At 56.9% G+C, this 55,132-nt stretch carries 56 protein-coding genes (2 of these 56 running past the window's edge); 43 read left to right on the plus strand and 13 right to left on the minus strand.

Annotated elements, in window-relative coordinates:
• The 22 genes from rpsA to BLU76_RS12565 all read left to right on the plus strand — a co-directional run.
• Positions 1-322 carry the end of a 30S ribosomal protein S1 gene (rpsA, locus tag BLU76_RS12465; protein ID WP_014337228.1) on the plus strand. It extends 1,373 nt beyond the left edge of the window, so only the last 322 of its 1,695 coding nucleotides appear in the window; its start codon lies off the left edge, out of view; the stop codon is at positions 320-322.
• Positions 323-548: 226 nt separating this feature from the next.
• Positions 549-827, plus strand: a complete 279-nt coding sequence (locus BLU76_RS12470) for a hypothetical protein (protein WP_092222892.1) — start codon at positions 549-551, stop codon at positions 825-827.
• Between the two features lie 136 nt (positions 828-963).
• Positions 964-1,260 carry an integration host factor subunit beta gene (gene ihfB / locus BLU76_RS12475; protein WP_003199243.1) on the plus strand — a complete coding sequence of 99 codons (297 nt, stop codon included), beginning with the start codon at positions 964-966 and terminating at the stop codon, positions 1,258-1,260.
• A gap of 26 nt (positions 1,261-1,286) precedes the next feature.
• Positions 1,287-1,511: a lipopolysaccharide assembly protein LapA domain-containing protein gene (locus tag BLU76_RS12480; protein ID WP_092222894.1), complete on the plus strand. Its 225-nt coding sequence runs from the start codon at positions 1,287-1,289 to the stop codon at positions 1,509-1,511.
• A 179-nt stretch (positions 1,512-1,690) separates the two neighbouring features.
• Positions 1,691-2,761, plus strand: a complete 1,071-nt coding sequence (locus BLU76_RS12485) for an LPS O-antigen chain length determinant protein WzzB (RefSeq protein ID WP_092222896.1) — start codon at positions 1,691-1,693, stop codon at positions 2,759-2,761.
• A 679-nt stretch (positions 2,762-3,440) separates the two neighbouring features.
• Positions 3,441-4,697, plus strand: a complete 1,257-nt coding sequence (locus tag BLU76_RS12490) for a lipopolysaccharide biosynthesis protein (protein ID WP_092222898.1) — start codon at positions 3,441-3,443, stop codon at positions 4,695-4,697.
• A gap of 32 nt (positions 4,698-4,729) precedes the next feature.
• On the plus strand, positions 4,730-5,728 hold the full coding sequence (gene pseB / locus BLU76_RS12495; protein WP_092222902.1) for a UDP-N-acetylglucosamine 4,6-dehydratase (inverting): 999 nt from the start codon (positions 4,730-4,732) through the stop codon (positions 5,726-5,728).
• Positions 5,729-5,731: 3 nt separating this feature from the next.
• Entirely contained in the window at positions 5,732-6,892 is a 1,161-nt protein-coding gene (pseC, locus tag BLU76_RS12500; protein WP_092222903.1) for a UDP-4-amino-4,6-dideoxy-N-acetyl-beta-L-altrosamine transaminase, read from the plus strand.
• Positions 6,889-7,590, plus strand: coding sequence for a pseudaminic acid cytidylyltransferase (gene pseF / locus BLU76_RS12505; RefSeq protein ID WP_092222904.1), 702 nt, complete (start codon positions 6,889-6,891; stop codon positions 7,588-7,590). Before pseC ends, pseF begins: the two co-directional genes overlap by 4 nt.
• 5 nt (positions 7,591-7,595) lie before the next feature.
• Positions 7,596-8,708: a UDP-2,4-diacetamido-2,4,6-trideoxy-beta-L-altropyranose hydrolase gene (gene pseG, locus BLU76_RS12510; protein ID WP_092222906.1), complete on the plus strand. Its 1,113-nt coding sequence runs from the start codon at positions 7,596-7,598 to the stop codon at positions 8,706-8,708.
• Between the two features lie 2 nt (positions 8,709-8,710).
• Positions 8,711-9,352 (plus strand): formyltransferase family protein, encoded by a 642-nt coding sequence (locus BLU76_RS12515; RefSeq protein WP_092222907.1) that lies wholly within the window; start codon positions 8,711-8,713, stop codon positions 9,350-9,352.
• Positions 9,349-10,398, plus strand: coding sequence for a pseudaminic acid synthase (pseI, locus tag BLU76_RS12520; RefSeq protein WP_092222909.1), 1,050 nt, complete (start codon positions 9,349-9,351; stop codon positions 10,396-10,398). Before BLU76_RS12515 ends, pseI begins: the two co-directional genes overlap by 4 nt.
• 85 nt (positions 10,399-10,483) lie before the next feature.
• Positions 10,484-11,902, plus strand: coding sequence for a capsular polysaccharide export protein, LipB/KpsS family (locus tag BLU76_RS12525; protein ID WP_092222911.1), 1,419 nt, complete (start codon positions 10,484-10,486; stop codon positions 11,900-11,902).
• A 43-nt stretch (positions 11,903-11,945) separates the two neighbouring features.
• The gene (locus tag BLU76_RS30710; protein ID WP_139211598.1) at positions 11,946-13,049 is read left to right on the plus strand and encodes a hypothetical protein; all 1,104 of its coding nucleotides are present in this window, start codon (positions 11,946-11,948) and stop codon (positions 13,047-13,049) included.
• Positions 13,030-14,109, plus strand: a complete 1,080-nt coding sequence (locus BLU76_RS12530; protein WP_170867296.1) for a glycosyltransferase family 4 protein — start codon at positions 13,030-13,032, stop codon at positions 14,107-14,109. Before BLU76_RS30710 ends, BLU76_RS12530 begins: the two co-directional genes overlap by 20 nt.
• 2 nt (positions 14,110-14,111) lie before the next feature.
• A complete protein-coding gene (locus BLU76_RS12535; protein ID WP_092222915.1) occupies positions 14,112-14,852 on the plus strand; it encodes a glycosyltransferase family 2 protein in 741 nt (246 codons plus the stop codon).
• Positions 14,853-14,856: 4 nt separating this feature from the next.
• On the plus strand, positions 14,857-15,798 hold the full coding sequence (locus BLU76_RS12540) for an NAD-dependent epimerase/dehydratase family protein (protein ID WP_092222917.1): 942 nt from the start codon (positions 14,857-14,859) through the stop codon (positions 15,796-15,798).
• Positions 15,799-15,820: 22 nt separating this feature from the next.
• Complete coding sequence (locus BLU76_RS12545; RefSeq protein WP_092222919.1) at positions 15,821-16,837, plus strand: MraY family glycosyltransferase; 1,017 nt, start codon at positions 15,821-15,823, stop codon at positions 16,835-16,837.
• Between the two features lie 112 nt (positions 16,838-16,949).
• The gene (locus BLU76_RS12550) at positions 16,950-18,944 is read left to right on the plus strand and encodes a polysaccharide biosynthesis protein (protein WP_092222920.1); all 1,995 of its coding nucleotides are present in this window, start codon (positions 16,950-16,952) and stop codon (positions 18,942-18,944) included.
• A gap of 114 nt (positions 18,945-19,058) precedes the next feature.
• Entirely contained in the window at positions 19,059-19,394 is a 336-nt protein-coding gene (locus tag BLU76_RS12555; RefSeq protein WP_092222923.1) for a ComEA family DNA-binding protein, read from the plus strand.
• Between the two features lie 154 nt (positions 19,395-19,548).
• Complete coding sequence (locus tag BLU76_RS12560) at positions 19,549-20,202, plus strand: GntR family transcriptional regulator (RefSeq protein WP_092222924.1); 654 nt, start codon at positions 19,549-19,551, stop codon at positions 20,200-20,202.
• Positions 20,203-20,217: 15 nt separating this feature from the next.
• The gene (locus BLU76_RS12565) at positions 20,218-21,069 is read left to right on the plus strand and encodes an urea carboxylase-associated family protein (RefSeq protein WP_092222925.1); all 852 of its coding nucleotides are present in this window, start codon (positions 20,218-20,220) and stop codon (positions 21,067-21,069) included.
• A gap of 198 nt (positions 21,070-21,267) precedes the next feature.
• On the opposite strand, the gene BLU76_RS12570 is transcribed toward BLU76_RS12565, so the two are convergent.
• On the minus strand, positions 21,268-21,435 hold the full coding sequence (locus BLU76_RS12570) for a DUF2897 family protein (protein ID WP_014337248.1): 168 nt from the start codon (positions 21,433-21,435) through the stop codon (positions 21,268-21,270).
• Between the two features lie 120 nt (positions 21,436-21,555).
• Positions 21,556-22,920, minus strand: a complete 1,365-nt coding sequence (gene eat, locus BLU76_RS12575) for an ethanolamine permease (protein WP_092144864.1) — start codon at positions 22,918-22,920, stop codon at positions 21,556-21,558.
• A 393-nt stretch (positions 22,921-23,313) separates the two neighbouring features.
• Here eat and kdpF point away from each other — a divergent pair, with 393 nt between their 5' ends.
• The 6 genes from kdpF to BLU76_RS12605 all read left to right on the plus strand — a co-directional run bounded on the left by kdpF (position 23,314) and on the right by BLU76_RS12605 (position 31,453).
• Positions 23,314-23,403 (plus strand): K(+)-transporting ATPase subunit F, encoded by a 90-nt coding sequence (kdpF, locus tag BLU76_RS12580; protein WP_063322338.1) that lies wholly within the window; start codon positions 23,314-23,316, stop codon positions 23,401-23,403.
• An 8-nt stretch (positions 23,404-23,411) separates the two neighbouring features.
• Positions 23,412-25,106, plus strand: a complete 1,695-nt coding sequence (kdpA, locus tag BLU76_RS12585) for a potassium-transporting ATPase subunit KdpA (RefSeq protein WP_092222926.1) — start codon at positions 23,412-23,414, stop codon at positions 25,104-25,106.
• Positions 25,107-25,116: 10 nt separating this feature from the next.
• Positions 25,117-27,171 (plus strand): potassium-transporting ATPase subunit KdpB, encoded by a 2,055-nt coding sequence (gene kdpB, locus BLU76_RS12590; protein WP_092222928.1) that lies wholly within the window; start codon positions 25,117-25,119, stop codon positions 27,169-27,171.
• A 189-nt stretch (positions 27,172-27,360) separates the two neighbouring features.
• Positions 27,361-27,906 carry a potassium-transporting ATPase subunit KdpC gene (kdpC, locus tag BLU76_RS12595; RefSeq protein ID WP_063322335.1) on the plus strand — a complete coding sequence of 182 codons (546 nt, stop codon included), beginning with the start codon at positions 27,361-27,363 and terminating at the stop codon, positions 27,904-27,906.
• Between the two features lie 132 nt (positions 27,907-28,038).
• Entirely contained in the window at positions 28,039-30,690 is a 2,652-nt protein-coding gene (locus tag BLU76_RS12600; protein ID WP_092222930.1) for a sensor histidine kinase, read from the plus strand.
• Between the two features lie 64 nt (positions 30,691-30,754).
• Positions 30,755-31,453 carry a response regulator gene (locus tag BLU76_RS12605; RefSeq protein WP_092222932.1) on the plus strand — a complete coding sequence of 233 codons (699 nt, stop codon included), beginning with the start codon at positions 30,755-30,757 and terminating at the stop codon, positions 31,451-31,453.
• A 185-nt stretch (positions 31,454-31,638) separates the two neighbouring features.
• Here BLU76_RS12605 and BLU76_RS12610 read toward each other — a convergent pair whose 3' ends face one another.
• Positions 31,639-32,676 carry a patatin-like phospholipase family protein gene (locus BLU76_RS12610; protein ID WP_072340538.1) on the minus strand — a complete coding sequence of 346 codons (1,038 nt, stop codon included), beginning with the start codon at positions 32,674-32,676 and terminating at the stop codon, positions 31,639-31,641.
• 207 nt (positions 32,677-32,883) lie between these two features.
• On the opposite strand from BLU76_RS12610, the gene BLU76_RS12615 reads away from it, so the two are divergent.
• The 3 genes from BLU76_RS12615 (at position 32,884) to BLU76_RS12625 (ending at position 35,187) form a co-directional block, all read left to right on the plus strand.
• Complete coding sequence (locus tag BLU76_RS12615; RefSeq protein ID WP_057448452.1) at positions 32,884-33,174, plus strand: hypothetical protein; 291 nt, start codon at positions 32,884-32,886, stop codon at positions 33,172-33,174.
• A 105-nt stretch (positions 33,175-33,279) separates the two neighbouring features.
• Entirely contained in the window at positions 33,280-34,041 is a 762-nt protein-coding gene (locus tag BLU76_RS12620; protein ID WP_092222933.1) for a CHAD domain-containing protein, read from the plus strand.
• Between the two features lie 348 nt (positions 34,042-34,389).
• Positions 34,390-35,187 (plus strand): acyl-CoA thioesterase, encoded by a 798-nt coding sequence (locus BLU76_RS12625; RefSeq protein ID WP_092222935.1) that lies wholly within the window; start codon positions 34,390-34,392, stop codon positions 35,185-35,187.
• 27 nt (positions 35,188-35,214) lie between these two features.
• On the opposite strand, the gene BLU76_RS12630 is transcribed toward BLU76_RS12625, so the two are convergent.
• The 3 genes from BLU76_RS12630 to BLU76_RS12640 all read right to left on the minus strand — a co-directional run bounded on the left by BLU76_RS12630 (position 35,215) and on the right by BLU76_RS12640 (position 38,336).
• Positions 35,215-35,589 carry a terminase gene (locus BLU76_RS12630; RefSeq protein WP_003199324.1) on the minus strand — a complete coding sequence of 125 codons (375 nt, stop codon included), beginning with the start codon at positions 35,587-35,589 and terminating at the stop codon, positions 35,215-35,217.
• A 226-nt stretch (positions 35,590-35,815) separates the two neighbouring features.
• Positions 35,816-37,297, minus strand: a complete 1,482-nt coding sequence (locus BLU76_RS12635; RefSeq protein ID WP_092144846.1) for a methyl-accepting chemotaxis protein — start codon at positions 37,295-37,297, stop codon at positions 35,816-35,818.
• 232 nt (positions 37,298-37,529) lie between these two features.
• Positions 37,530-38,336 (minus strand): TatD family hydrolase, encoded by an 807-nt coding sequence (locus BLU76_RS12640; protein WP_092222937.1) that lies wholly within the window; start codon positions 38,334-38,336, stop codon positions 37,530-37,532.
• A 236-nt stretch (positions 38,337-38,572) separates the two neighbouring features.
• Here BLU76_RS12640 and BLU76_RS12645 point away from each other — a divergent pair, with 236 nt between their 5' ends.
• The 3 genes from BLU76_RS12645 to BLU76_RS12655 all read left to right on the plus strand — a co-directional run bounded on the left by BLU76_RS12645 (position 38,573) and on the right by BLU76_RS12655 (position 41,086).
• On the plus strand, positions 38,573-39,994 hold the full coding sequence (locus tag BLU76_RS12645) for an MltF family protein (RefSeq protein WP_063322327.1): 1,422 nt from the start codon (positions 38,573-38,575) through the stop codon (positions 39,992-39,994).
• Positions 39,995-40,094: 100 nt separating this feature from the next.
• On the plus strand, positions 40,095-40,529 hold the full coding sequence (locus BLU76_RS12650) for a DoxX family protein (protein WP_092222939.1): 435 nt from the start codon (positions 40,095-40,097) through the stop codon (positions 40,527-40,529).
• A gap of 248 nt (positions 40,530-40,777) precedes the next feature.
• Positions 40,778-41,086, plus strand: coding sequence for a hypothetical protein (locus BLU76_RS12655; RefSeq protein ID WP_063322325.1), 309 nt, complete (start codon positions 40,778-40,780; stop codon positions 41,084-41,086).
• 8 nt (positions 41,087-41,094) lie between these two features.
• Here BLU76_RS12655 and greB read toward each other — a convergent pair whose 3' ends face one another.
• Genes greB through BLU76_RS12670 form a run of 3 tightly spaced genes read right to left on the minus strand, consistent with a single transcriptional unit; the run spans position 41,095 to position 44,814 of the window.
• The gene (greB, locus tag BLU76_RS12660) at positions 41,095-41,592 is read right to left on the minus strand and encodes a transcription elongation factor GreB (RefSeq protein ID WP_092144836.1); all 498 of its coding nucleotides are present in this window, start codon (positions 41,590-41,592) and stop codon (positions 41,095-41,097) included.
• Positions 41,593-41,626: 34 nt separating this feature from the next.
• A complete protein-coding gene (locus tag BLU76_RS12665) occupies positions 41,627-44,131 on the minus strand; it encodes an ABC transporter permease (protein ID WP_092222941.1) in 2,505 nt (834 codons plus the stop codon).
• Positions 44,131-44,814 carry an ABC transporter ATP-binding protein gene (locus BLU76_RS12670; protein WP_063322323.1) on the minus strand — a complete coding sequence of 228 codons (684 nt, stop codon included), beginning with the start codon at positions 44,812-44,814 and terminating at the stop codon, positions 44,131-44,133. The genes BLU76_RS12665 and BLU76_RS12670 overlap by 1 nt, the downstream gene beginning before the upstream one ends.
• Before the next feature lie 10 nt (positions 44,815-44,824).
• Here BLU76_RS12670 and BLU76_RS12675 point away from each other — a divergent pair, with 10 nt between their 5' ends.
• From BLU76_RS12675 to BLU76_RS12685, 3 genes are all read left to right on the plus strand, one after another.
• A complete protein-coding gene (locus BLU76_RS12675) occupies positions 44,825-45,430 on the plus strand; it encodes an arylesterase (protein WP_063322322.1) in 606 nt (201 codons plus the stop codon).
• Between the two features lie 56 nt (positions 45,431-45,486).
• Complete coding sequence (locus BLU76_RS12680; RefSeq protein WP_003199347.1) at positions 45,487-45,780, plus strand: hypothetical protein; 294 nt, start codon at positions 45,487-45,489, stop codon at positions 45,778-45,780.
• A 166-nt stretch (positions 45,781-45,946) separates the two neighbouring features.
• Positions 45,947-46,918, plus strand: a complete 972-nt coding sequence (locus tag BLU76_RS12685; RefSeq protein WP_063322321.1) for a L,D-transpeptidase family protein — start codon at positions 45,947-45,949, stop codon at positions 46,916-46,918.
• A 141-nt stretch (positions 46,919-47,059) separates the two neighbouring features.
• Here the strand turns inward: BLU76_RS12685 and oprI are convergent, their stop codons facing one another.
• Positions 47,060-47,311 (minus strand): outer membrane lipoprotei OprI, encoded by a 252-nt coding sequence (oprI, locus tag BLU76_RS12690; protein ID WP_003183784.1) that lies wholly within the window; start codon positions 47,309-47,311, stop codon positions 47,060-47,062.
• A 635-nt stretch (positions 47,312-47,946) separates the two neighbouring features.
• On the opposite strand from oprI, the gene BLU76_RS12695 reads away from it, so the two are divergent.
• Positions 47,947-48,228, plus strand: coding sequence for a GNAT family N-acetyltransferase (locus BLU76_RS12695; RefSeq protein WP_003199362.1), 282 nt, complete (start codon positions 47,947-47,949; stop codon positions 48,226-48,228).
• A 164-nt stretch (positions 48,229-48,392) separates the two neighbouring features.
• Here BLU76_RS12695 and BLU76_RS12700 read toward each other — a convergent pair whose 3' ends face one another.
• Complete coding sequence (locus BLU76_RS12700; RefSeq protein ID WP_003199364.1) at positions 48,393-49,469, minus strand: 3-deoxy-7-phosphoheptulonate synthase; 1,077 nt, start codon at positions 49,467-49,469, stop codon at positions 48,393-48,395.
• A gap of 266 nt (positions 49,470-49,735) precedes the next feature.
• Here BLU76_RS12700 and BLU76_RS12705 point away from each other — a divergent pair, with 266 nt between their 5' ends.
• From BLU76_RS12705 to cysB, 4 genes are all read left to right on the plus strand, one after another.
• Complete coding sequence (locus BLU76_RS12705; protein ID WP_092222942.1) at positions 49,736-50,689, plus strand: putative 2-dehydropantoate 2-reductase; 954 nt, start codon at positions 49,736-49,738, stop codon at positions 50,687-50,689.
• A 20-nt stretch (positions 50,690-50,709) separates the two neighbouring features.
• Positions 50,710-51,615 carry a 5'-nucleotidase gene (locus BLU76_RS12710; RefSeq protein WP_092222945.1) on the plus strand — a complete coding sequence of 302 codons (906 nt, stop codon included), beginning with the start codon at positions 50,710-50,712 and terminating at the stop codon, positions 51,613-51,615.
• A 96-nt stretch (positions 51,616-51,711) separates the two neighbouring features.
• Entirely contained in the window at positions 51,712-52,212 is a 501-nt protein-coding gene (locus BLU76_RS12715) for a universal stress protein (protein WP_014337270.1), read from the plus strand.
• Positions 52,213-52,322: 110 nt separating this feature from the next.
• The gene (cysB, locus tag BLU76_RS12720; protein WP_003199376.1) at positions 52,323-53,297 is read left to right on the plus strand and encodes an HTH-type transcriptional regulator CysB; all 975 of its coding nucleotides are present in this window, start codon (positions 52,323-52,325) and stop codon (positions 53,295-53,297) included.
• A 7-nt stretch (positions 53,298-53,304) separates the two neighbouring features.
• Here cysB and BLU76_RS12725 read toward each other — a convergent pair whose 3' ends face one another.
• Both BLU76_RS12725 and BLU76_RS12730 read right to left on the minus strand, forming a co-directional pair.
• Positions 53,305-53,787: a GreA/GreB family elongation factor gene (locus BLU76_RS12725; protein ID WP_025212614.1), complete on the minus strand. Its 483-nt coding sequence runs from the start codon at positions 53,785-53,787 to the stop codon at positions 53,305-53,307.
• A 2-nt stretch (positions 53,788-53,789) separates the two neighbouring features.
• The gene (locus tag BLU76_RS12730) at positions 53,790-54,176 is read right to left on the minus strand and encodes a hypothetical protein (RefSeq protein WP_063322318.1); all 387 of its coding nucleotides are present in this window, start codon (positions 54,174-54,176) and stop codon (positions 53,790-53,792) included.
• Between the two features lie 126 nt (positions 54,177-54,302).
• Here BLU76_RS12730 and earP point away from each other — a divergent pair, with 126 nt between their 5' ends.
• A protein-coding gene (gene earP, locus BLU76_RS12735; protein WP_092222948.1) for an elongation factor P maturation arginine rhamnosyltransferase EarP crosses the window boundary here: on the plus strand, positions 54,303-55,132 show its 5' portion. Its footprint extends 304 nt past the window's final position; 830 of the gene's 1,134 nt are visible here — the first part of the coding sequence; the start codon lies at positions 54,303-54,305; its stop codon lies off the right edge, out of view.

Consider the following 55,132-nt stretch of genomic DNA (forward strand, 5'->3'; position numbering starts at 1 on the left):
CATCGTGAAAGAAGTTGACGCCAAAGGCGCCATCATCACTCTGGCCGACGATATCGAAGCGACTCTGAAAGCCTCCGAAATCAGCCGTGACCGCGTTGAAGACGCGCGCAACGTTCTGAAAGAAGGCGAAGAAGTAGAAGCCAAGATCATCAGCGTTGACCGCAAGAGCCGCGTAATCCAGCTCTCCATCAAGTCGAAAGACGATGCTGAAGAGAAAGAAGCAATCCAGAGCCTGCGCGACAAGCCAGCTACCTCTGACATTGCTGCTGGTCCTACCACTCTGGGCGACCTGTTGCGTGCACAAATGGAAAAACAGAACTGAGTTCTGTCAGACCATAGAAAAAGGGCGACTTCGGTCGCCCTTTTTTGTGCCTGCGAAATGTCAAGATTCTCTGCAAGCTGCTGCCGATGGCAGAGTTCATTCGGGACGCTGCGAAACCAACCCATCAACCCAGCTGTCTCTTTTATGAAGCGGATCAATAATCTATTCAGGGCGTGGCTCCGACTTGTATAAATGATCGATCCGGACCTCTGTCTAAAGGAACTGAATGAACAAGCTCTTTCTGGTGTTGAGTATCTTGGTGCTGGCCGCTTGCTCTACAAGCGCCAAGACCCACGCAGTGCGTGGTGTCAGTGGTATCGAGGTCGACTGCTCGGGGTTGGGTTCCGGTTGGGAGAAGTGCCACAAGAGGGCCGCAAGAGAGTGTAAGGGGGCTGGCTACAAGGTGATTACCCGATCCGACGACGCGAAGGATGAAGATCAGTACCCCTTTGGTTTCAATCCGGCTGGCTATCTGACTCGTACGATGCTGGTCATCTGTCGATAGCATCTCCCTGCTTGCGCACAAAGAGGCGGTAGGGGAGTCAAGAAGAATGTCAATACTTGGGCTGTTCAAATCCCTCCGGTCATGCTAAAACCTTTTCAAGCGATTTTCCTAGCTGCTTGAAAAAGAAGGGAAAAATATGACGAAGTCGGAGTTGATCGAACGAATTGTCACCCATCAAGGGCTACTCTCATCCAAGGATGTGGAGCTAGCCATCAAGACCATGCTTGAACAAATGTCCCAGTGCCTGGCTACGGGGGATCGCATCGAGATCCGCGGTTTCGGCAGCTTCTCCCTGCACTACCGCGCTCCGCGGGTTGGGCGCAACCCCAAAACGGGCCAGTCCGTCAGCCTTGATGGAAAATTCGTTCCTCATTTCAAACCAGGCAAAGAGCTTAGGGATCGTGTGAATGAGGAGGAGGGGGATGAGCTCTGACGGAGCCCTAAAACAGAGGAGTTCACATGCGGAACTTTAAACGCTTGACCCTTGTCGTACTTGCGCTGCTCGTGGCCTCAGCTATCGTCCTGTTCGTGCTTGAAAACAACCAGCCAGTGGCATTGCTGTTTCTGGGTTGGTCAGCTCCGCAGCTTCCTGTCTCGGTTTTCGTGATCCTGGCGCTTCTCGCTGGTATGATAGTCGGGCCGTCGCTTGCGTGGTTTTTAGGGGTGCGTAGGCGCTTTAAATAAATGGATGTGTGGCCCGGAAGTCTTGGTAAGGATCACTATCTGCAATTTTTCTGACTTTGGGTGCGTTTTGTTCGTATTTAATCTAGCTCAGTTTGCCGCTATATCCGACACGGCCTTGCCCGTCTTGCCTTTGAATACGTTCGATGTGTCTACGGGCTTGATGCAAAGCGAGGCTTCTTATGCGAAATGATCGCATTGATGCGCGTGACGCAGAGGAGATTGATCTGGTTGAGCTTGCTCAGGGGCTTTGGGCTCAAAAATGGCTGATCTTAGTCATTACCCTTATAGTCACTGCCAGTGCTGCCGCTTACGCATTTCTCAGCAAACCTATCTATGAAGCAAAACTTTTTATCATACCGCCCACTCAGAACGGTATTGCTGAGTTGAACTACGGTCGTGGGAAAAGTACCGAACTCGAAACTTATTCCATCAAGCATGTATACGATGTGTTTGCTCGTAATCTGCAAGGTGAATCTCTTCGCCAAAACTTCTTCAATGAAATTTATCTCCCGTCACTTGATGAATCCCGGCGAAAGGGGGCTCTCGACCGTTTGTATGAACAATTCTCACGGGAGCTGGTAATCAAGGGGCCAGGTAAGGATACACCGGACCGGTTCTCCGTGACTGTCCAAAGCGGCGATCCAATAAAGGCCGCTGAGTGGGTAAAGGCCTATGTGGCGCGCGCCAGCGAGGCGGCCGAATCGGAGCTGATTAAGAACGTAACGACCGAGGCTTCCGTAAGAGCTCGCAACCTTGAGCAGCGCATTATTAGCTTACGCGAAACCGCGCAGCGGATACGTGAGGATCGTATTCAACAACTGCGTGAAGCACTGAAAATTGCCGAGGCGATTGGCTTGACTTCACCAACCGTAAACTCTTCTGCTGCGGTGGATATTACTGTAGATACTGGTAATAAGATGGATTATCAGAGGGGGAGCAAGGCGTTGGCTGCTGAAGTCAGTACTCTGGAGGCGAGGGCCTCCGATGACGCATTTATATCGGATTTGCGGACGTTGCAGATGCGTTATAACTTCTATCGTAAGTTGAACATTGACTCTGAGCGTATTGCGGTTTACAGACAGGATGGTAGTGTTGAGGTGCCCGGGAGTCCGATAAAACCAAGAAAGAGCTTAATCTTGGTGTTGGGCGTCTTGGCGGGGCTTCTATCGGGCGGATTTATCGCCTTGATCCGATATGTATTTAAGCGCAATCAAGAAGAGCAACGGAGTAGACAAGTTAGTCGTGGTTAGATGCCATTCCATCATCCGTTATTGGTAGCTATAATGCATGGTGAGCAGTGTTCTGATTGATTTTTTTTGAGCCCGTCGGCGCTGGGTGTTTCCCAGTGCCGACGGGCTTTCTAGTGCCCAAGGAAAGCGCCTCGGCGTCAGGGCTGGCAATTGATAGCTCAGCTATGGCTGACTGATTTTTCTTGGTGTCACCAAGCGATTTATCATCTTACGACAGGTCTTGACTTCGGTTTATTGGTCGCTTCAGCGGTAATGTTTTGTATAAAAAAAGGATGGATGCCTAACGAAGCGGGCCCCGTGCATGGTTGCCCCTGACCGGATTTTTTACAAGATGAGGCATAATGCGCGCAGACTGAGAGTGTCTCCTGCGTGGTTGCTGACTACTGTATCGAGCAGGGGGCAAGTTGACGGTCGCTGTCTTTGAGCCAGATGGATTGAGTGGAGCAAGCAATCGCCAGGGGTGAGAGCGGAGAGGGTAAGCTAGGCGACGCAACTCAAGACTCCAAAGGAATCGGCGCATCGTTAGCAACTCAGGAGAAGCGATAGGCATCCGAGTGGATGCGTTCTTAGGAGGGAGGCGGTAAAATTGTAAGGTAAAGTGCCAAAGGCTGAACGCAAGGATGAAAAGCGCTTTCTTATGCAAGCAGTTAGCAGGTACGAACGTGAATAGACCAATTTGATGCTCGCTCGAAATTTTTTACAGCTTTCCAATGTCGCAATTCGTGGCTTGACACTTCTCAGCAAATTTTTGCTGATTTTTTTTCTTGCCCGTTTTCTAGAGCCGGTCGAACTAGGTATCTATGGTCTTTTGGCAGCGACTGTTGGCTATTCGCTGTATTTTCTTGGCTTCGATTTCTATACCTATAGTACTCGTGAACTGCTTAAGCGTGAGCGTCACGAGTGGGGAGGACTACTCAAGGCCCAAGGAGCGCTGACGTTAGTGCTCTACCTCATTTTTCTACCGCTGCTAAGCCTGGTTTTTATAAAAGGTTTGCTCCCGATGAAGGTTATCGGCTGGTTCTTTGTTTTACTGATACTTGAGCATTTTACTCAGGAACTGGGTCGCTTACTGATCGCGGTTTCGGATCAACTATTTGCGAGCCTGATACTGTTTTTACGCTCGGGGGTCTGGGCTGTGCTGATCACGGCATTGATGTTCGTTGAGCCTGGTACGCGAAATCTGGACATGGTATTTGGCGCTTGGACGTTGGGATCGGCGACAGCTCTTCTGCTGGGTATACACCGTATCAAGCGTATGGCGCTATCTGGTTGGCGGCAAGATGTCGACTGGACCTGGGTCATCAAAGGATTAAGGGTAGCGTCCGCATTGCTGATTGCGACCTTGGCCATTCGTGGGGTTTTCACTTTGGACCGTTATTGGCTCCAAGATCTGGCGGGATTGGACGTACTTGGTGCCTATGTCTTGTTCATGGGCATCAGTATGGCGTTGATATCATTTCTGGATGCTGGTGTATTTGCATTTACTTATCCAGGGCTGATCAGCGCCTACCAGCAGCGAGATCCAGTCGGTTTTCATCAAGGTATACGCAGGTTGTTGCTGCAGACCGTTGGTCTTTGCGTCGCTTTTTCGGTAGTCGCACTGGTTACGATAGGCCCATTGCTGGCTTGGCTGGGCAAGCCGCTTTACAGTGAGCAGGAGGGGCTTTTCGTCTGGATCCTTATTGCTACGGTGCTATACGCACTGGGCATGATTCCCCACTATGGGTTATATGCCCAAGGTCGTGATCGACCAATCATTCATAGTCATATAGCCAGTTTGATCATTTTCGTTCTGGCAACCTTGAGTTTTGCGCAGTCTTGGCCTCTTCTCGCAGTACCGCTGGGGCTGTGCGTCAGCTTTTTTGTCGTTTTGTGCTGGAAATCGTGGAGCTTCTTTCGCCTCACTCCGGCACCTTACCGTTTATTTCAATCCTGACTCTGTACAGGAAGCAACCAAGGGACGCGTTAATGTTCACCAATAAAACCATTCTCATCACCGGCGGTACCGGCTCTTTTGGTAACACGTTTGTGCCGATGACCCTGGCCAAATACAACCCGAAAAAGATCATCATCTTTTCCCGAGATGAAATGAAGCAATGGGACATGGCGAAAAAATTCGAGGGTGATTCCCGCGTTCGATTCTTCATCGGCGACGTCCGCGACAAGGAGCGCTTGTACCGGGCATTGGATGGTGTTGATTATGTGGTTCACGCAGCGGCGACCAAGATCGTGCCAACCGCGGAATACAACCCCTTCGAGTGCATCAAGACCAACATCAACGGCGCGATGAACCTGATCGATGCCTGCATCGACAAAGGCATCAAGCGCGTTGTCGCATTGTCCACCGACAAGGCCAGCAGCCCGATCAACCTCTACGGTGCCACCAAGTTGGCGTCCGATAAGCTGTTTGTTGCCGGTAACTCCTACGCCGGCGGTCACGAAACCCGCATGGCAGTAGTACGTTATGGCAACGTGATGGGATCGCGCGGTTCAGTCATCCCCTTCTTCATGTCGATCAAGGACAAAGGTGAATTACCGATCACCGATGAACGCATGACCCGTTTCATGATCTCCCTGGAAGAGGGCGTCGAACTGGTCTGGCATGCTTTCGAAGACATGGAAGGCGGTGAGATCTATGTGAAGAAAATTCCGTCGATGAAAGTGACAGACCTTGCTCGCGTTGTCGCACCAGAGGCCACTCAAAAGATCGTCGGCATTCGTCCTGGCGAAAAATTGCATGAGCAGATGATCAGCGCCGAAGATTCCTACTACACGTACGAATACCCTGAGCACTTTAAAATTCTGCCGGTTATCAACGAGTGGGCCACCTGCCCTAAACGTATTAAAGACGGCAAGAAGGTCGCAGAAGGCTTCGTTTACGCCAGTGACAATAACACTGAGTGGATGAGTGACGAGGATCTGAAAAGCTGGATCACCCTCAACGAAGCCAAGATCGGGAGTATCTGATACATGATCCCCTACGGTCGCCAGGACATAACTCAAGCTGACATTGATGCGGTGATTGGGGTGTTGCAATCCGACTTCCTCACCCAGGGCCCTATGGTGCCCCGCTTCGAACAGCAAGTTGCTCAGCATGTGGGTGCCAGCCATGCGCTGGCAGTGAACAGCGCAACGTCTGCGCTGCATATCGCTTGTCTTGCACTGGGGCTCGGCCCAGGTGACCGTTTGTGGACAAGCCCCATTACCTTTGTGGCTTCTGCCAACTGCGGATTGTACTGCGGAGCGCAGGTTGATTTCGTGGATATAGATCCACGTACCTACAATCTTTGCCCCCTGGCGCTGGAGCGCAAGTTGGAGCAGGCCGAACGAGCAAATGCGTTGCCCAAAGTGGTCGTGGTGGTCCATCTCTGCGGTCAGCCCTGCGACATGCAAGCGATCCACGGGTTAGCCCAGCGCTATGGGTTCAAAGTCATAGAGGATGCCTCCCACGCCATCGGCGGCAAATACCAAGGCGAATTTATCGGGAACGGAAAGTACAGTGACATTACGGTATTCAGTTTCCACCCGGTAAAGATCATTACCACCGCTGAAGGCGGCATGGCTTTGACCAACGACGTCGAGCTAGCCAATAAAATGGCTCTGCTGCGTAGCCACGGCATTACCCGGGATGCGCAACAGATGACTCATGAGTCGGATGGTCCCTGGTATTACCAGCAGATTGATCTGGGTTTCAACTACCGAATGACTGAACTGCAAGCTGCCTTGGGCGTTAGTCAGATGGAGCGTCTGGATCAATACGTCGCTCGCCGTCATCAGTTGGCTGCGCGTTACAACGACCTATTGGCGACTTTACCTGTCACTGTCCCTTGGCAACACGCCGACAGCTACTCAGGCTTACATCTTTATGTGATTCGTTTGCAACTGGATAAAATCAGCAAGACTCATCGCCAGGTGTTTGAATCGCTACGTGAGCAAGGGATTGGCGTGAACCTGCATTACATTCCGGTTCACACCCAGCCTTACTACGCGCAGATGGGCTTCAAGCCTGAGGATTTTCCGATGTCGCAAGCTTACTACCGCGAGGCAATTAGCATCCCGATGTTCCAGACGATGAGCAATGAACAGCAGGACCAAGTAGTTACCGCCATCACCAAGGCTTTGCAACGATGAAACTGGCCGTCATTCCTGCCCGGGGAGGCAGCAAGCGAATACCGCGAAAAAACATCAAGGCGTTTTGCGGTAAGCCGATGATCGCCTGGTCAATTGAAGCCGCATTGCAAAGTGGCTGCTTTGATCAAGTCATTGTCTCGACCGATGATCAGGAAATTGCTGAAGTAGCTCGCCAATACGGAGCCAGTGTTCCGTTCATGCGTCCTGCTGAACTGTCTGATGATTACACCGGAACTATACCGGTAATTCAGCAGGCCATCGAATGGTGCCGGGCTGATGGGTTTGATGTCCGCCAAGTATGCTGTTTGTATGCAACCGCACCGTTCGTTAGCCCGGAAGATTTGTGTCGTGGCTTGGATATCCTTGAAAAAACCGGTAGCCAGTACGCCTTTTCGGTGACCAGCTACGCATTTCCGATACAACGGGCGATTCGCCTGACGGAAGCGGGGCACGTTGAAATGTTCAACCCTGAACATTTCAACGCCCGTTCTCAAGACCTTGAAGAAAGCTACCACGATGCCGGCCAATTCTACTGGGGACAGGCAAGCGCCTGGTTGGGAGGGAAAATTATCTTCAGCCCTGAATCCTGTGCGGTTTTATTGCCGCGTCACCGTGTACAGGATATCGATACTCCCGAAGACTGGGTTCGTGCCGAATGGCTGTACAAAGCATTTCAAGCTGAGTCAAGTCAGCAGTGAAAGGAATGACGGTTGTATTCCGGGCCGATGCTTCGCTGCAAATTGGCAGTGGACACATCATGCGTTGCCTGACGTTGGCTGACGCTCTTCGGGCTGAGGGGGCTGAGTGTCACTTTATTTGTCGGGAGCACACGGGGCATTTGCTAGATTTTATTAGCGATAAAGGTTTTATTGCTCATAAATTGCAAGTTCAGAAAGATGTTAGACACGACGAAGAAAAAAAAATAAGTGAAAGTCCGATGCATAGTCATTGGTTAGGCGCTACGCAAGAACAAGATGCAATTGCGAGTAGGTCGATATTGGAATGGCTAAGACCAGATTGGCTCATCGTTGACCACTACGCACTAAATGCATGCTGGGAGAAAAAGGCTCGGCAATTTTGTCGGAAACTTATGGTTATTGATGACTTGGCTGATCGTCAACACGTCTGTGATTTATTGCTTGATCAGAACTTGGGGCGACTACCCTCAGACTACGCTCGTCATGTTCCTTTGGGGTGTGAACTGTTAACTGGCCCTGCCTTTGCCTTGCTGCGCTCCGAGTTTTCTGAGCTGCGAAGTTATAGTTTGGAGCGTCGTACTTCACCAAACCTTAAAAAATTGTTGATCACAATGGGAGGCGTTGATGAAAACAACGCAACAGGCCTGGTTCTGAATGCTTTACAAGTAACTCTATTGCCTGAAGACGTCCATATAACCGTCGTAATGGGGGCGGCTGCACCTTGGTTGGCTGATGTTCAATATCTAGCAAAGCAAATTCCTTATCCAACGGAGGTCGTATTTAATGTTAGTGATATGGCTAGAAGGATGGCAGTCAGCGACTTAGCGATTGGTGCTGCCGGTAGTACATCTTGGGAGCGGTGTTGCCTAGGGTTGCCAAGTTTGATGGTTGTTCTTGCCGACAATCAATCTGGAATTGGAGAGGCTTTGCATAACAGTGGTGCTGCTATTTTATTAGGACGGCCTGACGATATTGATTTTTGTGCGAATGTAAAAAAGACAGTTGAAGTTTTGGCTGGAAATAAAGAAATGCAAGCGCGTATCAGCTCTGCGGCTGCTGATATTGCTGATGGCACTGGGTGTACGGCTGTAGTTAGTCGTATCAAAGAAAGAAGTTGACTATGAAGATTACCATTCTCTGCAATTCGGAAAAGCATCCGGTCAATTTTATGTTGGCGCGTTGGATTCAAAGCTATACTGAACAACACGACATTATTTTAGCAAGGAGTAAGTCTGAGTTAATCGGTGGCGATATCTTATTTCTTGTTTCTTGCGGTGAAATAATTGGGTCAGAAGAACGTGATAAGTTTCAAAAGGTATTAGTAATTCATGCGAGTGATTTGCCGAAAGGCCGTGGATGGAGTCCTCATATATGGGCTATCATTGAAGGCGCTGACGAAATAACCGTAACTCTGTTAGAGGCGGAAGATAAGGTAGATAGTGGCCATATATGGAAGAAGATAAACGTTGAGGTGCCAAAGCATGCTCTGTGTCATGAAATAAATGAATCGTTGTTTGCCGCTGAATATGAATTGATGAGCTTTGCTGTGGAGCAATTCCAGTGGGTAAAGCCTGCTCCGCAACCCGATATGGCTTCTACATATTATTCTCGGCGGGAGCCGAAAGATAGCGAATTGGATCCAGAGGGTAGCATCGCTAGTCAGTTTGATTTAATTCGGGTGAGTGATCCTGATCGATTTCCTGCATTTTTTAATATGCACGGCCATACCTATAAGTTGACGATAGAGAAAATTAAGAAATGAATAAAATTATTTCGATTAATGGCCGAAAAATCGGGGCTGATTTTCCTCCTTATATCATCGCGGAAATGTCGGCAAATCATAACGGTAGTAAGGATATTGCCTTCAAAATTATCGAGGCTGCAAAGAGAGCTGGTGCTGATGCTTTAAAAATTCAAACCTACCGCCCCGATACCATTACGCTAAACTCTGATGCTCCAGACTTTCAGATCAAGGGAGGCTTGTGGGATGGCAAGACCCTGTATGAGCTTTATGAGTGGGCTCACACTCCTTGGGAATGGCACGGACCGCTTTTCGATTACGCCCGAAAATTAGATCTGACAATTTTCAGTTCACCCTTCGACAATACGGCAGTTGATTTGCTTGAGGATTTGAATGCACCAGCTTATAAGATCGCTTCATTCGAAGCCGTTGATTTGGAGCTCATAAAATATGTAGCCGGTACCGGTAAGCCTATGATTATTTCCACCGGAATGGCGGACGCCGAAGAGATAGCAGAGGCTATTGAGGCTGCTCGTGAGGGGGGGTGTAGGCAACTGGCAATACTTCATTGTGTCAGTGGTTATCCTGCCCCTGCCCATGACTATAACCTGCGTACAATACCCGATATGATCCAGCGCCATGGCTTGGTAACTGGTTTATCTGACCACACACTGGACAATACTACGGCGATAACGAGTGTTGCGCTGGGGGCATCTATCATTGAAAAACATTTTACTCTCGATCGGAATGGTGGAGGCCCCGATGATGCCTTTTCGCTTGAGCCAGCAGAGTTGATTGCCTTATGTCGGGATAGCAAGACGGCTTGGACTGCCTTGGGGACGGTTGACTATGGACGTAAATCGAGTGAACAGGGAAATGTGAAATTTCGTCGCTCATTGTATTTTGTTAAAGATTTAAAGGCGGGTAGCGTTATTTCAAATGGGGACATTAGGAGCGTTAGGCCTGGATATGGTCTTGCTCCGAAAGAAATGAATAAAATTCTGGGGAAGATTATTCAGTTTGATGTGGCGAAAAACACACCGGTAGCGTGGCGTTTTTTTGAGTAAGAGTGTGGCAGTTTGAGATAGGCTTCAAGTTTTTAATGTTGTTGTAGGTTGTCTAAGGACTAAGAGTTTTGCATGCGGAGATATAATGAATTTTCTCATTTTGATAAATTCAGCACCCCAATATAAGTACTTTTATTTTCAGATTGGGGCTGCGCTCGGAAGATTAGGGCATAGTGTTTATTATGCTGTAGATTCGAAACGTTCCTGTGTTCTAGAACCGTTGGCCGAGTTAGATGACGGGGATAATACCTTCTTTTTTGATGAGTATTTAAAGGAAAATTATGAGCTTGTTTCGTCGTCAATATGCAGTGACGTAACTTGGGGGGAGTGTTTTTTTTCAGAGTTCGATCGATTTCTAACTCACGATTTCAATCTAGATAAGCCAAGAGAATATTGGGAAAAAACAAAGCAATGTTTGGATTTGTTTTTCGAAAACTTAGTAAAGGGTTTGAATATTGATGCTGTGATTTATGAGAATATTTCAAATAGTTTTGCTTTCTTTGCGTATAAAACCGCACGGAATAATAATAAAAAATACTTGGGGTTAATGGCGTCAAGACTGCCTGGTAGATTCGAGGTCCAAACTTCAATTTTAGACGATGAAGTGGGAAGAATCAAAGAGCTGGCTTTGTTAGAACCAAGTCTTGATGAGTTGGAGTGGTATGCGGCATATAAGGGGAATATAGTAAATACTTTGCCTGATTATATGTTTTATAATAATTTAGATAAAATTAGCTTGGTGAAGCTTCTATCTCCAAACAAATTGTTTCATGTGGTAAAACTGTTGAAATCCTATTGGGAAGTTGATCATTTTTACGACTATCAATTTGGTAGCCCTATGCGTGCGATAATAAAGGGGGGGCGGATTAACTTAAGAAGAAAAATTTCCGCAATTCGATCATTGAGATATTTTAACTCCGATATAACAGTTGATCAGTCCGCGCAGAAAGAAAAATATTATGTTTACCCGATACATTTTCATCCGGAGTCGTCAACATCCGTGTTGTCCCCTCTGTATACAAATGAATTTAATAATATCTTGAATATATCTAATTGTCTGCCCTTTGGTGTGAGGTTATATGTGAAGGATCATATGAGCGCCTATGGGTATCAGACTGCTGAATTTTATCGTAAGGTGTCTGCTTTGCCGGGCGTTAGGTTGATTAGGCCTTCGCAGAATATCAAAAAACTTATTCTTAAGTCTCAGGGGTTGATAACTGTAAACAGTACTGCGGGATTGGAGGCCTTGATTTTGGGTAAGCCAGTTTATTTATTAGGTCGAGTTTTTTATCAGGACTTTCCTGGAGTTGTAAAGCTAAATGGTTTTTCAGATATTCCAAGCTGTCTTGATCGAGTCGAAGTTGATGAAGATTTAGTTGCTTTGCACGTGATTGCTTACTATCGTTTTACATATGAAGGGGATTTGAGGATAAGTAGTTGGAAGAATAAAGAGCCCGAATATTATGATCGATTGGCCTGTTTGTTAGAGAAGAAGGCCTGTTAAATTTTTATGTGTATTAATGGCTTGTGCATAGTCGGGTAGTACAATGAGCTTGACAGTTTCTAAGGCGTCATTATTAAGGCTTTGTTTTGTTCTGTTCTTTTTGTTTAGTGTCATCGCGTACACTTATGAAGTTCAGATTCGCTCAGATTGGGTGCTCGGGCTGCTCTTTGTTAGATGGGGGTTTTTGCTAGCTTTTTGTTTGGTGTGTTTATGCTTTAGCAAAAATGTACTACCTTATATATTCTTCCTTAGCTTGACTTTCGTTTTTTATTTTCTGGGTGAGAGAGAGCATCTTTCGTACTTGGTTTTGGTTGTGTTTTCATTTGCGCTCTCTGAGCAAAAAGAAGAGCAAGTGCAGAAGTTATTTTTGCGAGCGGCTTTTTTATGCTCCTGTTTAATATGTTTTATATTTGTGTTGAGTTTTTTGGATGTTATCGAAGGGAAGATTTTTGTTAATACTTTAGGTTTTGCCTTTGAAGTAAGGAGCGGTCTTGGTTTTTATAATCCTAATCCTGCAAGCCTTTTGTTACTGGCTTGCGTTATGATTTTTGTAGCCTTTGATAGGCGGTTATTGTTTTTTTTCTGGTTGTTGATTTTTTGGTTCTTTCAAGGATGGCTGGGTTCTAGGACTTATATAATGGTTTCTGTAGTTGCTTTTTTGTTGTTTTTTGTTAGGCAGGAGATCCGTTTTCTAAGGTTTATTTATATTTCCCTGATAGGAGCTATTGCACTCTTTCCGGTGCTTGTTTTGTGGGTGTTGAATGGCGCAAACTATTATGTATTTGGTGTCGATGCTAATGCACTATTGAGTGATAGGCTTAATGTAATTAAGTTGGCGTTTGAAAGTCCTGGTGGACTCAATTATATCCCCAGTGCGGACTTTTTAACTATTGATCCGGGGTTTATAAATTTTTTGGGTTATTTTGGAGTGATTTTATATTATATTTTGCTCGGTTTGTCTCTGGCTGCGATTGTCAATGAGCGCCGAGGTGGTGTGTTGATTACCATGATTGTGTTTCTCTTGTCTAACTTTACAGAAAATGCTATTTCCCCGTATAATCTTATGTCGCTTCTTTTCTTTGTTGTTATATTTGAGAGTTTGCGAAATGGTCGAAGGAGTCCAAGGGTTGAAAATAACTGTATTTAATTATGCCCTTGAGATGGGGGGGACTGATCGAGTAGCTGTGGAGTTATCTAAGATATTCTCTAATGAAGGCGAGCAAGATGTTGTGTTTTTAACCATGAAAGCGCGCAGCGATGATTATTTTGACTTGTCTCCTTTGATTAAACGTGCTGACCTTGGCTTTGTTGCGGATGATAAAAAACAGCAGGGTATTAGCTATTTGGGGGGGCGGGCATTTAAAGCTTTTCTGAAAATGATTGTTTTTATTCTGAAAGAAAGGCCTGATTACTTAGTGTCTAATTGGACATCGATAAACTGTTTTGCTTTGTTTGCGGCGTGGCCTTTTAGTGTGCGTGTTGTGTGTGTGGAGCATATGCATTTTGATCAACCCTCAAAGCTCTGGAGGTTTTTAAGATGGTTAGTATATCGAACTGCATATAGGGTGGTCTGCCTAACTGAACAGGATCTGGATGAATATAAAAAGATTGGGGCAAAAGCTGTAAAAATTTTCAATCCTTTGACTGTGGAGGTTTTGAAGATGTCTAAGCGGCAGGGGACTAAATTTGTCGCGGTTGGTCGTCTTGAAGAGCAGAAAGGATTTGATATTTTAATTAAGGCTTTTAAGCGAGTGTCTACTATTTATCCCGACGCTTGTCTTGAAATATATGGAGATGGTAGTCAGCGCGATATTTTGCTTCGGCTTATTCTCGAGTTCGATCTTGAAGGGGCTGTGACCTTAAAAGGGGCGACGAAAAATATTTCTGAAGCCTACGCAAGTGCTGATTTTTTTGTTCTGTCCTCTAGATTTGAAGGGTTCGGTTTGGTAATAGTCGAGGCCCAAGCACATGGTTTGCCTGTAGTGTCTTTTGATTGTCCAAGGGGGCCTTCCGAGATAATTTTTAATGAGGTAAACGGTTTTTTGGTTGAAAATGGAAGCTGCAAAAAACTAGCCGAAAAAATGATCGAATTAATCGAGAATCCTGTGATGTGCTCCGAAATGGTTGCCGCTGGATTAAAGTCTAATGAGCGTTTCGGACACGAGACTATACGTCAAGAATGGCTAAATAAAGTTTTTGGTGGGTAACTATGTCTAGCGTGACTTTTAGCATAATTATGCCGGTTTTTAATGCCGTAAGGACATTAAATGAATCCGTACTTAGTGTGCTTGATCAGACGTTCACAGATTTCGAGTTAATAATTGTAGATGATTGCTCCGTAGATGGTAGTCGTGAATCTATTAAGCTTTTTGCGGAGATGGATAATCGGATTCGGACTGTTTTCCTTGAGCGTAACTCCGGTGTCGCAAATGCGCGAAATGCAGCAATAAAGTGTTCTGAGGGCAGTTATATTGCCTTTCTTGATGCGGATGATGTTTGGATGAGGGACAAGCTGCTCAGGCAGAACGAGTTTTTTTCAAATGGTGCTGATGTTGTTTATTCAGATTTTATCCGTTTTTATGAAGATGGGCATGAAAAAACGGTCTGTTCGCCTGACTTTGTAGACTTCAAAAAAATGTTGAGCGGTAACTGTATAGGGAACCTCACGGGAGCTTACAATACGAGGACCTTAGGTAAGGTTTATCAGGAGTCCATTGGTCATGAAGATTACCTAATGTGGTTGCAGATATTTCGGCGGGGTGTAGTCGCTAAAAGGGTTCCTGAGGTACTGGCCCGTTATCGGGTTTTAAACTCATCTCTGTCAGCCAATAAATTTAAAGCTTTACTTTGGACCTTTCGTATTTATAAAGATAAGATGGGGCTTGGGTTGTTATCTTCAATTTATTATCTTTTTAAATACGCTATTGGCGCCATGTTGGTGCGGGTATAAATCTATGAAAGTGCTTGTGACGGGAGCTTCAGGATACATCGGTCGCGAGTTATGTCGTGAGCTTGGAAAAAAAGATGAGGTCTTGGGAGTTGGGCGTTCTGCACTGGTCGCGCCTGTCGGTTTTAATTACAAGTGCTCTGATTTACAAGGCGACAGTCTCGTTGAATTATTCGCTGGGTATGATTGTGTTGTGCACTTGGCAGGTAAGGCGCATATAGTCGGTCGCGGTGAGGTTTTTGAAATTGAATCTTTCCGTGATGCCAATAAAAATATAGCGGTGCGCGTGGCTAAGGCGGCCATTGAAGCTGGTATTAAAAGATTTGTTTTTATCAGTTCTATAGGAGTAAATGGCGCCAGCACTTCTGGGTGTCCATTTAGTGAGATGTCGACTCCTCAGCCGACCGCCGCATATTCGATTACGAAATATGAAGCTGAGATTTCTTTAAGGGAACTTGTTTCGAATAGCAGTATGGACTTGGTTGTTGTTCGACCGCCGCTTGTCTATTCTTATAATGCACCGGGGAATTTCTCTCGCCTGCTAAGGCTGGTGTCGTTAGGTATACCGCTTCCTCTCGGAGCAGTAAAAAATTCTCGAAGCATGATTGCGCTTGAAAATTTAATAGACTTTATAAAGGTTTGCTTGACTCATAAGTCAGCGGCTAACGAAATTTTTTTGGTGTCTGATCGGTGTGACGTCTCAACACCGGAGGTAGTAAAGTATTTGGCGCAAGGGATGCGAAAAAAAATACTCATGTTGCCTATCCCAAATCCGGTCATGCGGCGGCTTATGTCTGTTGTCGGTAAAAAGTCTATGTATATGCAGCTTTGTGGTTCGTTGGTCGTCGATTCCAGTAAAGCGCAGCGGCTCTTGGGCTGGGAACCGCCTTATAATGCTATCCAATGCTTAATTGAAGCAGGTCGTCGATTCAAGACGCGCAAATGTTGAGTTTTTTCATGGCGGAAACATAATGATTTTTAGCTTGTTTATATTTGTAGTCTTTGTGTCGTCTTGCGTGCTGACCTACGGGCTGCGAAGTTATGCATTGTTCAAAAATATTATTGATGTTCCTAACGCGCGTAGTTCTCATACAAGTCCAACTCCCCGCGGAGGTGGTGTAGCGATAGTCATTAGTTTTTTGTTGGCGTTACCTATACTGGCTTTTTACAATTTTATAATTTGGCCTACAGTGTGGGCGCTGCTCGTTTCCGGCTCGGCTATCGCAGTTCTCGGGTTTCTAGACGATCATGGGCACATCGCGGCCCGTTGGCGTTTACTTGGGCACTTTGCTGCATCGATGTGGGCGTTGTTCTGGTTAGGTGGCTTACCGGCCCTTACGTTATTTGGTGTCGAGCTTGAATTGGCTTGGTTGGGACACATCCTTGCCGTTTTTTACTTGGTATGGATGCTCAATCTCTATAACTTCATGGACGGTATCGACGGTATTGCAAGTGTCGAGGCCATTTGCGCCTGCCTTGGCGCTTCTTTGTTGTACTGGTTGGCTGGTTTTGACAGTTTGATAGTTGTCCCCTTGGCACTGGCGATGTCAGTTGCAGGTTTCCTGTACTGGAACTTCCCTCCAGCGCGAATTTTCATGGGGGATGCAGGAAGTGGATTCCTTGGCATCATCCTAGGTCTAATGTCGTTGCAGGCCGCCTGGGCTTCACCCAAACTGTTTTGGGTCTGGCTGATTTTGTTGGGTGTCTTCATCGTGGATGCAACCGTCACCTTGCTACGACGCATGCTACGAGGTGATAAGGTGTATGAGGCTCATCGCAGTCATGCGTACCAATTCGCTTCGCGCCATTATGGTCGGCATTTGCCAGTAACATTGGCTGTGGCGGTGATCAACTTGTTCTGGCTTCTGCCTCTGGCTGCAGGTGTCGTGTTGTGGAATGTGGATGGCGCATTGGCTTTGATTGTGGCCTATATTCCGTTGGTAATGCTTGCCGTCGGGTTTCATGCTGGCGAGTTGGAGAAGGTCTGATTTCAGGTTAAGGCTCGCTTTTTTTGTTTGTTAGTTGTCTAACGCAGCGAATGTAATTGCGTGCTTAGGAATGGATTAGTTTTAGGAGCAGACCGAGGTGCGTGAAGGGGTTATGGATAAAATACGATCGGCTTTGCTGGGCTTGCCAAGGCGTCATAAACGCGCAATCCAGCTGGCAACGGACGTTGTACTTGTCTGGGTCGCCCTATGGCTGGCGTTCGTCGTTCGCCTGGGCGTCGAAGCATTGGCCAGCCCAATTGAAACGCACCTTTGGCTTTTCGCATCGGCTCCTTTGATCGCTATTCCAATCTTCATCCGCTTTGGCATGTATCGCGCGGTCATGCGCTATTTCGGTAACGACGCGCTGATCACGATTTGCAAGGCGGTCAGCCTTTCGGCCTTGCTGCTGGCTTTGGTGGTGTATTGGTACAGCAACCATAAAACCGTAGTGCCACGCTCCATCATCTTCAACTACTGGTGGCTGAGCCTGATCATGATTGGGGGCTTGCGCCTGATGATGCGGCAGTACTTCCTGGGGGACTGGTTTACCGCAGCCCAGCATGTGCCCTTTACCAACCGTGACGACGGTCTGCCCAAGGTTGCTATTTATGGTGCCGGGGCCGCAGGTAACCAGCTCGTGGCCGCGCTGCGCATGGGGCGGGTGATGCGACCGGTCGCGTTCATCGATGATGACAACAGCATCGCTGACCGCGTGATCGCTGGACTACAGGTCTACGCGCCCAAGCATATCCAGAAAATGATCGACACAACCGGCGCGCAGGAAATTCTGCTGGCGGTGCCTTCCTCGTCACGTGGGCGCCGTCGGGAGATCTTGACGCTGCTTGAAGGCTTCCCCCTGCATGTCCGTAGCGTCCCTGGGTTCATGGACCTGGCCAGCGGCCGGGTCAAGGTAGATGACATCCAGGAAGTGGACATCGCCGACCTTCTAGGACGCGATCCGGTTCCCGCACAACCTGACCTGCTGGAGCATTGCATCACTGGCCAGTCGGTCCTGGTCACTGGAGCCGGTGGCTCGATCGGCTCCGAGCTTTGTCGGCAAATACTGGCACTGAAGCCGACTACGCTGCTGCTGTATGAGCATAGCGAATTCAATCTCTATAGCATCCTGTCTGAGCTTGAGCCTCGAGTGGTTCGGGAGTCGCTGTCGGTTCGGTTGCTGCCTATCCTTGGATCGGTACGAGATCAGGACAAACTGCTGGACGTGATGAAGACCTGGAATGTCGACACGGTCTATCACGCCGCCGCTTATAAGCATGTCCCGATGGTCGAACACAACATTGCCGAAGGCGTCCTGAACAATGTGATCGGGACGTTGAATACGGCACAGGCTGCGTTGCAGGCAGGCGTATCGAACTTCGTGCTGATCTCCACGGATAAAGCGGTGCGCCCAACCAATGTAATGGGCAGCACCAAGCGGCTTGCAGAACTGACCTTGCAGGCCCTTAGCCGCGAACTGGCCCCCGTGTTATTCGGTGACAAGGCCAACGTTTCAAGGGTCAATAAAACCCGTTTCACCATGGTTCGGTTTGGCAATGTATTGGGGTCATCCGGTTCGGTTATTCCTCTGTTCCACAAACAGATCAAGTCCGGCGGGCCGTTGACCGTCACGCACCCAAAAATCACGCGTTACTTCATGACCATTCCCGAGGCCGCTCAGTTGGTCATACAGGCGGGGTCCATGGGGTTGGGTGGAGACGTGTTTGTGCTGGACATGGGCGAACCGGTAAAGATCGTCGAGCTGGCGGAAAAGATGATTCACCTGTCTGGCTTGAGCGTCCGTTCGGAAAAGAACCCCCACGGCGACATTGCAATCGAGTTCACTGGCCTGCGTCCAGGCGAGAAGCTTTACGAAGAATTGCTGATTGGCGACAATGTCGTCGCCACCCAGCACCCGATGATCATGAGTGCCAATGAGGACCATCTGTCTTGGGACACGCTCAAGATCAAGCTAGCTGAGTTGCTGGCCGCCATCGAGCGCGATGACTACACCAGGGTCCGCCAGCTGCTTCGGGACACTGTCAGTGGTTACGCTCCAGACGGCGAGATTGTCGACTGGATCTACCAGCAACGTCGTCTCGAACCCTGATTGTTACATACGCTGTAACGTACACATTTTTGACAGCGACACCTCATCGCCTAAGTTTGAGAAGCAGCTTCGGAAAAGCTGCTTCTCTCTTAACGATGTCATGGAGCGTCATTTATGCGTACAGGCTATTTCTACTCTCTGGTTTTTGCCTTTCTCACCACCGCCTCGATTGCTGCTATCGCCGCCCCGGCGGTCAAGCCTGAGGTGGTTGCTACGCCGCAAGCAGTGGAGCAGCCAGCCAAAACGCAGAGTACCAAGGTGGATTTGAACGGGGCGGATGCTGCCACGCTGCAGCGCGAGCTGTCAGGGATAGGGAAGGGCAAGGCCGAGGCGATTGTTGCGTATCGGGAGAATAATGGGCCGTTCTCTTCGGTGGAGGAGTTGCTGGAGGTCAAGGGAATCGGCAAGGCGATTCTCGACAGGAACCGTGACAAGCTGGAAGTGAATTGAGTTTGTAATTGAAGGAGGCCGGTCGTATTGACTGGCCTTTTTGCTGTCTGGCGGATGCACATTTTTGCACGCACTCTGGAGGCATCCCGCTGTTGGCATAAATAATGATTACCTACAGCCAACCGATTGTTCAACAATCTGAGGCCTTCCTTCCATGATCCATACGCTTTCCTTGGCCGACCAGATCACGCTGGAGCTACGCGCCGACATCATCGGTGGCCGCTTGCTGCCAGGCATGGCGCTGGTGGAAAACAACCTGGTCTCGGCCTACAGCGCCTCGCGCAACACCATCCGTGAAGCCTTACACCGCCTGGGCCAGGAAGGGTTGACCCGTTACGTGCGCAACAAAGGGGTGATGGTCCGCAGGTTAGGTGTCGATGACGTGGGAGATCTGTTCAAGGTCCGTCGCACTCTGGAGCTGCAAGCCATCATGGGCAGTCAGCCACTGCGCGAGTATCAATCTGACCGGATGCTCGAGGCCCTCGAAGCGGCGGATTTGGCTCGGGAACGTGAAGACTGGCGTTCGGTCGGCACCCATGGCCTGGCGTTCCATCAGCACATCGTCGGATTGATGCGCAGCCCATTACTTGATGAGTTTTTCACCAATGTGGTTGCACAACTGCGCCTGGTATTTAGCTCCGCGCCCGATGAGGCTCGTTTCCAAGCGCCGTGGCTGACCCGTGACCGCTATATCCACGATTGCCTGGCCGAGGGCGACAAGCTTGCGGCCCACGAAGCCATGAGTCTTTACCTCGACGATTCCGAGCAACTGCTTCTGCAACTGCTGACGCCCACCCATCACCCCTGATCAAGGACCCGCGCCATGTACAAAGACTACCCAGCCGCCTACCAGGTCAGCAAAGGTTCAGCCCTGCAGGTGGACAAACCCTTCTACGACCGCATCCGCACCCAGCAGGACAAGCGCGCCCTGATCGAGCAGTTCGAAGTGCCGATCCGTACCGGTAAGGCCTGGCACGTACCCGCCGGTCATGTGTTCCGAGTCACGACTCCGGTGGGCCCGCAGGTAGGAGACTTCAACGTCTGGAACGCCCACGATCCACGGGAACGCCTGTGGGCGGCGCGCACGCGTCAGCTTCAGGGCGCCCACGTCAGTACCCATGATCGGTTGTGGTCGAACCTGCCATTCCTGCGGCCATTGGTGACCATCACCGATGACAGTCTGGCCGGTTATGGCATCGATGAGCATGGTGGCCGACTGCACGATCTGCTGGGTACGCGCTGTGATCCCTATGTGAACAAGATGCTGACGGGGGAGGATTTTCATCATCACTGTCACTCGAACCTGACCCGTGCGGTGTTGCCTCACGGCCTGACTGAGTTCGATGTGCACGACGTGCTGAATATCTTCCAGTGCACCGGGCTTAATCATGACGACATGTACTTCATGAAGGCCTGTCCGGCGCAGAAGGGCGATTACCTGGAGTTTTTTGCCGAGATCGATCTGTTGTGCGCCCTGTCCACCTGCCCGGGTGGTGACTTGTCGCTGGCGATGTGGGGGCCGGATGCGCAGGATCCCCTTAGCGTCTGTCGTCCTCTGGGGGTGGAGATCTATCGGTTGGAGGATTCATTGCTGGAGGGCTGGAGCCAACCTGAGCGGGCGGCATACAAAGGGTTGCATGGCTTGCAGATTGCCAAGGCGGATTGGGAGAAGTAAGGCGGCAGGGGCTCTTGTGGCGAGGGAGCTTGCTCCCGCTGGGCTGCGCAGCAGCCCCCAAATCATGACTCAATCAGCCTGGCGCACCGCGTCGGCAGGTTTGAGGGGGCGCTTCGCGCCCCAGCGGGAGCAAGCTCCCTCGCCACGGGTACGGAGTGTGAAGCTTCCTCACCACAAGAGTGGTGTGTGAGGCAGCGGTTAACGATCCTTGGCCTCCTTCGCATCCATTTCCGCATTGCGCTCGGCAACGCGCTTGCGTTGCTCATCGGTCAACTCGACCTTGTGGGCGGTGTCGCGCAGCATCATCAGACCACCAACGATCGAGCCGATTGCAACAATCAGAATCAACCAGGCATACCAGGGCATAGGGCTCTCCTTGAGGGGGCGATGGACGGACGAACATTTCGCCGGTCCATCGCACCTACCACTTATGAGCGAAGGTTGCTCGCAGTGGTTCAATACTACGCCCGTTCGGTCGGCTTCACCTCAAAGCCCGGTCAGCATCGCATCGGCGGGAGCGTCTGCACGCAACTGTGCGGTGAGGATGAAGTAGACGAAACCCACCACCATGAAGCCAAGGAAGATCAGCCCGATCAGCGCGTTGAACCAGGCCATCGCCACCAGGCACACCACGGCCAATACCAGGGCGATGCCGGGTACCAGCGGATAGCCCGGTGCGCGGAAGGTGCGTTCCAGGTTGGGTTCGGTTTTACGCAGTTTGAACAGGCTGAGCATGCTCATGATGTACATGACGATGGCACCGAACACGGCCATGGTGATCATCGCCGCAGTCAGGGTCATGCCGCCGAGGTTGATCAGGCCGTCGCTGTAGATCGCCGCGATGCCGATCAGCCCACCGGCGATGATCGCCCGGTGCGGCGTCTGGAAGCGTGACAGCTTGGCCAGGGAGGCGGGCAGGTAACCGGCGCGGGCCAGGGCGAAGAACTGGCGCGAGTAGCCAAGGATGATGCCGTGGAAACTCGCCACCAGGCCGAACAGGCCGATCCACACCAGCATGTGCAGCCAGCCGGAGCTTTCGCCAACCACGGTTTTCATGGCTTGGGGCAGGGGATCGTTGATGTTCGACAGGGTGCGCCAGTCGCCGACGCCACCGGCAAAGAACATCACGCCCATCGCCAGGATTACCAGGGTCAGGATGCCGCTGATGTAGGCCTTGGGAATCGTGCGTTTCGGGTCCTTGGCTTCTTCGGCGGCCATGGCCGCGCCCTCGATGGCCAGGAAGAACCAGATGGCGAAGGGGATCGCGGCAAACATGCCGGCGATGGCCGGTGCGCCGAACACATCGGAACCGGCCCAGCCGTTCAGGGCAAAGCTGCTGAAACTGAACGCCGGGGCCACGACGCCCATGAACACCAGCAGTTCGGCCACCGCCAGGACGCAAACAATCAGCTCGAAGGTCGCGGCCAGTTTGACCCCGAGGATGTTCAGGCCCATGAACACGATGTAGGCGCCGACCGCTGCGTGTTTCGGGTCCAGGGCCGGGAACTGCACGTTCAGGTAGGCGCCGATGGCCAGGGCAATGGCTGGCGGGGCGAAGACGAATTCGATCAGTGTCGCCAGGCCGGCAATCAACCCGCCTTTCTCGCCGAAGGCGCGACGGCTGTAGGCAAACGGCCCGCCGGCATGGGGAATGGCGGTGGTCAGCTCGGTGAAGCTGAAAATGAAGCAGGTGTACATGGCCGCCACCATGAAGGACGTCACCAAAAAGCCCAGTGTCCCGGCCACGCCCCAGCCATAGCTCCAGCCGAAATACTCGCCGGAAATCACCAGGCCGACGGCAATACCCCATAAATGCAGGGTGCCCAGGGTGGGTTTGAGTTGTGTGTTCATCGGTGGCTCCCCTCGATCCATAGCAAAAGCGCTGGGGAGGGCAGTGCAGTGGGCGTGCCAGGGTGGCGGGGGCGGTCGTAATGGGTGAAATCGTGTCGTATCGGGGATGTTCCTTGCTTGATGTGCCCCTGTTGTGCGCCAGTTGGGGGCGTTGGCGCTGGTAATGCCGCCTTCGCGAGCAAGCCCGCTCCCACACTGGACTTGCGGTGAGCTCACACCGCGACCTCCTGTGGGAGCGGGCTTGCTCGCGAAGGGGCCCGCCCAGCCAATCATCCAGCCGATTTTTTTACAGATTCTTTATCCCCCAACCGATCTCTAGATCTCGTTCCTTTACAGCCTCCCTGCCGACAATCACTCCACACACGGCACGACGCCGTACCACGGAGAAATCCCATGAATGTTCTGGACGGGGTGTCGCTGCTGCTGGCAGGGGCGCTGTTCATTTATCTGCTGGTTGCGCTGTTGCGCGCCGATCGGAACTAGGAGCGGCTATGCACGGTTATGACTACGGGCTGATCCTCGGCTTTTTCGCCCTGGTGCTGATTCCGGCACCGTTTCTGGGGAGTTTTTACTACCAGGTGATGGAGGGCCAGCGCACTTGGCTTTCACCGATCCTCGGTCCGGTGGAGCGCGGTTGCTATCGCCTGGCCGGTGTCGATTCCACCGCTGAGCAGAGCTGGCAGAAATACACCCTGGCCCTGCTCGCGTTCAACCTGGCGGGTTTTTTCTTGCTGTTCGCCATTCTGCTGCTGCAGGGATATCTGCCGCTCAATACAGAACAATTGCCCGGCATGGAGTGGACCCAGGCTTTCAACACGGCCGTGAGTTTCATGACCAACACCAACTGGCAGTCCTACAGCGGTGAAGCGTCCCTGAGCTACCTGAGCCAGATGGTCGGCCTGACCGTGCAGAACTTTGTCAGCGCCGCAACGGGACTGGCCGTGCTGGTGGCGCTGTGTCGCGGTATCGGGCGCAAGTCCGCCGCAACGCTGGGTAACTTCTGGGTCGACATGACCCGCGCCACCCTCTATGGGCTGTTGCCGCTGTGCCTGCTGCTGGCATTGTTCCTGGTCTGGCAGGGCGTGCCGCAGACCTTTGCGCACTATGTGCACGGGGTCACGCTGCAGGGCGCCGACCAGGTCATCCCGTTGGGGCCGGCCGCCAGCCAGATCGCGATCAAGCAACTGGGCACCAACGGTGGCGGTTTCTTCGGCGTCAACTCGGCGCATCCGTTCGAAAACCCGACGGCCTGGAGCAACCTGTTCGAAGTCGCCTCGATCATCCTGATTCCCGCCGCGCTGGTGTTCACCTTCGGCCATTACGTCAAGGACTTGCGCCAGAGCCGGGCGATCATCGCCTGCATGCTTGCTTTGTTCCTGATTGGCGGCGCCACGTCGCTGTGGGCCGAATACCAGCCCAACCCTGCCTTGGACAACCCGGCCGTCGAGCAAGCCGCGCCGCTGGAAGGCAAGGAAGCACGCTTCGGCACCACGGCCACGGTGCTGTGGTCGGTGACCACCACGGCAGCGTCCAACGGCTCGGTCAACGCCATGCACGACAGCCTCAGCCCGCTCAGCGGCATGGTGTCGCTGGTGAACATGATGGTCGGCGAGGTGATCTTCGGCGGCGTCGGGGCCGGGCTCTACGGGATGCTGTTGAACGTACTGATCGCAGTATTCCTGGCCGGCTTGATGATCGGTCGCACCCCGGAATACCTGGGCAAGAAGCTGGGCGCCCGGGAGGTGCAGCTGTTGGTGGCAACCCTGCTGGTGATGCCCGTGAGTGTGCTGGTGTTGGGTGCCGTCGCCGCGAGTCTGCCGGGGCCGGCCGCAGCGGTGAGCAACCCGGGTGCCCACGGTTTCAGCCAGTTGTTGTACGCCTACACCTCGGCGGGAGCGAACAACGGTTCGGCATTCGCCGGGTTCGGCGCCAACACACCTTTCCACAACCTGATGCTGGGCCTGGGCATGTTGATCGGTCGGTTCGGCTACATCCTGCCGGTGCTGGCGTTGGCCGGCAGCCTGGCCTTGAAGAAGACCGCGCCGATTGGCCAGAACAGCTTCCCCACTCACGGCCCGCTGTTCGTGACCTTGTTGACCGTGACCATTCTGTTGGTGGGCGGCTTGACCTTCTTGCCGACCCTGGCGCTGGGGCCGATTGCCGAACACCTGAGCATGGGCTTCTGAGGACCTGATGATGAATATGCCGATGAGCAAAACCGTCGCCGCCAAGGCACCGGAACAACCGAAGACCCACCTGTCGGCCCTTTGGCGGCCGGCGCTGGTGCAAGCCTTCGTCAAGCTCGATCCACGCCAGTTGCACCGCGCGCCGGTGATGCTGGTGGTGGAACTGACCGCGATCCTCACCACTGTGTTGTGCTTCATCCCCGACAGCGCCGTGCCGACATTTGTGGCTGCGCAAATTGCGTTGTGGCTGTGGTTCACCGTGCTGTTCGCCAACTTCGCCGAAGCCTTGGCCGAAGGCCGCGGCAAAGCCCGGGCCGACAGCCTCAAGGCCGGCAGCGAAGGTCTCAACGCACGTCGCCAGACCGCCAGCGGCTTTGAAATCATCCCCGCCACCCGGCTGCGCAAAGGCGACGTGGTGCGCGTCGAGGCCGGCGACATGATTCCCGGCGACGGTGAGGTGATCGAAGGCATCGCCGCGGTCAACGAGGCGGCGATCACCGGCGAATCGGCGCCGGTCATCCGCGAGTCCGGCGGCGATCGCTCGGCCGTCACCGGCAACACGCGGCTGGTCTCCGACTGGTTGCTGATACGCATCACCAGCAATCCCGGCGAGTCCACCCTGGACCGCATGATCGCCTTGGTCGAAGGTGCCAAGCGCCAGAAAACGCCGAACGAGGTGGCGCTGGATATTCTGTTGATCGGTCTGACGCTGATCTTCCTGTTGGTGGTGGTGACGCTGCAACCGTTCGCCCATTTCGCCAACGCCAACCTGCCGCTGGTGTTTCTGGTGGCGCTGTTGGTGACGTTGATTCCCACCACCATCGGCGGGCTGCTGTCGGCCATCGGCATCGCCGGGATGGATCGGCTGGTGCGCCTGAACGTGATCGCCAAGTCCGGCCGCGCGGTGGAGGCGGCGGGGGACGTGCATGTGTTGATGCTGGACAAGACCGGCACCATCACCTTTGGCAATCGTCGCTGTACAGCGGTCTATGCCGCCGCCGGTGTGAGCGCCAAGGAACTGGCCGAAGGCGCGCTGTTCGCCTCGTTGGCTGACGATACCGCAGAGGGCAAGTCCATCGTCGAGTACCTGCGAGGTTTGCATCCACAGTCCGAGCCTGGCGTCGAAGCGCTGAGGGCCGTGCCGTTCAGTGCTGAAACCCGTTTGTCCGGCGTCGACTATCAGGGCCGCATCTACCGCAAGGGCGCCGTGGATTCGTTGCTGGACTTCATCGGCCTTGCACGCAATGAGTTGCCACAGGCATTGGCGCGGGAGGTCGACAAGATCGCCCAGAGTGGCGGCACGCCGTTGCTGGTGTGCGTGGACGGCAAGTTGCTCGGCGCGATCCATCTCAAGGACGTGGTCAAGCCGGGCATTCGCGAGCGCTTTGCCGAGTTGCGCAAGCTGGGGATCCGCACGGTGATGGTCACCGGCGACAACCCATTGACCGCTGCGGCGATTGCCGCCGAGGCCGGTGTCGATGACGTGCTGGCGGAGGCCACGCCGGAGAAAAAACTGGCGCGTATCCGTCATGAGCAAAATGACGGTCGGCTGGTGGCCATGTGCGGCGACGGTGCCAACGACGCCCCGGCCCTGGCCCAGGCCGATGTCGGCATGGCGATGAACGACGGCACCCAGGCCGCGAGGGAAGCGGCCAACATGGTCGACCTCGACAGCGACCCGACCAAGTTGCTCGATGTGGTGCAGATCGGCAAGGAACTGCTGGTGACCCGTGGCGCACTGACCACCTTTTCCATCGCCAACGACATCGCCAAGTACTTCGCGATCCTGCCGGCGCTGTTCGCTTCGATTTATCCACAGCTCGGCGTGTTGAATGTGATGCACCTGAGCAGCCCCCAGAGCGCGATTGTGTCGGCCATCGTCTTCAACGCCTTGATCATCGTCGTGCTGATCCCCCTGGCCCTGCGTGGCGTGCGCGTGCAAGCGGCAAGTGCGGCGGCGCTGTTGCGACGCAATCTGCTGATCTATGGCCTGGGCGGGATCGTGGTGCCGTTCGTGGGGATCAAGGCGATCGATATGTTGCTGACGGCGCTGCACCTGGTTTGAGGTGTGAGTGCATGTAGCTACTGAACTTTGTGGCGAGGGGATTTATCCCCGCTGGGCTGCGGAGCAGCCCCCAGGCCTGATACCCCGGGGTGTCAGGCAAAACGACGGCGATTGTTTTGGGGTTGCTGCGCAACCCAGCGGGGATAAATCCCCTCGCCACAGATGTATTTTCAACTGAGGAATTGTTGAATGCTTACCTTCATTCGCCCGGCCTTGAGCCTGTTACTACTGATGACCCTGATCACCGGTGTCGCGTACCCGCTGGTGGTCACCGGCGTGGCGCAAGTCGCGTTTCCCGCCCAGGCCAACGGCAGCCTGGTCGTCGATGCCGACGGCAAGGTCCGTGGCTCGACGCTGATCGCCCAGGATTTCACCGGCGATGCGTGGTTTCATCCACGGCCGTCGGCCGGTGCCTTCGCCACGGTTGCCAGCGGCGCCAGCAACTTCTCCCCAAGCAATCCGGCTCTGGCCTCGCGGGTGATCGATGACGCCCAAAAACTCCAGGTGCCCGGCCAGGGCCCGGTGCCGCTGGCCTTGCTGACCACCTCCGCCAGCGGGCTGGATCCGCACTTGCCTCCGGCGGCGATTGCCTATCAACTGGCGCGTGTCGCCGCAGCGCGCAACCTGCCGGCCTCGACCTTGCAGCAACTGCTCGACGACAACACCGAGCAATCCTTGGTGGGCCCGCCAGTGGTGAATGTGCTGGCGCTGAACCTGGCGTTGGAAAAACTGTAGAACCTGTGGGAGCGAGCTTGCTAGCGATGAGCGTGTATCAGTCGCTCTCAATGTTGGCTGACCTTCCGCTATCGCGAGCGAGCTCGCTCCCACAGGATGGCTGAACCTATTCGAAACAAGAGAATCCCCAGCATGAGCGACTCCGGCCGCGCCGACGCACTGTTAGCCAATCTGCCCCGTAACGATCGTGGCCGGCTCAAGGTCTTCCTGGGCGCGGCGCCCGGTGTCGGCAAGACCTACGCCATGCTGCAAGCGGCCCACACCCAACTGCGTCAAGGCGTGAAAGTCGTCGCCGGCGTGGTGGAAACCCACGGTCGTGCCGAAACCGAAGCACTGCTCGGCGGTCTGGTGCAGCAACCGTTGGTGCGTTCGGAATATCGCGGCGTCATGCTCGAAGAAATGGATCTCGACGGCCTGCTCGCGGCCCGCCCGGCCCTGGTGCTGGTGGACGAACTGGCCCACAGCAACGCCCCCGGCAGTCGTCATGCCAAACGCTGGCAAGACATCCAGGAACTGCTCGCCGCCGGCATCGATGTCTACACCACCGTCAATGTCCAGCACCTGGAAAGCCTCAACGACCAGGTGCGCGGCATCACCGGAGTGCAGGTGCGCGAGACGCTGCCGGACTGGGTCTTGCAGGAAGCCGATGAACTGCTGTTGATCGACCTGCCATCGCGCGAGCTGCTGGAGCGCCTGCGTGATGGCAAGGTCTATGTGCCGGAGCAGGCGCGAGCGGCGATCGATGCGTTTTTCACCCAGACCAACCTGACCGCGTTGCGTGAGCTGGCCATGCAGACCGCCGCCGCCCAGGTGGACAACGATTTGGCCCAGGGTTATCGGCAACTGGGCCAGGCCGCGCCGGCGGTGCGCGGACGCTTGCTGGTGGGGGTAGGCGCCGACGTGCAGGCCGAGCGTCTGGTGCGCCACGCCAGCCGCGTCGCCCAGCGCCGGCATCTGCCGTGGAGCCTGGTCCACGTAGACAGTGGCGTCGCGCACGACGAGTCATCGCGACAGTATCTGCAAAATGCCCAGCAGTTGGCTGAACGTCTCGGCGGCGAAGTGGTGCTGTTGCGGGCCGGCGAAGTCGCCAAGACCTTGATCCAGCACGCCACCGAACGTCGCGCCACGCTACTGTTGGTGGGCCAGTCCCGGCCGCGTTTGCGGCGACGGTTGTTCGGCGGTGGCTTGGCTTCACGCTTGCTGCGCGATGCCCGGGGACTGGAAATCAACGTGCTGGACAGCGATGAACAGCCCCGTCCCGCCCGCGTGCGTTCGAACGCCGTCCAGACTGGGTTCGACTATGCGCTGGCGTTGATGGCGACCGTGGCGGCCAGCGCGTTGGCCTGGGGTATTTCAGGGTGGCTGGCGCTGCCCAATATCTCCCTGGTTTTCCTCATGGCAGTGTTGCTGGTGGCGGTACGCAGCAGCCTCGGTCCGGCGCTGGCCTGCGCGGCGCTGTCGTTCCTGGCCTATGACTTCCTGTTCATCCCGCCGAATTTTTCCTTCACCATCCAGCGCGAAGAAGACGTGCTGACCCTGGTTTTTTTCCTGCTGATGGCGGCCCTGACCGGCAATCTGGCGGCCCGTCAGCGCCGACAATTGCAAGCCTTGCGCGACACCCAGCAGGAAACCGGCGAACTGCTCGACCTGTCGCGCAAACTCACTGCCGCCACCGACCGCCAGGCGGTGATCAGCGCCGCCGCGCAACACCTTAACGGCCTGCACGACTTGCAGCTTTGCCTGCTCAATCGCGACGGCCAGCGAGATTGGAAGGTCGAGACGGGCGAGCCGTTGACATTCACCGAGGCCGAACGTGCGGCGGCCGATTGGGCTTGGCAGCATGACCAGCCCGCCGGTGCCGGCACCGGGACGTTGCCCTCCGGACGCTGGTGGTGGTGGCCGCTGTCGGCGGAAGGCGGGCCGCTGGGGCTGCTGGGGGTGTGCCCGAACGAAGGCAAGCCGCTGAGCGGCCAGCGTCGGCGTTTACTGGCGGCGCTCAGTCAACCATTGGCCCAGGCGTTGGCCCGGGCGCAACTGGCCCAGGACCTGGAAGCGGCGCGCCTGCACGGTGAAACCGAGCAACTGCGCAGCGCCTTGCTGGCTTCGGTGTCCCATGACTTGCGCACGCCGCTGACGTCCATGCGCGGCAGCATCGACAGCCTGTTGGCGCTGGGGGAGGCGATCCCTCTGGCCGATCGCCGTGAACTGCTCGAAGGCACCCGCGATGAGGCCGAGCGGCTGGATCGCTACATCCAGAACCTGCTGGACATGACCCGTCTTGGCCACGGCGCTCTGAAGCTGGCGCGAGACTGGGTGTCGCCAGCCGATATCGTCGGCAGCGCGCTGAACCGCCTGCGGGCGGTGTTGGCACCGCTGGCGCTCAGTGTCGAGGTGCCCGCTGAATTGCCCTTGCTGTATGTCCATGCGGCGTTGATCGAACAGGCCCTGGTAAACGTGCTGGAGAACGCTGCGCGATTCTCACCCGTTCACGGGCGACTGCTGCTGAGCGCCGGCGTGACCGACAGCGAAGTGTTTTTTGCGGTGGCTGACGAGGGGCCCGGGATCCCTGAGCAAGAGCGAGAGAACATCTTCGACATGTTCTATACCGCCGCGCGCGGCGATCGGGGCGGGCAGGGCACGGGGTTGGGATTGGCCATCTGCCAGGGCATGGTCGGTGCCCATGGCGGGCGAATCAGCGTGGCCGATGGCCTCGACGGGCTCGGCACCTGCATCACGTTGCACCTGCCCTTACAGGCACAACCGGGCATGGACGATGAAGCTTGAGCGGCGCTGGGTTACTCTCGTCCTACCTGCTTGCCTTTTCACCTGATTGCAACGAACGAGCGCCATGAGCCAGACCGCGACCCTTTTGGTCATCGATGACGAACCGCAGATCCGCAAATTCCTGCGCATCAGCCTGAGTTCCCAAGGTTACAAGGTGCTGGAAGCCGGCACCGGCGCTGAAGGGCTTGCCCTAGCGGCGTTGAACAAGCCCGATCTGCTGATACTCGACCTGGGCCTGCCGGACATCGACGGCCAGCAAGTGTTGCGCGAGTTTCGCCAATGGTCGACGGTGCCGGTGCTGGTGCTCTCGGTGCGGGCCAGCGAAGCGCAGAAGGTCGAGGCGTTGGACAATGGTGCCAACGATTACGTGACCAAGCCGTTCGGCATCCAGGAATTTCTCGCCCGCATCCGCGCCTTGTTGCGCCAGGCCCCGGCTGGCGAGCCGCAGGAAGCCGCGCTGAAGTTCGGCCCGCTGACGGTGGACCTGGCGTATCGACGCGTGCTGCTGGACGGCAGCGAAGTGTCCCTGACTCGCAAGGAGTACGCCGTGCTGGCGCAACTGGCGCGGCACCCGGGGCGGGTCATTACCCAGCAGCAACTGCTCAAGGACATCTGGGGCCCGACCCACACCGAAGACAGTCACTACCTGCGGATCGTGGTCGGCCACCTGCGTCAGAAACTGGCCGACGACCCGACCCGACCGCGGTTCATTGTGACCGAGGCGGGGGTGGGGTATCGGTTGTTGGGGGAGGGTGCTGTTTAGCCAAAAAGTTTCAAGCCAAAGCATTACTGTTGTGGCGAGGGGATTTATCCCCGCTGGGCTGCGAAGCTGCCCCAAAAAGTTTCAGACATGATTTTTTCCTGACACACCGAGTTTTCAGGTTTTAGGGCTGCTTCGCAGTCCAGCGGGGATAAATCCCCTCGCCACAGGAGGCTGTTCGATCACATTCAGTTCTGGTCACTCTCATACCGATCCAAAGTATCGCTGGCAATCTCCCGCCCCAGTGCGATCAACTCCGGTGCCTTGTAGAACTCAAAGAACCGGCACACCCGTTTAGGCACGTTGATCAGCACGTCCGGCGGGTAACCGGCGATCTTGTACTGGGCCAGCGAGGTCTGCATCACTTCGAAGCTCTGGTTGATCAAGTCCAGCAACGAGGCCGGGCCGACGTTGTCGATGATGAACGAACCGGTGGCGGATTTCGGTGCGCCTTCGTTCTCTGGCGCGGCGGCCGGTTGTTGGCCTTCGGGCTCGGCCGAGTCGATCCACGGGTTGATGTCAGCGGCTTCGGCCTTCAAGGCTTCCTGCTCCAGCAGCAACAGCTGCTCGGCCTGCTTGCGGCGAAACGGCAGGCGCGATCCCAGGGAGCTGACCAGGGTGTCGAAGCGCCGCCGGAACGCGGCGGGGCGCGGGATCACCGGTAACCGATATTGTTTCTGGTTGGTGGCGTTGAGGTTGACCGCGATGATCAGGTCGCAGTGGCTCGATACCACCGGCACGATCGGCAATGGGTTGAGCAGGCCGCCATCCACCAACATGCGGTTGCCTTGCATCACGGGCGTGAACAGGCTGGGAATCGCCGCCGAGGCGCGCATTGCCTGATGCAGGCAACCTTCCTGGAACCAGATTTCCTGCTGGTTGGTCAGGTCGGTCGCGACGGCGGTGTAGGGGATACGCAATTGTTCAATGTTGATTTCGCCGACGATCTTGCGGATCTGCCCGAAGACCTTTTCGCCACGGATCGCCCCCAGGCGAAAACTGACGTCTACCAGGCGCAGGACGTCCAGATAATCCAGGCTTTCAATCCAGTTGCGATACTCCTCAAGCTTGCCCGCCGCATAGATCCCACCCACGACCGCGCCCATGGAACAACCGGCGATGCAGGCAATCTCGTAGCCACGTCGTTCGATTTCTTCGATCACCCCGATATGGGCATAGCCCCGGGCGCCACCCGAACCCAATACCAATGCGACACGTTTTGTCATGACCCGGCCTCTTGTCGAACAGATTTCAACAATGCACCCATCGACGACTTGGCTCAATCGTTGTGGCGCACGCGTCGTTTTTTGACACGCCGTGACGGCATTTGCGTATGCTCGGCCACACTTGAATTTACGCGGTCAAGCAAGGCACTTTTCGCCGTTGCCACCGTCTTAATAGCACGACTGTTGACCTGACTTGAGGTGTTATTGATGAAAGCTCGGATCCGCCTGCCCTTGGTGGCTTCTTTGATGGTTTTGGCCCTGGCCGGTTGCGCAGGCAAAACCGCTTACCGCGACAGTTGTGGCAGCCAGCTCGACAGCGCCTGGCGTGAACTGGACCTGGCCAAGGCCGAAGGTTTTGCCGGCACCGTCAGCTACTCCAAGGCCCTGTCCCTGCTGACGGGCGCCAAGACCCAGCAGCAATTCGAAGCGTTCGAAGGCTGCGCCAAGAAAGCCGAGAAGGCGCGTTTCTACATTCGTGAGTCCCGCGCAGGACGATAACGGCAGCGACAAGCCATGAGCTGCAAGCTACAAGTGAAGGGCGCACACCGCTCCTCTCTTGAAGCTTGCAGCTCGATGCTTGGAGCTGCGTACGGAGTACGCCCCATGATCGATCGGCTGGTGGCCCGGATACTGGGCCTGGAAGTCCGCCTGTTGGCCTGTCAGGCCCGCTTGAATGCCCATACCGACAGCGAAGCGCTGCATGACTTGCGGACCACGGTACGCCGTTTGCGCAGCCTGCTTCGTCCATTGCGTGGTTTGCCCGGCGTCGAACAGCTGGAAACGGCTGCTTCGGCGGTCGGCAGCCTGACCACGCCATTGCGCGACCGGGAAGTGTTGGCCGCCTACCTGGAGCAGCATGGCCAGGCCGAGGCGGCGCGGCGACGCCAGGTGCAAATGGCCGAGGCTTACCCCGCCGTGGCCGCGAGTGTTGAACTGGCGCAGTTGCTGATGATCCTCGATGCCTTCCCGCGCTTCATTCGTGCCTCCCAGCGCGAGGGGTTGCTGAAGGGTTTGCGCAAACGCATCGAAAAGCGCTTGGAAAAACAGTGGAAGAAACTCGGCGAAGCCCTGCGCGATCCGGCCCATGACCGCCATCGATTGCGCCTGCTGATCAAGCGCGTGCGCTACGCCATCGAAGCCTACCCTGAACTCGACCGCCTGCCCGAAGCGGCCATGCCCCGGCTCAAATCCGCCCAGGCCGCGCTGGGTGACTGGCACGATTGCTGGCAGTGGCTGGCCAGGGCCAAGGAAGAAACCGATCTGCACGCTTGTGTGCCCACCTGGCACGCAGCGATGGAAAAGGCCGAGGCCAAGTCCGACAAGGTGCTCGACAAGCTGATTGCCAGTTGCTTCGAAAAATCCTGAACCCAGCACATCCCCGCTCCCAGCGGTAATGCTGTTCACTTAAGAAAATGATGCACCTGTGGCGAGGGAGCTTGCTCCCGCTCGGCTGCGAAGCAGTCGTAAACCGGCGGGTGCGGTGTGTCTGATGCTGCGCATTTGGCAGATTCAGGGGCCGCTTCGCAGCCCAGCGGGAGCAAGCTCCCTTGCCACGGGTTTGTTGATTGCCTTAAGTGAACACCATTACGCTCCCACAGGGGAAATTCAAGATCCTCGGCTTTTCTGTCAGTCTCTTTGGCCGGAATGAGCCCTGTGCCGCCAGCCCGGGCTGGTTAAGATCCCTTCATCCTTTTCCCTGTTTTCGAGGTCGTCATGCGCTTTTCCGATTTGATCGATGCCGTGCGCCGGCAGCCAGGTGCGGTGAGCATTGCGCCTGAATGGGGCCAGGGGCGGGCCAGTTTTGGCGGGTTGGTGGCGGCGCTGCAATATGAGGCGATGCGTGCCCAAGTGCCTGCGGATCGCCCGGTGCGCTCGCTGGCGATCACCTTTGTCGGCCCGGTCGAACCCGATGTGCCTGTCAGTTTCGAAGTCGACGTATTGCGTGAAGGCAAGGCAGTGAGCCAGGTGCTGGGGCGCTCGGTGCAGAACGGCCAGGTGGTGACCGTGGTGCAAGGCAGTTTCGGCGCATCGCGCTCATCCGTGGTGGCGGTGCAGGCCGATCCCGCGCCAGAATTCAAAAGCGTGGAGCAATGCCAGGAACTGCCTTATGTCAAAGGCGCTACGCCGGAATTCATGCGTCACCTGGCGATGCGCTGGAGCGTTGGCGGCTTGCCATTCAGCGGCAACAAGTCCCGGAGCATGGGCGGCTGGGTGCGCTTGCGCGGTGATGTGCAGGAGGAGCCGCTGAACGAAAGCCATATCCTGGCCTTGGTGGATGCCTGGCCGCCAGCCTTGTTGCCGCACCTTTCGCAAATGGCCCCAGGCAGCACGCTCACGTGGACCATCGAGTTCGTCCAGCCGCTGCTGGAGCTCACGACACTGGACTGGTGCAAGTACCTGGCCGAGATCGAACATGCCCAGGACGGCTACGGCCATGTCGCCGCGAAGTTCTGGAGCGCCGATGGCCGCTTGATCGCCCTGAGCCGGCAGACGGTCACGATCTTTGGCTAAGGCTGCTCCGATCAAGACTTGCTTCGGTCAAGGCTTGCGGTTGTGACGGTGGCGTTCCCGCCAGGCGCGCCACCAGCCACCGCTGAGAAAGAACCGTGGAAAAGTCAGGAACTGTTCCACCAGCAGGCGTGACACGGCATCCTTGCGATCGCTGAACGGTTCGGAGGCCTGGGCCTCCAGGCTGTGTCCGTGACGTTGCAAGCCGAGTGCCGCGAGCAGACCGATGATGCCGATGGCGATATCGCCCAGGCTCAAGCTGAACACCCCCGACACAATCAGCAGAAACGCGATGATGAACAGCGGCACGGCAATCAGGTGCAACACCAGGTTGGTGGGGTGTCGATGATTGTCTGGGTAGGCGCGCCATTGCCAGGCCGGAAGATTGGGGTGACGTTTGCCCATGATGCTGTTCCTCGATTCGTGTGCACTTATGCTTGAAGAATAGGTGCCGCCCAGGGCGCCGGCGAATCGAGGTTGGTTATCGGGGCGATAGCGTCTCAAAAGCTGTATTTGGGTTGACTGTTCTGGCCGCTTCGCGAGCAAGCTCGCACACACTGGATCGAGTCGGGCACAAATGCTGTGAACCCGGCAGGCTCGTGTGGGAGCGAGCTTGCTCGCGAAGGCGTTTTCAAAGCTTGAGCTGCCCGATCGCCTTGCTCAACTCGCCCGCCAACGTCGCCAGTTCATGGCTGGTGGTGGCTGAGTCGACGGTTTGGCGCACGGTGTTCTCGGTCACGTCGCGAATACTCACCACCGCCCGGTTCATTTCCTCGGCGACATGGCTTTGCTGTTCGGCCGCGACAGCGATCTGGGTGTTGCTCTCGCGCATTTGCGCCACCGCAGCGGTGATCTGTGCCAACGCATCGCCGGCCTCGCGGGCCTGTTGCACGCAATCGTCAGCCTTGAGCGAGCTCTCCTGCATGAAGTCCACCGCGTCTCGGGTCCCGGCCTGCAGGGCCGAAACCATGGTGGTGATTTCATCCGTGGAGGTCTGTACCCGCTTGGCCAGGTTGCGCACCTCGTCGGCCACCACGGCAAAGCCTCGGCCCATTTCTCCGGCCCGCGCCGCTTCGATGGCCGCGTTCAGGGCCAGCAGATTGGTTTGTTCGGCGATGCTGTGGATCACACTGACCACGCCATTGATCTTCTGGCTGTCTTCAGCCAGGCGCTGGATCATTTCGGCGGTCTGCTGCACACCCGAAGACAACCCGGTGATCGACTGTTGCACCCGGGCGACCACGTCGTGACCGTTGCCGGCCAGGGTGTCGGCGGTTTTCGACAGGTCGCGGGTGGCGCCGGCATGCTGGGCGATGTGATAAACCGTGGCGGACATTTCGTTGATCGCCGTGGCTGCCTGATCGGTTTCGCTTTGCTGGCCGAGCATGCCGTGGCGAACATCGTTCATGCTCGACGCCAGGCGCGCGGCACCACTGTCCAACTGCCGGGCGGTGCTGGCAACGGTGTCGACCACCCGTTGATAACCGGCCTGCATGGCGTTGAACGCCGCCGCCATCTGGCCCACTTCGTCCTCGCAGGCCAGGGGCACGCGGGCGGACAGGTCGCCGGTTTTTTCCACGTGCAGCATCACGTCTTTGAGTGTGTTGAGCTGGCTGAGCAAAAAACGGATCAACAACTGCGAAGCGCCGAGCATCGCCAGCATCAACACGAACACGGCCGCGGCGTATTGACTGAAGCGTTCACTGAACACTTGGCTCAGGCTCACACCTTGGGCCAACACGGCGAGTCGTTGGCTTTCACCTCGATGGATCACTTGGGCGCCCAGCAGCGGGTCGTCGCCAAACAGCAGCCCGGTATCGAGTTCGACCCAGCCCTTGGCCTGGGCCAGCGAAGGCAACGGTTGTTCGTTGAGAACGGGGACCTGGTCGCGCGGGAATGCCAGGAGATAGTCGACCTTGGGCAAGGGCGTTCCGGCAGGCCAGGCATCCAGCAGGTGCGCCTGGGCCTGGGCGTTCGCCTGGGCCGCGTGGTTACGCGCCTGCTGTTCGAGGTGCACCGCGTAGAGCACCAGCAGCAAGGTGGTGACAAAGGCGACCGCATTGACCGCCCAGAATTTGTATTTCAGCGAGATATTGCTAAGCCAGGCACCCATGGAAGGTCTTCTCTGATAGCGGAAACAGCATTGGCAAGGTGCCATTATTCTGCCGCTACTCAGGTGACGGGATTTTGATGTGGGTCAACAGGCAACGAAGTCCCTGGGTTTTGATGTGGGCCAACAGACAACGAAGTCCTCTGGTGGGAGCGAGCTTGCTCGCGATAGCGGTGTGTCAGTCAGCCAATGTGCAGGTTGGTGCGCCACTATCGCGAGCAAGGATTTGCAGGATTCACGAGATCGTGGGTAACCCAAAGAACGCCCGGGCGCAGGCGGTGCTGTGGGCTGCCAGGTCTTCCTGGGTTTCGCCCCGGTGCAAGGCTACTTCACGCAGGACCTCCGTCAGGTAGGCCGGTTCGTTGCGGCCATTCTTGGGTTTGGGCCGCAGCGTGCGGGGCAGCAGGTACGGCGCGTCGCTTTCGAGCATCAGTCGACCGCGGGGAATTTCGCGCACCAACGGGTGCAGGTGCGTGCCCCGGCGTTCGTCACAGATCCAGCCAGTGATGCCGATGTGCAGGTCCAGGTCGAGATAGCTGAACAACGCCTTCTTTTCACCGGTAAAGCAATGCACCACGGCTGCTGGCAACTGATCGCGAAAATCCCGGAGGATGTCCAGCAAGCGCTGATCGGCATCGCGTTCATGCAGGAACACCGGCAATTGCAATTGGACCGCCAAGGCGAGGTGTTCTTCCAGGACCTTTTCCTGTTGTGGTCGGGGGGAGAAGTCTCGGTTGAAATCCAGCCCGCATTCGCCCACCGCGCGCACGCGGCTGTGCATCAGCAGATCCTTGAGGTGCCGGGCGCTGTCGGCGGTCCAGTCGCTGGCGCTGTGGGGATGAATGCCGGCGGTGGAAAACAGCCGCTCGCCCGTTTCGTCGAGGCGTTGGCACAGCTCCAGAGCCTGTTCGCTGCCCTCGATACTGGTGCCGGTCAAGACCAGTTGGCAGACCCCGGATTCATAGGCGCGCTCGAGCACTGCCTGATGTTTGTCGGCGAAACTGGGGTTGGTCAGGTTGACGCCGATATCGATGAGTTGCATGGTGCTACCTCGGCCCAAAGGCTGGAAAGCATATCAGAGCTGTAGATTTATAAGAAAAGCCAAGAACTACAACGAGTTGAGGCTGTCTGTTAAGGCCGCGAGACACATCGGGTTGGTAGAAATGCCATCACTGTGCCAGTCTTCCGCACTTTTTCAGCGCCCCAGGCGCTCTGTTTCTGTCGACTCAGCCTCGTTTTTCAAGGGAGGCGGTCCGCAGTATTCCTTCCGGAGAGTGAATGACACGTCCCCAGGTATTGCTACTGTTGTGTTGTTCGCTGTTGTTGCCAATGCCGGCCGAGGCGCGGCTGCCCGGGCCGGTGCAGGCGGTGGCGCCGGGCACGGTGCGCGACCTGGCGCAAATCCGCAGCAGCCGTGTGTTGAAGGTTTTGGTCAATCAGAGCCGCAACAGCTCCGGTGAAGTCCAGGGCCAACCCATTGGCGTCGAATACCATCGGTTGCGAGCCTTCGAGCAATACCTCAACGGCCACGCGCGGGATGGCCAGGAAATCACCCTCAAGATCATCCCCATGGCCAAGGACCAACTGCTCGGCGCTTTACAGCGCGGGGAGGGCGATCTGGTAGCACCGGGTGAGTTGCTCGAACTGCAGGCCGGCCATGCGGTCAGCGCCAGCGATCCGATTCGTACCGACGTGCCGTTGCTGCTGGTGGGTATCAAGGGCGAGAAGCGCTACACCCGTGTGGAGCAACTTTCCGGCAAGACCCTGGCCCTGCCCAACGGCAGCGCTGCGGGAGACTCGGTGAGCCAGATCAACCAGAAACTGGCGCTGCTCAAACTGCCGCCGGTGAAGGTCGAATGGGTCGATCCCACCTTGGCTGTAGAGGATGTCCTGGAAATGGTCCAGGGTGGGATTTTCCATTTGACCATCGTCGAGCAGCCCATCGCCGAGCGCTGGAGCAAGATCCTGCCCAAGTTGCGCTTCGACCGGCAGGTGCTGATCGGCGAGCCGAGTGACGAGTATTGGTTCGTTCGCCGTGACGCCGCCATGCTGCGGGCGAGCATCGACCGCTTCCTGGCGACCTACAAGGTGCCCGCCAACGAGGACGCGGCATTCCTGCGTATCTACCGGCGTTTGTACCAGGTCCACTATCCGCTGGCCCGGGCTGATCGCCAGCGTCTGGAAAAACTGCGCCCGGTGCTGCAAAAACATGCCGATGCCCAAGGCATGGACTGGCTCAACCTGGCGGCCCTGGCCTTCAAGGAATCAGCCCTGCAACCTAACGCCCGCAGCGGCACAGGCCCCACCGGCCTGATGCAGATCACCCCCTCGGCGGCTCAGCGGGTCGGCGTCGATAACATCCAGAACCTGGACGCCAATGTGCAGGCTGGCGCCAAGTACCTGGCCCTCATCCGCCGCAAGTTCTTTGCCAGCCCCAAGCTCAACGAGCGCGAACGCATGGCCTTCGTCCTGGCCGCTTACAACATGGGCCCCGAGCGCGTCCAAGGTATGCGAGCCGAGGCCCGACGGCGTGGACTGAACCCCAACCAGTGGTTTTTCCAGGTCGAACGCATTGCCATGGAGCAGGTGGGAATGGGCGCCGTCAGCTACGTTAATAGTGTCAATAAGTACTACTTGGCGTTTGATCGTGAACGAGAGTCGCTGGAACCTGGAGATCAAAAGGTCGCCCAGCGAAAATAATCGATAAATTCGATTTGTATCTCGTATTTTTTGCGCTTTTTGTACAAGTTTATTTGATTAATATGGCGACCAACAACCACACACCTAGGGATGAACCCGCATGAGCTCGTTGATCAATAAAGTCTTGTCTACCCGCGCTGGCTACGGCCTGACTGTCCTGCGCATCGCCGTTGGTGTCATATTCGCTGCCCACGGCTCGCAGAAACTCTTCGGTCTGTTCGGTGGCTACGGCCTTGCAGGCACGGCGCAGTGGATGGAAAGCATCGGCCTGACCCCGGGCTACGTGATGGCGACACTGGCAGGCGGTACCGAGTTTTTTGCCGGGCTGGCGCTGATCATCGGCCTGCTGGCGCGTCCTGCTGCACTGGGCCTGGCCTTCCTGTCGCTGGTGGCGATTTTCGCCGTGCACATCGGTAACGGCTTGTTCATGGCCAACAACGGTTATGAGTTTGCCTTGGCGTTGCTGGCGGGCAGTATTGCCGTGCTGATCGAAGGCGCGGGCAAGCTGTCGGTCGATCGCGCCATTGCGGGTTGATTGCACGATTTGAATTCGAGGCCCGTCTTGTACGGGCCTTTTCATGGGAAGTGATTCTTGACACTGGCCGGTCAGCTTCTCTAGGATGCCGCTCATGCGCCGATTTAAACAGCTACTTGCGGGGCGCCAGGTGACTCAACCCAGTCGCCGATAGAAGCCGAAGACAAGGCTTCGAAATACCGCTAAAGCGCTGGTTCGGTGTTGCCTCTCACCTGCCATGCAGACTTTTGAGGCAGAGACACGACACGATGAACGCACCCAGCCCCCTAGTACGTCTTGCGCCGATCACGGCGAACCTTGTGCAACGCAACCCGAAAATTCTCCTGGGCGGCACTCACCAGCCAACGCTCTTGCGCTATCTCGACGGCTGGCCGCGTCGTAACCATGGGCCCGCAGCTTTCCTGATCCAGTTTGTCGAAGACGGCGAGTCACTGGCGCGGTTCGCCAATGACAGTTTCGACCTGGCCGTCATCCAGTCCCCCAGTGCGGCGGACGCTCCTCAAATGATCCGGCAGTTGACCCGTGTCGCCCGGCAGGGATTGATCACGCGCCGCTGAGGCGAGGATTACGGATACGAGATGTCCACGATGTAGACCCGTTTTTCGCCGGTAGGCGTCTGGACGCTGACCTCGGCATCCAGGGCCTTGCCGATCAGGGCTCGTGCCAACGGTGAGTCGATACTGATCAGGTTCTGTTTCAGGTCCAGTTCGTCCGGGCCGACGATGCGATAGCGTGATTCCTTGCCGTCCTCATCTTCGACCGTCACCCAGGCGCCGAAATACACCTTGTTCGGATCGCTGGGTTTTTCACTGACCACTTTGAGCGCTTCAAGGCGCTTGGTGAGGAAGCGCACGCGACTGTCGATTTCCCGTAGCATTTTCTTGCCATAGGTGTATTCGGCGTTTTCCGAACGATCACCCTGGGCCGCCGCCTCGCTGACCGCCTGGGTCACCTGTGGACGGCGCACATGCCACAGCTCATGGAATTCAGCGCGCATCCGCGCTTCACCCTCGGGGGTGATCAGCGCGGTGCCGGCAGTGCGGGGTGGGCGATAACGGCTCATGGCAACTTCTTGTAATAGCGAAACCGGGAGTCTATCAACCCTCGCGCAATACTGTCAGCGGGCTGGCATTGAGCGCTCGACGGGTGCCGAATACACCGGCCGCACCGATCAACAAGGCCCCCAGCAGCGGCAATACCAACAGCCAAGGATGCGGATGCCAGGGCAGGTCGAAGGCGTACCGGTAAAGCACCAGGCTCACCAGCTCCGACCCCAGGGCCGCGAGCAGGCCACTGACCGCGCCCAGCAGGCCGAACTCGATGCGCCGGGCCTTGACCAGCAGGGGCCGTTCGGCGCCCAGTGCGCGCAATAGCGCGCCTTGGCGTATGCGCTCGTCGAGGGTCGCCTGCAGGCCGGAAAACAGCACCGCCATCCCCGCTGCCAGCACGAACAGCAACACATACTCCACCGCCAGGGTCACTTGGGCCAGGATGCTGCGCAGTTGCTCGAGCAGGGCCTCGACTTGCAGGATCGTCACCGCCGGAAAGGCCCGGGACAGGTCGACGATCTGTTGGTCGTGGCCCGATGCCAGGTAGAAACTGGTGAGATAAGTCGCTGGCAGATCCTTCAATGTGCCGGGCTGGAAGATCATGAAGAAGTTGGGCTGGAAATTGTCCCAGTTGATCTCCCTCAGGCTGGTGACCTTCGCTTCACGATTGACGCCGCCCACGCTGAATACCAGGCGGTCGCCCAGCTTGATCTTGAGGTTCTCGGCCACTTTGCCTTCCACCGAAACCCCCGGGATATCGTCCGGTGGCTGCTGCGGCCACCAGGTCCCTGCGGTGACAACGTTGCCCGCCGGCAGCTCGGCAGCCCAGGTCAGGCTCAGGTCACGTTGCAGCGCCCGGTCACCCGCCGAGTCCTTGGTGACGAACTCCGTGGCCGGCTCGCCATTGATGCTGATGAGGCGACCAGGGACCACGGGGTAGAGTGGGGCAGATTGTGCGGACAATTCCAGCAGTTTGTCGGTGAAGGCCTGTTTGTCGTTGGGCAGGATATTCAGGGCGAAATAGTTCGGCGCGTTTTTCGGCAACTGGTTTTGCCAGGTGTCCAGCAATTCACCGCGCAACAACGCGATCAACGCCATGGACAACAGGATCAGGCCGAACGCCAAGGCCTGACCGGCGGCGGCCAAGGGATGGCGCAGCAATTGGCCGAGGCCCAGCCGCCAGGGCAGGGAAGCGCGGGCCAGCAGGCGACGCAGGCTCTGGAGCAGCAGCAACAACAAGCCGCCGAGCACCAGGGCGGCAACGACGCCACCGCCCAGCAGTGCGAAGGTGAGGACCAGGTCCAGGCTCAGGCGCCACATGATCAGGCCCAGGGCACCCAGCGCGGCACCGTAGATCACCCAGGAGCTGGAGGGGATCGGCAGCATATCCCGGCGCAGCACCCGCAACGGTGGTACCCGGCCCAGTGCAGCCAATGGCGGCAGGGCGAACCCCGCCAGGGCTACCAGCCCAGTGCCGATCCCGGCGACTGCTGGCAGCAGGCCGCCCGGCGGAACGGTGGTGGGCAGCAGGTCGTGCAGCAGGGCGAACAGGCCCAGTTGGGCGATCCAGCCGAGCAGGGCGCCACTGATACTGGCGAGCAGGCCCAGCACCGTCAATTGCAGGCTGAACAGCACCATGGTTTCCCGGCGTGACAGGCCCAGGCAACGCAGCAGTGCACTGGCATCGAAACGTCGGGTGGCAAAGCGGTTGGCCGAGAGCGCGACGGCGACTCCGGACAGCAATACGGCCACCAGGCTGGCCATGTTCAGGTAGCGCTCGGCCTTGCCCAGGGCACCACCGATCTGCCGGTTGCCGTCGCGGGCATCCTGCAGGCGCTGGTTGGCTTCAAGGCCAGGCTTGACCAGGTCGCGGTAGGTTTGCAGCGCCGATGCCGGGCCGCGCCACAGGTCGCGATAGCTGACACGGCTGCCCGGCTGGACCACGCCGGTGGCCTCCAGGTCCTTGAGGTTGATCAGCACTCGCGGGGTGAGGCTGTAGAAATTGCCGGCGCGATCCGGTTCATAGGTCAGCACTCGGGCCAACCGCAGGGTTTGGTTGCCAACGTCGATGCTGTCGCCGAGCTTCAGGTCCAGTGCCGTCAGCAACCGTGCTTCGACCCAGGCCTCGCCAGGGTTCGGGCGTCCACCGGTTTCTTCCGGCGCGAACGGGGCGGGGCTGCTTTTCAGTTCGCCGCGCAATGGGTAGCTGTCATCGGCCGCCTTGACGCTGGACAGCTGGATGCCATTGTCGGTGGCCACGACACTGGAGAACTCCACGACCCGGGCGTGTTCCAGCCCCAGGTCGGTGCCGTTGCGGATCTGCTCCGGGCGGGCGGGGGAACTGCCTTCGAGCAGCAGGTCGGCACCGAGGAACTCGGTGGCGCGCATCATCATCGCGCCGTTGAGGCGGGCACCGAAGTAACCGATGGCGGTACTGGCCGCCACCGCCACCAGCAGGGCGAAGAACAACACCCGCAACTCACCGGCGCGGGCATCGCGAAGCAATTGACGGACAGCGAGACTGAACAGGCGCAACAGCGGCAAGCGTGCCATCAAGGCTCCAGAGGGGCGACCATCTCGCCGGCTTCAAGTCGGATCAGGCGCCGGCAGCGATGGGCCAGGCGTTCATCATGGGTCACCAGCACCAGGGTCGTGCCGCGTTCCTTGTTCAATTCGAACAGCAGGTCGCTGATGCGCTCGCCGGTGTGGCTGTCGAGGTTGCCGGTGGGTTCGTCGGCAAACAGCACGTCGGGTTCGGCGGCAAAGGCGCGGGCAATCGCCACGCGTTGCTGTTCGCCGCCGGAGAGCTGGCGCGGCGAGTGAGTCAGGCGCTGGCCCAGGCCGACGCGCTGCAACAGTTGCGTGGCGCGTTCGCGGGCATCCTTGCGCCCGTCCAGTTCCAGCGGCAGCATGACGTTTTCCAGTGCATTGAGGCTGTCGAGCAACTGGAACGACTGGAAGACGAAACCGACGTGCTCGGCGCGGATCCGCGCACGCTGGTCTTCATCCAGTGTGCTGAGGGCCCGGCCGGCGAGCGTCACCTCGCCGCTGCTGGGCAGGTCGAGGCCGGCCAGCAGGCCCAGGAGGGTGGATTTGCCGGAACCGGACGCGCCGACGATGGCCAGGCTATCGCCTTTGTTCAGTTCCAGGCTGAGTTCGTGCAGGATGGTCAGTTCACCTTCCGCGCTGGAGACCACTTTGCTAAGGTCCGTCGCGGTGAGAATGCTTGAGCCCATGGAGAATCCGATGCGTGTGTGGTTTTTGAGTGCCGGCCTGGCCTTGATGTGCATGGCCCAGAACGCAGCGGCGGGTACAGTCCTGATCGTTGGCGATAGTATCAGCGCGGCTTTCGGCCTGGATACCCGGCAAGGGTGGGTGTCGTTGCTCGAACAACGGCTCAAGGCCGAGGGTTTTGACGATAAAGTGGTCAATGCCTCCATCAGTGGCGACACCAGCGCCGGAGGCCAGGCGCGGCTGCCGGCGCTGCTTGCAGCCCATAAGCCGGACCTGGTGATCCTGGAGCTGGGCGGCAACGATGGCTTGCGCGGTCAACCGCCAACACAATTGCAACAAAACCTTGCAGCGATGATCGACAGCGCTCGCGCCAGCGGTGCCCAGGTGCTTTTGCTGGGTATGCAACTGCCACCCAATTACGGACGGCGCTACACCGAAGCCTTTGCCCGGGTCTACAGCACCCTGGCCGAGGAGAAAAAAGTCCCCCTGGTGCCGTTTTTTCTCAAGGACGTCGGTGGCATCCCGACCATGATGCAAGGCGACGGATTGCACCCGTCCGTCGCGGCCCAGGGCAAGTTGCTGGAAAATGTATGGCCGACACTGAAACCGCTGCTTTGACGCTTTTCTACCGGCGGGCTTTCGGCTAATGTGGCGCCCCCGATTTGGAGCCCCCGATGCCGCGTCCCGCCTGGTCCCTGTTTGCCTACCAACTGATCGAGCCTGACGAGCAGCTGGATCTGTTCGCCTGCCAGGAAGTGCGGGTGCACCTGGTGACCCGGCAGTTGGAACTCGGTGGCTCGGCCGATCGGACTCTCTGCGGCAGCCTGCTGCCGGCCCAACCGCGCTGGTCGAGCGTCGATCGCAAGATTTTCCAGGATCATCGCCTGTGCTCGTTGTGCCGGGCGATCCTGGAATCCCAGAAGCGCGGCACATCGCCGATCTGGCCGGAGCTGCGGTTCGAGTTGTAATCTCTTCGCGCGTGCCATGACCCGCGGCTCCCACAGGGCGCGGGGTGGATGCCGAACAAAATGCTGTGCATCGGACGCTTGATTGCCGCTCTCCCCGAAATAACAGGTGGCAGTGTACAATCGCCGTTTTCATCACCCCTTGTTCGATCTGCGAAGGATTTCCCGGATGTTGCCGCGCTTGCCTGCCGTCGCCCGCTGCCTGTCTCTTGCCGCCCTGTGTATGGCGGGCCACGTTGCCGCCCTGGAGCTGCCTCTGCCACCACCGGGTGAAGACATCGTTGGCCAGGTGCAGGTTATCAAGGCCAAATACGAAGACACCTTCGCCGACCTGGGCACCACCTATGACCTGGGCTACAGCGAGATGGTCGCCGCCAACCCGGGGGTCGATCCCTGGTTGCCGGGCGCAGGCACCGAGATCGTGCTGCCGACCCGTTTCATCCTGCCGCCGGGCCCGCGCGAAGGCATCGTGATCAACCTTGCCGAGTACCGTCTCTACTATTTCCCCAAGGGGCGGAACGTGGTCTACACCTTTCCGCTGGGGATCGGGCGTGAGGGCTGGGGATCGCCGATCGCCCACACCAGCATCATTGCCAAGACGCCGAACCCGACCTGGACCCCGCCGGCATCGATCAAGGCCGAACACGCCGCCGACGGCGACCCGCTGCCGAACGTCGTGCCCGCCGGCCCTGATAACCCGCTGGGGCCCTTCAAGTTCACCCTGGGCACCCCGGGCTACCTGATCCATGGTTCGAACAAGAAGTTCGGCATCGGCATGCGCACCAGCCACGGCTGCTTCCGGATGTTCAACAATAACGTGCTGGAAATGGCCGGCATGGTGCCGGTGGGCACATCGGTGCGGATCATCAACGACCCCTACAAGCTGGGGTTGAGCGGTGGCAAGGTGTACTTGGAGGCTCACACACCGCTGGACGACAAGGGCAACCCGTCGGTGGTGGACAAGCACACCTCAGTGATCAACGCGATGCTCAAGCGTGAAGACATCACCAGCAACTTGCGCATGAACTGGGACGTGGTGCGGGACGTGGTGGCGGCCGAAGATGGCATGCCGGTGGAAATCGCTGTTCCGAATACCTCGGCACCGATGGTCACGAGCGCGCCGATCGACTTGCAGCAATAAAGGACTCGACAACAACCCGCCGACGTTTCGCGATGTCGGCGGGTTTTTTATTGCTTGGGAAAACACCGGGCAGCCGCTCTCGAATCCAAAAAAAAAGCCGACCCAAAAATGGGTCGGCTCGATAACAATCCCGGGGGACTATTACTTGCGGCTAGCTTTTTCCAGCATGCGCAGAGCACGCTCGTTAGCTTCGTCAGCAGTCTGTTGTGCTTTTTGAGCAGCAGCCAGAGCTTCATCAGCTTTACGGTAAGCTTCGTCTGCACGAGCCTGGGAGCGAGCTGCTGCGTCTTCGGTAGCAGTCAGACGTGCTTCGGTTTCTTTCGATGCGCTGCTGCAACCGGTAGCCAGAACTGCGGCCAGGGCCAGAGCAGAGAATTTCAGAACGTTGTTCATCGTGTTCCCCTTCAAGGACATTCTATTAGTGACTGTCTCCCCAGACTGAGGAGTTAGCCGGCGTACATACTACCCATTACTTGTAGTAAGTAAACTGACGTAGCGCAAGAAGCAAAAAAATTGTAGGCGGTGATTCTTTTTCGAGCAACTTTTCTAAGGGGTGTTTAAAAAATATACAGCCCAAAGCCCTTGGCTGGAGCACGTCGACGAAAAAAAGTTCCGTGGCGGCGGAGAACTCTAGCAGCCCTCGCTAACGTCGTTGTTTATTGATTCACCTACACTTTTGTACATTTTTTGTGCAATGCCCCAGGCATCTTTATTGGTATTGGCGGTGACTTTAACTACGCGCGCTCGTCTCAAGACTCAACAACTGGCGATGTTCAGCTATTGCACCGTGACCGACTACAGCGCGACGATGGCGCTCAATCGATAAACCCGACGAGGTTTACCCCTTCGATGACAGGCGTGCCTTGAGCATTTGCGTCATTGGTGCCTACTATTCACGACGTGCTCGGGTTTGAGCGGATCGATTTTGGCGCTCGGTGACCAGGAAGGCACGGGGTGGCGTAGATGTTCCTTCGCCGGAAAAACATCGGTAAGGTAGGGGTCGGCATTCAGACCCGCGAGGAGTAGTGATGAGCGAGGCGGTTACCATCCACCATGACCAGGCTGGTCATCAGTTCGAGACCAACGTGGACGGTCATCGTGCTTATCTGACCTATATGGACCTGGGCAAGCAGACCCTGGATATCTATCGCACCTTCGTGCCCAACGCCTTGCGCGGCCGGGGCATCGCGGCGGCGTTGACCGAAAGTGCGCTGCAGTACGCCGAAGAAATGGGCTACACGGTGATCCCATCTTGCTCCTACGTGGAGCGCTACATGGAGCGTCACCAGCGGCACGCGGCGAAACTCTGAGAAAAAGGATTCCCTATAAAAAACGCCGGGCTGAAGAGCACGGCGTTTTTTTATGCCTTGAGGAAAGTAAAGGATCGCAGGCTTCGCCAGCTCCTACATCCCCGCTCCAAATATGTACAGGAGCTGTGTAGGAGCTGTCGAGTGAAACGAAGCTGCGATGTTTTTTAACCGCGCTGACGCTTCGGCAGAACATCCTTGAGCTTGGCATGCATGCTGCGCAGGGTGTTCTCGGTGGCGCTCCAGTCGATGCAGGCATCGGTGATGGAGACGCCGTACTGCAAGTCGGCGAGGTCTTTCGGGATGGCTTGGCAGCCCCAATTCAAGTGGCTTTCGACCATCAGGCCGATAATCGACTGGTTGCCTTCCAGGATCTGGTTGGCCACGTTCTCCATCACCAGCGGCTGCAGTGCCGGGTCCTTGTTGGAGTTGGCGTGGCTGCAGTCGACCATGATGTTCGGCTTGATCTTGGCTTTGTTCAGCGCCTGTTCACACAGCGCGACGCTGACCGAATCGTAGTTCGGCTTGCCGTTGCCGCCGCGCAGTACCACGTGACCATAGGCGTTGCCCTTGGTGGTGACGATCGACACGCCGCCTTCCTGGTTGATGCCCAGGAAACGGTGTGGGCTGGAGACCGACTGCAAGGCGTTGATCGCCACGGTGAGGCCACCGTCGGTGCCGTTCTTGAAGCCCACCGCCGACGACAGGCCGGAGGCCATTTCGCGGTGGGTCTGGGATTCTGTGGTGCGCGCGCCGATGGCCGACCAGCTGATCAGGTCCTGCAAGTATTGCGGCGAGATCGGGTCCAGGGCTTCGGTGGCCGTGGGCAGGCCCATTTCCGCCAGGTCCAGCAGCAATTGACGACCGATGTGCAGGCCGTCCTGGATCTTGAAGGAGTCATCCAGGTACGGGTCGTTGATCAGGCCTTTCCAGCCGACAGTGGTCCGGGGCTTCTCGAAATACACCCGCATGACCAGGTACAAGGTGTCGGAGACTTCCGCAGCCAGCACCTTCAGGCGCTCGGCGTATTCGTGGGCGGCCTTGATGTCATGGATCGAGCAGGGCCCGATGACCACGAACAGGCGATGATCGGTGCCGTCCAGGATGTTGCGGATGACTTCCCGGCCCTTGGTCACGGTGCGCAGGGCAGCGTCGCTCAGGGGAATATCACGCTTGAGCTGGTCAGGCGTGATGAGGGTCTCGTTGGAGGCGACGTTAAGGTCGTTGATCGGTAAATCAGCCATCGTGTTACTCGTCAGGTCACGGGTGCCGGCCGCCAGCGATCCCCGCGCGGCGGTGCACAGCGGATTTTAAGCGCGTCGGGGAGCCGAACCTTATCGCGTTACGAGGGGGCTCGACAATGGGCTGGGACGGGTTTAATGCCCTATAGGCGGGGAAAAGGCCTTGGCGATGGCTCAGCAGCAGATTCGTGAGCAGATGTAATGATGATTGCATGCCATGCCGCTCGCGCTGATAGTGTGCAGGGGCTTTTACCAGGAGAGTTGCAAAGATGCAGGCAGGCGTGAAACCGCGGATCGGGATGATCGGCACCGGGGCGATCGGTGGGTTCTACGGCGTGATGCTGGCGCGTGCCGGTTTTGACGTGCACTTTTTACTGCGCAGCGAATTTGCCGCCGTGGCCGAAGCCGGTTTGCGGATCGACAGCGCGGTCCACGGTACGCTGGCCCTCAACCCCGTCCAGGCGTATCGCTCGGCAGCCGACATGCCGCCCTGCGACTGGCTGCTGGTTGGCGCCAAGACCACCAGCAATACCGAGCTGGCCCCGGTCATTACCCACGCTGCCGCTGAGGGGGCAAAAGTCCTTTTGCTGCAGAACGGCCTGGATGTCGAAGACGATCTTCGCCCTTTGTTGCCCGATTCGTTGCACCTGTTGGGCGGCCTGTGCCTGATCTGCGTGCATCGCGTCGGCCCTGGTGTCGTCACCCACCAGGCCCTGGGCGCGGTCAACGTCGGTTATCACAGTGGGCCTTGCGCCGATCAGGCACAACGCATGGTGATCGTCGAAGAGGCGGCGACGCTGTTCCGCAGCGCCGGTATCGACGCCCAGGCCATGCCGGGCCTGCAACAGGCCCGCTGGCAGAAGCTGGTGTGGAATGTGCCGTACAACGGGCTTTCGGTCCTGTTGGGCGCCAGTACCACGCCGTTGATGGCCAACGACCATAGCCGCGAATTGATCCAGGCACTGATGGGGGAGGTGGTCCGCGGTGCGCAAGCCTGCGGGCATCATATCGCGCCGGGTTATGCCGAGTATCTGTTCACGATGACCGAGAAGATGCCCGACTACTGGCCGAGCATGTACCACGATTATTCCCACAAGCGTGTGCTGGAACTGGACGCGATCTACGGCCGGCCATTGGCGGCAGCGAAAGCGGCAGGGTGTGAGCTGCCGAAAATCGAAGCCTTGTACCAGGCGTTGGCGTTCGTGGACCGATATAACCGCTGAGCGGGCGAAAGGGGAGCGGTATGGCAAGCAACATCGACGACAAACTGGTGCTGGCGATTTCGTCGCGGGCGCTGTTCGACCTGAGGGAAAGCCACAAGGTGTACTTGTCGAGTGGTGTCGAAGCCTATCGGCAATACCAGATCGAGCATGAAGACGAAGTCCTGGCACCCGGCGACGCCTTCGCCCTGGTGCAAAAGCTGCTGAGCCTTAACGAGCACCTGGGGCGTGCCCGGGTCGAAGTCATCCTGGTTTCGCGCAACAGCGCCGACACCGGCCTTCGGGTGTTCAACTCGATCCATCATTATGGGCTGGCGATCTCGCGCGCGGCTTTCGTGGGCGGTCGCAGCCCGTACCCGTACCTCAAGGCGTTCGGTTGTGATCTCTTTTTGTCCACCCACGCTGAAGACGTGCGCAGTGCCCTGGACGCCGGGTTTGCCGCCGCGACCATCCTGTCGGGTGGTGCCAGTCGCGCGGCCAGCGAGGAACTGCGCATTGCCTTCGACGGCGATGCCGTGCTGTTTTCCGATGAGTCGGAACGCGTCTATCAGGCCGATGGGTTGGAGGCCTTCCAGGCCAGCGAGCGACAGGCCGCCCGCGAGCCGCTGCGAGGCGGGCCGTTCAAGGGGTTCCTGGCGGCGCTCAATGCACTGCAGCGTGAGTTTCCCGAGGACGCCTGCCCCATTCGTACGGCGTTGGTGACGGCCCGTTCGGCACCGGCCCACGAGCGGGTCATCCGGACCTTGCGTGAGTGGGATATTCGCCTGGACGAGTCGTTGTTCCTGGGTGGCCTGACCAAGTCGGCCTTCCTCGAAGCCTTCGCCGCCGATGTTTTTTTCGATGACCAGACCGGCCATTGCGAACTGGCCCGGGAGGTGGTCGCCACCGGTCACGTGCCCCACGGTATCAGTAACGAAGTGAAGCCCTGACTGCCCTTGGTCCGGGACGTCAAGCCGCACGTCGCAGTCCCCTGGGCGCTGCTAAGCTGAATCAATCTCCGCCATTTTGGCACGCGAGGAGGTCACATGATTCGTTCGATGCTGTACGCCACAGACCTGGGCCTGTACGCCCCTTATGTGATGCAGCATGCCTTGGCGTTAGCACGGACGTTTGAAGCCGAGTTGTATGTGGTGCATGCGGTAGAACCGATGGGGCTGTTCGCCGAGTCGGTGTTGCAAAGCTATCTCGACGAGCAGGCGCTGAACGAATTTCACCGCCAAGGTCTGAATACGGTGATGGCCAATATCGAACAGCGGGTGCTCGACAGTTTCCGCGAGGAGTTGGGGGAAGGGCAGCAGGACTTGAAACTGATCAAGTCGGTCAGGGTGTACCAGGGCGATCCTTCCCAAGTCATCCTGGAGCAGGCTGCGAAACTCTCCGTCGACTTGCTGATCGTAGGCAGTCATTGCCAAGGGGCAAGCGGTGAAACCCCCTTGGGCAGAACCGCTGCACGGGTATTGCAGTTATCCCGGGTGCCTGTCTATCTGGTACCGCTGGTACAGCGCCGACGCCAGGGAGAGGCCTGAGGCGAAACGATGGCATTTTATAAAAAGTTCTAGATTTATTGCAAAAACCTTTCATATAGTTATATACCGTCGCTGATGCCCGTGGCGTCCAACTGCTTTGAGGGATACATATGAAGCTTCAACAACTGCGCTACATCTGGGAAGTGGCGCACCACGACCTCAACGTTTCCGCTACTGCCCAAAGCCTCTACACATCGCAACCCGGCATCAGCAAGCAGATCCGCCTGTTGGAAGATGAACTGGGCGTCGAAGTCTTCGCCCGCAGTGGCAAACACCTGACCCGCGTGACGCCGGCCGGTGAGCGCATCATCACCACCGCTGGCGAGATCCTGCGCAAGGTCGAAAGCATCAAGCAGATCGCCCAGGAATTCTCCAACGAGAAAAAAGGCACCTTGTCGATCGCCACCACCCACACCCAGGCCCGTTATGCGCTGCCGCCGGTGATCAGCAACTTCATCAAGCAATACCCGGACGTGGCGCTGCACATGCACCAGGGGTCGCCGATGCAGATCGCCGAAATGGCCGCCGACGGTACCGTGGACTTCGCCATTGCCACCGAGGCCTTGGAACTGTTCGGGGACTTGGTGATGATGCCGTGCTATCGCTGGAACCGCTGCGTGGTCGTGCCCCAGGGCCATCCGTTGACCAAGCTGCCGAAGCTGACCCTCGAAGCCCTGGCCGAATACCCGATCGTGACCTACGTATTCGGTTTCACGGGTCGTTCCAAACTTGACGAAGCCTTCAGCCATCGTGGCCTGACGCCCAAGGTGGTGTTCACCGCCGCCGACGCCGACGTGATCAAGACCTACGTTCGCCTGGGCCTGGGTGTGGGCATCGTCGCGAAGATGGCCGTCGATACCAAGCTCGACAGCGACCTGGTGGTACTGGATGCCAGTGAGTTGTTCGAATCCAGCGTGACCAAGATCGGTTTCCGTCGTGGCACTTTCCTGCGGGGGTTCATGTGCGATTTCATCGAGAAGTTTGCACCGCACCTGACCCGGGAAGTGATGGCCAAGGCCATCCAGTGCCACAACAAGCAAGAACTTGAAGAGTTGTTCGACGGCGTCGAGCTACCGGTGCACTAAGACCCTTCTAGATCGCCTCGGTGACAGCGAACTGTTGCCGGGCGCCCGCTACCACGATCTCTACTTCATCCCCTTCGAACTTGCCCAAAAGGCCGCGGCCCAGCGGTGAGCGAGGGGTGATGACGGTGATCGGCTGGCCCACCAGCGAGACCTTCAAGCCCGCCGCATCCGGTCCCAGGAACAGCCATTGCTGGCGACCGTCCTCATCCTCTAAACCAATCAACGTGCCCACCTGAATGCCGCGCTGTTCGTCGTATGGCCTTAGTGTCAGGTTCTGGCAGAGGGCGAGGGCCTGGCGTATTTCTTCCACGCGCCTGGCTTGCCCGGCAGCGAGGTAAGAAGCTTCAAGGCCCAGGGTGTCGTATTTGTTCTCGGCGATGTTTTCTTCGTGGGTCGCGGTTTCGTAGGCGGTCTGCGCGGCGCGTTCGGCGATGTCGAGATCAATTTTGAGCTTGTCGAGGATCAACTGGTGGACGGTCTGTTTGTTCATGGTCATTCGCAGAATTGCAGGACGTTGGCGCGGCTTTTCTCACTGGGCGCATTCTGGTCCTGTTGCAGCCAGAACTGGCACTTGGGGTTGGACAGGTTGCGCGGATTGTTGCGGGCCTGATCGAGCGCCTGGCGTTGTTCGTTCCTCTGCAGGTTCTGCTGGTACTGCTCGAACATCGGCGTGGGCGGCTCTGGAGGTGGTTGCACCGCCGGTGGTTGCGCCAGTTGATGGACGGCGGCGGCCACGGGTGCCAGTTGTTCGTTGAACAGGAATCTGGACAGTAGCCAGCCCGTCAACACGATGGCGAGGAACCCCAGCCACAGGCCCAGGGCGATGCTGAAGGTCAATTGCAAAGCCGTGAGGCGCGAGGGTGTCGGGTGATCGGGCATGGCTGCTTCCTGGCAGGGGCATGGGCATGGGCAGGCGATATTGTCGCATGAAGATTAATCGCCGTCGGCTCTTCTGCGTGATCGGTTTATTCGGGACAATCAGGCCTTTGCCACAGGGAGTCGGGAATGACTGTGCGTTGGGATATTTTTTGCACCGTCGTCGATAACTTTGGCGACATTGGTGTCACATGGCGTCTGGCTCGGCAGTTGGTGGCCGAGCATCGATGCGCGGTGCGGTTATGGGTCGATGACCTGCGTGCCTTCGAACGAATTTGCCCGGAAATCGACATCACCCTGTCCGAGCAATGGCAGCAGGGCGTGCAAGTGCGTCACTGGCCCGAGGAGTGGGCGCCCACCGAAGCCGCCGACGTGGTGATCGCCGCGTTTGCCTGCCAACTGCCGAGCGCCTACATGGATGCGATGGCTGCGCGCCAGACGACGCCCCTGTGGATGAACCTCGATTATTTGAGCGCCGAGGACTGGGTGATCGGTTGCCATGGCTTACCGTCAGTCAAATACAAGCACGTGCAGAAATATTTCTTTTTCCCCGGCTTTCGGGAGGGAACGGGTGGCTTGCTGCGCGAGGCCGGCCTGCTGGAGCGCCGCCGGCAATTTCAGCAGGATGCCGAAGCGCAACGCAGTTTCCTGCAAGGATTGGGCGTGGAGCGGGCGCCGCAAGCCTGCCTGATCTCGCTGTTTGCCTACGAGAACGCTGGGCTGGCGAGTTGGTTTGACGCGATGGCAGCCGATACCCAGGCATTTCATGTGCTGGTTCCCGAAGGGCGAGTGTTGGGCGACGTCGAGTGTTGGCTCGGTGTCGAAGGCCTGAAGGTCGGTGCGCTGCATCGACGCGGTGCACTGACGGTGCAGGTGCTGCCGTTCGTTCGCCAGGATCAGTACGACCAGTTGCTGTGGTGCTGTGATTTCAACGCCGTGCGTGGCGAAGACTCCTTCGT

Origin of the sequence: Pseudomonas sp. NFACC08-1, assembly GCF_900106735.1 — a bacterium.
Classification (GTDB): domain Bacteria; phylum Pseudomonadota; class Gammaproteobacteria; order Pseudomonadales; family Pseudomonadaceae; genus Aquipseudomonas; species Aquipseudomonas fluorescens_Q.

Excerpts from the sequence above, each read along its gene's own strand:
- BLU76_RS12485 (WP_092222896.1), top strand. The coding sequence starts at position 1,691 with ATGCGAAATGATCGCATTGATGCGCGTGACGCAGAGGAGATTGATCTG.
- BLU76_RS12635 (WP_092144846.1), bottom strand. The coding sequence starts at position 37,297 with ATGGGTGCCTGGCTTAGCAATATCTCGCTGAAATACAAATTCTGGGCG.
- BLU76_RS12670 (WP_063322323.1), bottom strand. The coding sequence starts at position 44,814 with ATGGGCTCAAGCATTCTCACCGCGACGGACCTTAGCAAAGTGGTCTCC.
- BLU76_RS12715 (WP_014337270.1), top strand. The coding sequence starts at position 51,712 with ATGATTCGTTCGATGCTGTACGCCACAGACCTGGGCCTGTACGCCCCT.
- BLU76_RS12725 (WP_025212614.1), bottom strand. The coding sequence starts at position 53,787 with ATGAACAAACAGACCGTCCACCAGTTGATCCTCGACAAGCTCAAAATT.
- BLU76_RS12545 (WP_092222919.1), top strand. The coding sequence starts at position 15,821 with ATGATTTTTAGCTTGTTTATATTTGTAGTCTTTGTGTCGTCTTGCGTG.
- BLU76_RS12540 (WP_092222917.1), top strand. The coding sequence starts at position 14,857 with ATGAAAGTGCTTGTGACGGGAGCTTCAGGATACATCGGTCGCGAGTTA.
- BLU76_RS12535 (WP_092222915.1), top strand. The coding sequence starts at position 14,112 with ATGTCTAGCGTGACTTTTAGCATAATTATGCCGGTTTTTAATGCCGTA.
- BLU76_RS12615 (WP_057448452.1), top strand. The coding sequence starts at position 32,884 with ATGAAAGCTCGGATCCGCCTGCCCTTGGTGGCTTCTTTGATGGTTTTG.
- pseC (WP_092222903.1), top strand. The coding sequence starts at position 5,732 with ATGATCCCCTACGGTCGCCAGGACATAACTCAAGCTGACATTGATGCG.
- BLU76_RS12630 (WP_003199324.1), bottom strand. The coding sequence starts at position 35,589 with ATGGGCAAACGTCACCCCAATCTTCCGGCCTGGCAATGGCGCGCCTAC.
- kdpA (WP_092222926.1), top strand. The coding sequence starts at position 23,412 with ATGCACGGTTATGACTACGGGCTGATCCTCGGCTTTTTCGCCCTGGTG.
- pseF (WP_092222904.1), top strand. The coding sequence starts at position 6,889 with ATGAAACTGGCCGTCATTCCTGCCCGGGGAGGCAGCAAGCGAATACCG.
- BLU76_RS12570 (WP_014337248.1), bottom strand. The coding sequence starts at position 21,435 with ATGCCCTGGTATGCCTGGTTGATTCTGATTGTTGCAATCGGCTCGATC.
- BLU76_RS12480 (WP_092222894.1), top strand. The coding sequence starts at position 1,287 with ATGCGGAACTTTAAACGCTTGACCCTTGTCGTACTTGCGCTGCTCGTG.
- BLU76_RS12645 (WP_063322327.1), top strand. The coding sequence starts at position 38,573 with ATGACACGTCCCCAGGTATTGCTACTGTTGTGTTGTTCGCTGTTGTTG.
- BLU76_RS12665 (WP_092222941.1), bottom strand. The coding sequence starts at position 44,131 with ATGGCACGCTTGCCGCTGTTGCGCCTGTTCAGTCTCGCTGTCCGTCAA.
- BLU76_RS12560 (WP_092222924.1), top strand. The coding sequence starts at position 19,549 with ATGATCCATACGCTTTCCTTGGCCGACCAGATCACGCTGGAGCTACGC.
- BLU76_RS12565 (WP_092222925.1), top strand. The coding sequence starts at position 20,218 with ATGTACAAAGACTACCCAGCCGCCTACCAGGTCAGCAAAGGTTCAGCC.
- BLU76_RS12550 (WP_092222920.1), top strand. The coding sequence starts at position 16,950 with ATGGATAAAATACGATCGGCTTTGCTGGGCTTGCCAAGGCGTCATAAA.
- BLU76_RS12640 (WP_092222937.1), bottom strand. The coding sequence starts at position 38,336 with ATGCAACTCATCGATATCGGCGTCAACCTGACCAACCCCAGTTTCGCC.
- BLU76_RS12680 (WP_003199347.1), top strand. The coding sequence starts at position 45,487 with ATGCCGCGTCCCGCCTGGTCCCTGTTTGCCTACCAACTGATCGAGCCT.
- BLU76_RS12600 (WP_092222930.1), top strand. The coding sequence starts at position 28,039 with ATGAGCGACTCCGGCCGCGCCGACGCACTGTTAGCCAATCTGCCCCGT.
- kdpF (WP_063322338.1), top strand. The coding sequence starts at position 23,314 with ATGAATGTTCTGGACGGGGTGTCGCTGCTGCTGGCAGGGGCGCTGTTC.
- BLU76_RS12610 (WP_072340538.1), bottom strand. The coding sequence starts at position 32,676 with ATGACAAAACGTGTCGCATTGGTATTGGGTTCGGGTGGCGCCCGGGGC.
- BLU76_RS12710 (WP_092222945.1), top strand. The coding sequence starts at position 50,710 with ATGGCAAGCAACATCGACGACAAACTGGTGCTGGCGATTTCGTCGCGG.
- kdpB (WP_092222928.1), top strand. The coding sequence starts at position 25,117 with ATGAATATGCCGATGAGCAAAACCGTCGCCGCCAAGGCACCGGAACAA.
- cysB (WP_003199376.1), top strand. The coding sequence starts at position 52,323 with ATGAAGCTTCAACAACTGCGCTACATCTGGGAAGTGGCGCACCACGAC.
- eat (WP_092144864.1), bottom strand. The coding sequence starts at position 22,920 with ATGAACACACAACTCAAACCCACCCTGGGCACCCTGCATTTATGGGGT.
- BLU76_RS12470 (WP_092222892.1), top strand. The coding sequence starts at position 549 with ATGAACAAGCTCTTTCTGGTGTTGAGTATCTTGGTGCTGGCCGCTTGC.
- BLU76_RS12490 (WP_092222898.1), top strand. The coding sequence starts at position 3,441 with ATGCTCGCTCGAAATTTTTTACAGCTTTCCAATGTCGCAATTCGTGGC.
- BLU76_RS12650 (WP_092222939.1), top strand. The coding sequence starts at position 40,095 with ATGAGCTCGTTGATCAATAAAGTCTTGTCTACCCGCGCTGGCTACGGC.
- BLU76_RS12555 (WP_092222923.1), top strand. The coding sequence starts at position 19,059 with ATGCGTACAGGCTATTTCTACTCTCTGGTTTTTGCCTTTCTCACCACC.
- BLU76_RS12700 (WP_003199364.1), bottom strand. The coding sequence starts at position 49,469 with ATGGCTGATTTACCGATCAACGACCTTAACGTCGCCTCCAACGAGACC.
- oprI (WP_003183784.1), bottom strand. The coding sequence starts at position 47,311 with ATGAACAACGTTCTGAAATTCTCTGCTCTGGCCCTGGCCGCAGTTCTG.
- BLU76_RS12705 (WP_092222942.1), top strand. The coding sequence starts at position 49,736 with ATGCAGGCAGGCGTGAAACCGCGGATCGGGATGATCGGCACCGGGGCG.
- BLU76_RS12675 (WP_063322322.1), top strand. The coding sequence starts at position 44,825 with ATGCGTGTGTGGTTTTTGAGTGCCGGCCTGGCCTTGATGTGCATGGCC.
- pseI (WP_092222909.1), top strand. The coding sequence starts at position 9,349 with ATGAATAAAATTATTTCGATTAATGGCCGAAAAATCGGGGCTGATTTT.
- BLU76_RS12515 (WP_092222907.1), top strand. The coding sequence starts at position 8,711 with ATGAAGATTACCATTCTCTGCAATTCGGAAAAGCATCCGGTCAATTTT.
- BLU76_RS12685 (WP_063322321.1), top strand. The coding sequence starts at position 45,947 with ATGTTGCCGCGCTTGCCTGCCGTCGCCCGCTGCCTGTCTCTTGCCGCC.
- ihfB (WP_003199243.1), top strand. The coding sequence starts at position 964 with ATGACGAAGTCGGAGTTGATCGAACGAATTGTCACCCATCAAGGGCTA.
- pseG (WP_092222906.1), top strand. The coding sequence starts at position 7,596 with ATGACGGTTGTATTCCGGGCCGATGCTTCGCTGCAAATTGGCAGTGGA.
- pseB (WP_092222902.1), top strand. The coding sequence starts at position 4,730 with ATGTTCACCAATAAAACCATTCTCATCACCGGCGGTACCGGCTCTTTT.
- BLU76_RS12655 (WP_063322325.1), top strand. The coding sequence starts at position 40,778 with ATGAACGCACCCAGCCCCCTAGTACGTCTTGCGCCGATCACGGCGAAC.
- BLU76_RS12525 (WP_092222911.1), top strand. The coding sequence starts at position 10,484 with ATGAATTTTCTCATTTTGATAAATTCAGCACCCCAATATAAGTACTTT.
- kdpC (WP_063322335.1), top strand. The coding sequence starts at position 27,361 with ATGCTTACCTTCATTCGCCCGGCCTTGAGCCTGTTACTACTGATGACC.
- BLU76_RS12625 (WP_092222935.1), top strand. The coding sequence starts at position 34,390 with ATGCGCTTTTCCGATTTGATCGATGCCGTGCGCCGGCAGCCAGGTGCG.
- BLU76_RS30710 (WP_139211598.1), top strand. The coding sequence starts at position 11,946 with ATGAGCTTGACAGTTTCTAAGGCGTCATTATTAAGGCTTTGTTTTGTT.
- BLU76_RS12695 (WP_003199362.1), top strand. The coding sequence starts at position 47,947 with ATGAGCGAGGCGGTTACCATCCACCATGACCAGGCTGGTCATCAGTTC.
- BLU76_RS12620 (WP_092222933.1), top strand. The coding sequence starts at position 33,280 with ATGATCGATCGGCTGGTGGCCCGGATACTGGGCCTGGAAGTCCGCCTG.
- BLU76_RS12605 (WP_092222932.1), top strand. The coding sequence starts at position 30,755 with ATGAGCCAGACCGCGACCCTTTTGGTCATCGATGACGAACCGCAGATC.
- greB (WP_092144836.1), bottom strand. The coding sequence starts at position 41,592 with ATGAGCCGTTATCGCCCACCCCGCACTGCCGGCACCGCGCTGATCACC.
- BLU76_RS12730 (WP_063322318.1), bottom strand. The coding sequence starts at position 54,176 with ATGCCCGATCACCCGACACCCTCGCGCCTCACGGCTTTGCAATTGACC.